Here is a 45,036-nt window from a genome sequence, read left to right on the forward strand (position 1 = left end):
CGGATCGCCATCGACATCGCTGTCGATACCGCCACCCAGGTCATCGGTGATCAGGTTGCCGCTCACCGGCACATCCTCATCCGTCACGACCGCATCATCCGTCGCCACCGGCGCGTCGTTCACGGGTGAAATGGTAATGTCCAAAGTCGAACTGTCGGTCCCGCCATCGCCATCTGAAATGGTGTAGTTGAGTTGCGGTACCGGGCCTACGTAGTTCAGCGCGGGCGTGAAGGAGAAACTGCCATCGGAGTTCATTGTGATTGACCCGATGGGATCTCCGGCCGCATCCACCAGCGGCGTTGCCGCGCCCAGGGTCAGCGGATTGGCAATCCCGTCGCCATCCACATCGATGGAGGCAGCCACGACTGTCAGCGGGTCACTGTTTGGATCGCTGTCAACTCCACCACCAAGATCATCCGTGATCACATTGCCGGTGGCGGTGGTATCTTCGGTGACGGTGATGGCATCCGGCGTTGCCACGGGCGGCAATGAATCATCACGATAGTCAAAGTCGGTGGAAAGCGGGGCCGCGTTGGAACCATCAGGGTTCATGTCGGCGTCACTGTCGGCAAGGTTGAAGGTCGTGCCTGTCAGGTTTTCATCGTTGACATCAAAGCCGTCAGCGACATCCGCGCCTTCGACAACATCCTTCAGGCCGTCGCCATCGGTATCGGCCGAGGCATCAATGGTAGCCTGGTCAACGCCGTGTCCTGCCTCAATCGTATCGGACAATCCATCGTTATCAGAATCATCATCGAGAACATCGACAATGCCGTCCCCATCAGTATCGACCGGGGTAAGGCCAGCGCCATAGACATCATCAAGGCCATCACCGTTCAGGTCGGTGATCGTACCATCACCTGTTGGCGCGATATAACCAGCCGTGGTCTGGGCTTCGACGTTGTCGGTGATGCCATCGTTGTCGCTGTCGATGTCAAGATGATCGGCAATGCCGTCGCCATCACTGTCCAGGGGTTGAGAGATGCTCAGGAACAGATCATCGAATGCCACAGTGTTGTCGGGGAAATAGCTGTTCTGTTCATTGAACAGGTAAAACCGCACCGTGTACTCAGTGCCTGCGCCCAGCAGGTAAGGCGCGATAGACTCCTGGCTGATGCCATAGACACCGTTCGGCGGGGTTGGTTGGAAACCATCATCGTAGATCGTCGTCGACGACAGGAATCCATCGTCCGAGATCGCAACAGCGACTTCATAGTTGCCAGCAGCTGACCCACCCCAGTCGACGGGCACGATTCCGTGCTGAATGTCCGTCAGAAATGCGTCCTGGCCCAGCGTGAACGACACTTCAACATAATCGTTCCCTGAGATGGCATCTGCGAACGTTGCTGAATCCGCACCTTGCAGGATATTCTCAAAAGTACTGGTGGGTTGTGTAAAGCCGGCCCCAAATGAGATGTCGTTGGCGTTGATGAGGATCGAGCCGATCGAGCCATCCGTTAGCGCCGCATATGAGGTGCCGCCACCAGAATTGTGATCCCAGTAGATGCGACCGGTATCCCCGGTCGACAGTTCGTCAACGTCCAGGATGCCGTCGTTGTCATCGTCGATATCGTCTGTGTCGAGGACGCCGTCGCCGTCCGTGTCGATGCTGATCACATCATCGCGGAAATCCAGATCTACGCTGGTCGGTGCAGCATTTGAGCCATCAGCGTCGGTGTCATTGTCACTGTCGGCCAGAGTATATTCGCCCGATGCGTTCAAGTTGTCGTCGTTCACATCGAACCCGACTGCGGTGTCCAAGACGTCCTTGAGACCATCGCCATCCGCATCACCAGAGGCATCAATAGTCGCCTGGGCTACTCCATGACCGGCTTCGACCGTGTCGGTCAGGCCGTCATTGTCGGAATCCAGATCCAGAGTATCAGCGGTGCCATCGCTATCCGTGTCGACTTCGGTCAGGCCAACCGCAGTAGCACCCGACGCGATGCCAGCGGCGGTTGTGTTATCATAGACGTCGTCAAGGCCGTCGTTGTTGGTGTCGGTGATCGTGCCGTCACCTGTTGGTGCGATATAGCCAGCGGTGGTTTGGGCTTCGACGTTGTCGGTAATACCGTCGTTGTCTTTGTCGATGTCCAGATGATCGGCCAGACCATCACCATCGCTGTCGATGCCAAACGTCTGATTCACGGTCACAGTCAATTGGGGGAAGAACCCCCAAGACATATTGTTGCTGCCCGCGTTAAAAAGAAAAAGGCTGGCCGTTGTCTGCGGATTGTCAAAGAGGAAATCAGCAGTGTGACCGTCAGCGGCCCCGGACATATTCAACAGCACGTCGGACAAGTTATTATCGACAGCCAATACCTGTGTGAACTGGTTGATGTCTCCGATTGTGTTGCCACCGTCCGGGTCAGTAATCACAAAATCACCGACACCGTCCGCTGCTCCCGGGTCGACGCTTACAACCGCGCCTGCGGGACTGCCAACAGGTGTCCACGTACCAGTCTCACTCCAGACATAGCCGTCGCGAACGCCAAAGGTACCCGCCGTCAAACTCTCGATGTTGTTTATCCGAATGTCTTGGAACGTGAATGCGACAGGTGAGTTTTGTGTGGTGTAAACAAGCTCGACCAACTCAGAATTGCTAACGTTTAGGCCATCACTGGAAATTTCACCGGTCGATGTGTTGAAACTGAATGGAACACTGGCGGAAGTGTTTGCACCTTCATAAATATCCAGAAAGAACTGACCAGTTGCATCCGACAAACGAATGCCTTGCGGATCGCCCGGATAGGTTCCCCCTGGGATGGTCGACACGACATTCAGGTCGATGGTGGACACAAAGAATGCGCCTTCGTCAACGTCCAGGATGCCGTCGTTGTCATCGTCGATATCGTCTGTGTCGAGGACGCCGTCGCCGTCCGTGTCGATGCTGATCACATCATCGCGGAAATCCAGATCTACGCTGGTCGGTGCAGCATTTGAGCCATCAGCGTCGGTGTCATTGTCACTGTCGGCCAGAGTATATTCGCCCGATGCGTTCAAGTTGTCGTCGTTCACATCGAACCCGACTGCGGTGTCCAAAACGTCCTTGAGACCATCGCCATCCGCATCACCAGAGGCATCAATAGTCGCCTGGGCCACTCCATGACCGGCTTCGACCGTGTCGGTCAGGCCGTCATTGTCGGAATCCAGATCCAGAGTATCAGCGGTGCCATCGCTATCCGTGTCGACTTCGGTCTGGCCAACCGCAGTAGCACCCGACGCGATGCCAGCGGCGGTTGTGTTATCATAGACGTCGTCAAGGCCGTCGTTATTGGTGTCGGTGATGGTACCATCACCTGTTGGTGCGATATAGCCAGCGGTGGTTTGGGCTTCGACGTTGTCGGTAATACCGTCGTTGTCTTTGTCGATGTCCACGTGATCGGATGAGCCATCGCCATCGGTGTCAAGCGCGACATAGGATGTCGCGGACATGATGAATTCGATACCGTCACCAATGCCGAACCCCGCAAGCTGGCGGAAATCGATTGTAAAGGTGGAAACCAGCCCCTGAAGTTGGACCGACCCCGCAGCGGTGCTGTTGGCATCATCGGCACCTGATTCCGAGGAATAGGTAGCGCCCGGGAGCGTGCCCGCACCGCCATCCTGGGCGGAATGGCCTGTTACCAGGAAGTCGGCCGTACCAGCCAGGCGTGTCCAGGACCCGCTGGCCAGTTCAACGCTGGCCGAGTTTTGCAAACCGCCTGACTGTCCGCCGATGCGGTCAAGGTGCAAAATCGGGTTCAAGACCTCGATCGGGTCGCCGGCCGCATTTTCAAAGGTGAATGTGACCGATGTGTCCCAGGTAAAGACACCTTGCAAGCTGGTGGCTCCGGCAAGGTTTTCGCTCCAGAATCCGGCACCAGCGCCGTTAAAGTTGCCAGCAGAGAAATTGCCCGAGGTATTGGTGGCACGAATGATGATGCCGTTACCCAGATCGACCGTTGCCGTGTTGCCGGAAATGGTCCAGGCACCTGATGTTGCCTGGGTTCCGACGGTCAGGCCCTCGACCGTGTCAAGGATGCCATCGTTGTCATCATCGACGTCGATCAGATCGGCAATCGTGTCACCGTCCACATCGCTGCCCGCGTCATCAACGATCGTAGTGACAGTGCCTGTTCCCAGAACGCTGTTGACTGGATTGGACAAGGAAATGCTGTAAGATTCCGGACCTTCAACAACCTGATCCCCTGTCGTGGTCACACGGAAGATCAGATCATCCATGCCATTTGCGGGGCTTTGGAAGAGGGCCGAGGAGTTATTGGACAGACCGTTTTCCACGTTGAAGTTCAACTGGACCGCGCTGCCAGTGCCGTCTTGGATACCCAGGGTGGCGGAACGGCCAAAGTCATTGCCCGTTCCCCGGAAATCGAGGTCTTCGAAATTGACGCGGATATCGCCGGTTGCTTCATCCAGGATGAGCTGGAAGGTGCCCGATTCCGTGCCGAACACCCCATCCAAGGTCATGTCGTTCCACTGGATGATGAACTGCTGACTTCCAGGCGCACCGGTCGTCTGGATAAACACATCACCGCTGCCAACACCGTTGGGATTCAACCCGTCCCAATACGCAGCGATTGCAGGGTTACCGCCGAACGCGGTTCCGCCGCTCATGTCGACGTTGTTGCCGCTGTTGAAGGCCCCGCCGAAGGTGACGTAGCCGTTATCGCTGATGAACAGCTGGGTATAGGTGACGCCGTAGAATTCGAAATTGAACCCGATCGACTGAAGTGTCGTGGTATTGCTGCCGATGTTCAGCCCGGTGCCCGTTCCCGAAATGTCGGTAAACAGGTTCTCGGTCCCCTGAACCTCGCCGGTGTAATCGGCTGTGTAAGTCAGGGTCGTTCCGTCAAACGTCAGGTCGTCGCGTGTAATCGCGATGTTATTGATGGCTGTAACAAACTCATCTGACAGGGTGCGGTCGAAATCGCCATCGTCAGCCGTGCCGTAAAGCGCCGTAATGTCGATCGACGCCGATGTGCCAAGCGGTAGAACTTCGGAGTTCGAGATGGTGTATGTTGCAGAGTTGCCTTCGTCGACCGACGTGTCGCCCGTGATAGACCACGTCGGGGCCAGCACACCCTGCCAGGATTCAGCCGACAGGCTTTGGGATTCGACCTGACCGATTTCGGTTTCCAGATCCCAGTCGCCACCCAAATCGCTGTGACCGGTCAAATCATTGGACGCTGCAATATCGGCACCTGTAACGCCGCCCAGGGCCATTGCAGCCTCAAGCCCGTTTTCACCGCCGGTGAAGTCACAACCATAAATCAGAATGTCGCCGTCCTCGGACAGCGATGCGCCAATCGTCGTCAGAGCCTCTTCGTGCCCACCCACAATGCTTTCGGCCGTCAGCTGAGTGTTGCCGAGCGACAAGGAACCTTGTTCGCCGTGGCTCAGGATGTGGATCGCATCCAGGTCCTCCCGCCCGTCGAGAACATCGGCGATTTGCTCGACACCGTCCGAACCGGCCTCGATCACGACAACCTCGGCGCCATCGGGGATCGTGGCAATCAGGTCCTGAACATTGGGAACGGTCGATTCTACGAAATAGATTTCCTTGCGGTCAGGTTGGGAGACATTGGACGCGGCGGCGACCTGTGCCTCATCATCCCGACCGGAAATGTGATCGGCATCCGGGTCTGTTGCATCGATCGCAGCATCGACCGCTTCGGCCCCGGCTGCACCGTCGAACATCATCCGCTCTTCCAGTGCCAACAGTTCGGATTCGAGCGCTTCGTTCTCGTCAATCTGCGACTCGAACTCCTGACTATCTGATGCCTTGTTCAATTCACCCAGTCCCCTAAACAACCAGTGCAAAGCTGGACCTTGAGCCTGCGGTCTCAGGTCGCCACTTCACATTACTCAAACGGCCCCTCAGGACCGAAAACCTACGATTTGGATTGCCTGTTACGGCGACATTCACACAACCGAAAGATGCAGGCAATACGAAACCTTAACGATCCGTTTACTTTTCCTAGGCTGCAATTGTGCAAAAAATTGGGCAGCCGAGCACTTCAAAAGGGGGGGGGTTGCGCCAAAAAATATCTGGCACTGTTCAAGCCATTCAAAATGAATACAAAAAACTGAATTTTTTGTTGGAAGCGAATAATGGCCCTTATCCTTATGGGTATACTCCTATCCGAAAGGGTAGGTTTAAAGGTCGACCTCGCGGATCAGGACCTGCGCGATCCGGCGCCAAATCCTTTTGGCATAAGACTCAGGCTTGCTGTGCAGTTGGAAATAGCCCCGCTGTGCCGTCTGCAAATCATCGAATGCAATTATTCGGTGTAAACCCGTCTCGGTTGAAACAGGATACCAGACACCTTTTGGCTGGCGCCCTGTGTTGTCGGTCGTCAACACGGAAATTCCTCCGCCGTTGGGGGCAGCCAGGTATCCGTCGGGCAATTCCTGAACCGAAAAATCTGAAACCGCCAATTGTTCAACTTTCACTCTGGGCACGGCAAGTTCATCGGCAACGAACTGACCCTGCTTAGCTGGATCATATCGTTCAAGATCGGTTTCATTGATGAAGCCATTTATGACATATGCGCCGGGATCAATAATGCGACCAAGAAACTGGGTACGCGCAAGCCAGGTACCGGGCTGAACCTGAGGCGGTAAATCGGTAAAAAACCCGTCATGGGCAGCCCGGATCAAAAGCGCTGCGTTCTTGTCTTTCAATGCAGAAGACGTTTGCTGTTCTTCTTCAAGCAGACGATTGACAATCAAACGCTCGGCGCGCTCGACCTCATCACCGGCGCCACTTAGAAGTCGCGCCCTGTACATTTCCATGCGCCGTTCTGATTGCTGCAGCTTCAAGGGCAATTCCGGGTCGACAAGCTGGAACAGGGGATCACCGGCACGAACGGTTTGGCCTTCTTTTACGAAAACCTTCTGGAGTTGCCCCTCGGCCTCGGCAAAGATCGACTGCTGGCGCGCCTCTTCCAGAATGGCGGGCGCGTATATCCGGGTTGAGACGGGCCAAAACATCGCCGTGACAATGCCTATCAACAGCGCAAGCGATACCCAACTGCGGGTTTTCCTGATAATTCTGTCGCGCATCACGAACCAAACACCCAACTCTTTCAAAATCGGCCTAACAACAAAAAAGGCAATTTCAATGATAAACAGGATGATTGCCAGCGCCTTGAAGAAAAATGCGTAAACCAGCAGGGCAATCGCGATAAACAGGAAGAAACGATAGATTGCCACTGCAACAGCATAGAGAACCATGAACCTTTGCATGCCGGGCGCGAGCCGTTCTGGTGGCGGATCACCCAAGTTGAACATCAGTTCGCGCAAGGCCCATTTACCGACAGCAAACGAACGCGGTTGGAGGTTCTGAACGCCAATAGCGTCGGCCAGGAGATAATAACCATCAAACCTCATCAACGGGTTCAGGTTGATGAGCAGCGAAAAGAACCATCCCGTTGTGGCGACCGCAAAGGCCGCTGACCGAAGCGTGCCATCCGGCAGGAAACACCAAAGTAAAGTTGCAAAAACCGCTACTGTCATTTCCACCAGAACGCCGCCGGAATCCACCATGATCCTGTCGCGCCTGCTTCGCAGCCGCCAGGCATCGGTTACGTCGGTGTAAAGCAATGGAAACATTACCAGAAACGCCACCCCCATGACTTGCACGCGCAAACCGCGCGATATAGCTTGATAGGCGTGGCCGAATTCGTGCAGGATTTTTACGAATATGACGGCGCCAATGTAGGTCAGCGCCCCGGTTTTCGAGAAAACATCCCTGAAATGCAGGATGAGATCGGTAAATTGCCGACTGGTCAGATAAGCGGCCAAGACAAGCAGGCAAACAGTGAACCAGACGAACTGGCGCGAAAAGAAAGGTCTGACCAAGGGCCAGGTGGCATGAAGAAATCGGTTCGGGCGCACTAGGGGAACTCGAAAAAAGATGTACCGATGCATCGCCCATTGCAGCCATGTGGTACGCTGACGAGTCTCGGCATTCACCATGCGGCGCGCGGTTCCAGGCGCATTCAGAGCGAGCAGGTCATGCTGCTTGAGGAAGCCCAACAGATTGGTCACTTCTGCCTCGCCAACAGAAAGTGCCCGCTTCGCGAGGAGGTCAGACCGTAGGTTTTCAACCGTACCGGCAGACCAGCGTGATATGATCTCTACCGTTCTTTGGCCCACCTGAAAGAACCTGTGCCGGACCGGGTCATAAATGACCCAGCTGGGTGCCCCGGACAAAAGCGGAGCACCGGGCGAGATATCCAAATCCTCGCGCAGCGGCGGTAATGGCTGATCCCCTGATGTCGCATCAGGCATGGTTTACATTCCAAACGTCTGCCGGATCCAACTCAGGGGCCGGCGAAAGACAATGAAATGCAAGCTGTGCGTTTCACCAAACAACTGCGCGGTACCGCGCGCACCGATCCGCACACGTTCAAGCGCTTTTTCATCGGTCGCTCGCCCGATAAGCCGGTAAGCAAAAGACCCATCTTCCTGCGTCGCGGCTCGGTAACTGCCGCGCAGCAACGTTGCCTCGATTGGGTTCAAAGGATCGCTGTCCAAGAAGACCCGCACGCGATTTCCGTCTTTCAGAACAATATTGTCACTGACTGGCAGACGAATCGTAAATTCCAACCGGTCGGGTGACACGATTTCCATAATCTGCTCACCTACGCCGACCGGTCTTCCGGTCAGTTCACGGGCATTGTCAAAAACCGCAATGCCGCTGGTCACCGCTTGAATTTCGACTCTCGAAAGTCGTTCGCGGGCCAAATCCCGTTCAGCTTTTGCCAGAACGAACTCGGCTTCGGCGACCTTTGTCTGCCGTGCTGCATCACGATCCACAAAGGACGAATTTTGCAGTTTCTCAAGTCTTGCCTGCGCGACAATCGCTTGTTTCTCGGCAATTTCAAAAGCATTGCGGAGCTCGGTGTCGTCGAACTGGGCCAATATCGTGCCAGTCTGAACCAGTTCATTCGGCTCAACTGTGACTTGTTTGATTGTCCCGTCAAGCGGAGCAGCAACCGCGAACCTGTGCTGACCGGTCACTTCGGCTGGCGCCAACACGGTCAGCGGTGCGCGCAAGAAACCCAACATCAAAAGCCCTGCCATGATCAATGGCAATGCCACACGCGCCGAAATACCACGGCGACGTTCCAATGCGCGGCCAGACAAAGATTCCCAAGTATGGGAATAAGCCTCGGCGACTCGTTGGGCCAAGGGGTAAAAGCTTTCTGGCCATGGTCGTTCATGCAACAAGGCCATCGCCGCGAAAACTTTGCCTTTGCGCGTCTTCAGCGGAACCAAAACCATGTTCTCAAACGTATGCCGCGCCAGGTCATCGAATTGGCCATCGTCACTCAGTTTTGCCCGAACGATTTCTCCTTCGGGGCTGGCTTTCATCAATTTTTCAACAAATTTTACAATCTGGATGTTAATCGGTGCCTGGCGGTCAAAATTGGAAACCGACGAAACAGCCTCCAGTTTCCAACCGCGTTTCCTACGAAAAACAAATGCCTGCCGGTATCCCAGAACCGGACGGCTTTCATTCGCGATATGAAAAATCAGTTCGCGCTCGGTTGGAATGCGGCGCATCTCCGATTCCAGCTGCAAAATCCGCAGCAGAGCCGCTTTTTCATCCTGATCTCTCTGGAGCTTGAGATTGCCAGTTACCTGGTTCCCTCCAGGTCGGTTCTTGTCAGGTGGCACAGGTGAGTTCACTGGGGTTGCTCAAAATTGACCAGACCGGACATACCGGGCAGGATATTTGGCACATCGTTTTCAAACGCAGCAGATATCTTTACCGTACGGCTGACAGGATCAACAGTTGACCCAAGACCCGTGACCCTTATGTCGAACGTTCCCTCGACCGCATTTAGCCGCAAACGTCCGATCTGACCGATTTTCATCCACCGCAGCCAAATTGTAGGGGCGATGATCTCAATATCTGGACGCCCGCTTGACACGATTGAGAATAGCGGTTGCGCTGGTTGGACATATTCGAACTGGTTTACAAATTTTTCCGAGATTTTTCCGTCAAACGGCGCAACGATTTGACATCCTTTCAGACGGGCCTCGGCGCCGCGGGTTCGCGCGTCGGCCGCTGCCGACGAAGCCTTGGCAATTTCGACTTCGGAACGCCCAATACCTCCGCGCGAAAACAACGCCTGACGTGAGGCGAATGTGGACCGAGCGGCTTCGGCATCAGCGCGGGCCGCTTCTGCTTCGGCATGCTGAATCGCACAATCCAGACGCGCCAGAACATCCCCCTTTGAGAACGGATCGCCCTCGTCGAACGCCAAATCGTCGAGTGTACCCGACAACACGCTGGAAATAGTCGCTTCTGCCTTCGCCCGAACAACTGACGGGGCCGTCGTTTCTTGGGCAACTACGGGCGTAGCAATTGCTGCAATCCAAAAAAACGCGGCAAGCGCAGCGAAGGATTTTGAACTCTTTCTGAAACCAAACATGATGCTTCTGGACCCATCCCTCGGTGCCACGGTGCACCTGAATTTCAACTCGGACAGTGCTCGAATTGCAAAATGGTTTCAAGTTGCGGAATATAAACAAAAGCACTTTGGATAGATGTCTTAGTTGGAAGGCGCCCCGAAGATCTGCGTCACCACACGTTGTTGCACGTTCAATGGAACGACACGGACATAAGTTGGCCTATGTGGTTGCCTGCGGCAGGCGCGTCGGGCGATGACGATACAAAGGGGTCTGATCTGGGCAAGCTGATTGCTGAACAACTTGCGAATGGTCAATTTGTTTGTCCGTTCGGCCAGTTCTCCGAACGCCATTGAAATTCTTATACCACCCGTTGAGCGCGCCGGATAAACCTTCATCACCAAAGGTCGCAGCCTTACGGAAATGGTTGATCCAAGAAGCACGATGTGCCGCCCCTATTTCCAAGACAACTCAAACATATTTGACAACAGCGCGAGTGTCCGGCTCGCGGTTTCTTTGGACCCGGTATCACTCGGCTTAATTGTTAGTACTGGCCTTCTGGGATCTGTAAATCGCGATAGGTCAGGCGAAAATATGTACCTTAAGGGCGCAGGTTTTTCCTGTTGTGACAGTCCAAATTTGCAGCGGTCGTTCCCGTGAGGGGGACGTGGCACAAGACGTATCTCAATCGGTCAGCACGCCGAAGGTTGTGAACCCCTTTTGCATGTACCGCGCCAGACCCGTTTCCGTATCGATGAAGATCCCGTTTTCGTCAGTTCCCCAGGATCGCTGGCTTTCGTCGCGCTCGACCCTGAGGATCTGGGTTCCGGGTTCCGTGATGACCCAGGCCGGAAGAGCATTGATCCAAGCATAACACCCGGCCCCATCTGGACCCGACGCAAAGCGGAAGCTGAGCGCCGGTTGCCCGTCGGGGTGGAGCCAGACGCCGTTCAGGACCTCTTTGAACCAGATGCAATAGCGGTCGGTTCCCGGGGCGGCCTCCGGCAGCGTCTCTGTCGCCTTTAGTACGGCTGCACACCAGCGCGGGGCGCTGTCGGCGGAAATATCGGGCATTTCAGTGTTCGATTTTCGGGCCCAGGCTGTGGCTGCGGCGCGGGTATTGCGGCCGATTATTCCGTCGATGCCACGCGGATTGTGGCCTGACTCTTTCAGGCCACGTTGAATGCATTTCACCACCGGGTTGGATGCGGCCAGTGTCGGCATCACCGACAGGAAAGCGACGATAAGGGCAGAATACAGTTTCACGGTCTCTCCAATATTTGGTTCAGGACGAAGGTAACCGGCCGATCCTTTCCGGAAGTTTGCTTGGCAAATTGGCGCCTGACAAGACATATGAACGCCGCCTTCCGGGATGAGGCAGGCTGTCGCGGTGACGCGTGTCGACGCGGAGCACTGGAGCGACCCTGATGCCCGGGCACGTCGTTTGACCGGCGTGACGATGGCAGGACATGCGGGGGATATGGCGCCTGACGTCGCATTCAAAACTCGCGCGGTTCGAACGAGATTTGTTGGTATATCACGGTGCCCTCATCGTAATGCGCGACAATTCTGACCGGGCCTTTCTGGGCCTCGATTGTGACTTCGCAGGACATCGGCACGCCGCCCGCGCTGCTTTTTGGGGTCGCCATGACGGTAAGGGCCGGGGCCGGTTGATCCTGGACAGTGTCGCATCGCATGACGACATGATTGAGTGTCGAGCGTCGCAAGGGGTTCAACTGACCGATATACCGCTGTGCGGGGGTGCGAAACGTGCGGGGCAGCCAGTCGTTCCAGATCAATCCCGGAAAGGCCGCGTAGGGAACCGTGGACAGGCACATGGCGAGCAGCGAAACGAGACTGCCTGACGAAGCACTCAGCGCGTTCAGCCGCAGCCCGTCATATTCCAGCGCCGCCGTCATCCAGTCGGTGCCATTTTGGCTGATCGAGTAATTGCCGTTTTCAAGCAGTTCGGTTTCGACGACCAGCGGGCCATTGGTTTTGGTGGGCGGAAAACTGTTTGCCCCCGAGGTGACGGTCCATATTCCGCGTCCTGGCAAGATCCCTGACAGAATGCCCCGGACGTTCGGATTGGCGGCAGCGGCCATGACCAGGGCGCCGCGTTTTCCATGTCCCGAGGAATGCCACTCTACGGGCGTCAGGGTATCCGGGGCGCAGACAAAATAGTTGGCCAGACGGAAATCACGCGTTGGCGCGCCGGGTCGCGCATCGTACAGCGCGCTGAGGTGCAGGTGCGGGATGATGGACCGCCCCGAATTGCCGACGAGGCCAAGTTCCGTTGAAAAATCCACGCTCTGCCCCGGCGTGACCCGCATGGAATTCTGCATCAGGTGCGCCAGGATCACATAGGTGTCCGGCGACGTTTCCAGAATGATGTGATTGCCCCAATTATCGGCATAGTTCACCACGCCTTGCTGATTGTCGGGAATGGATTGGGTGAGGCCGGCCACCCGGCCGGACACCGGCGAGAAGACGGTTTCGCCCCAAAGGGACGGGCGTCTGTCCTCGGTCTCGCCATGCGGCAGGGGCCGCTGGAAATCCAGCGCATGGCGCCATTTTCCTTTGTGCGACAGGCTGTCGTCGAACCCTTGGGTAATCTCCAGCACGCCCGTCAGGGGGATGCCAACCAGGGGCGTTCCCGTTCGCCCCCAGCGGGCGCGCAGCCAATCCCGACTGATCCGATTGCGCTCGGGCTTGTCGCTCCAGGCCTCGATCGGGTCGTCGGGGGCGCCGAAGGGCGGGCCGGACAACAAGACCAGCCCGGTAAAAAGCGTCACCGCGAAGGGAATGGGAAGGTAGGAAACACCCGAATGATTGAACAGAACCTGCAGCAGGGCGGCGATCAGCGCGGCAAAGGCTCCGCCGATTGCGGCGAACAGGATGCCCCGCATGTCCGGCAGAAAGAACACTGCGCCAAGCGCCATACCGGACAGGAAGAAATTGTAGGAGGACGCCGCCCAGTAAAAGGGCGCGCCGGTTGCAATCAGAAGGGACGAAACGACCGCACCCGATAGCCACCCGGTCGCGCCGGCCAGAAACATCGCTGGTGACCACGCCAACAGGGCACCGGCGATCAGCAGGCCGGAAACGGGCCATGGGGAAAACACGAAAACGCCCAGCGACCGCAAGAAGACGGCGAGCAGGTCAAACACACTGTCGGTCTGAAACAGGGGCCATTCGAAATAGGCGACCGAACGCGCAGGCGCATCCGGAAAGATCGTGAACATGATGAAGGCGATCAGGCAATAGGGCCACACGATCGGAGGCAGGCGGCTTTTCGCGAGCAGGTCCTTTGCCAGAAACGTGAACAGCAAACCGCCGAGTACGGTTCCCAATATCATTAGCGTCCTGAGCAACAGCGACTGGTCAGCCGGAAGGAACACCCAGGCGCCCGCCAGCGCGCTCAGCAGGGCATTGGCCCGGATCGTGACGTCGATCCCCGGACCGTCAGATGACTTTGCCAGCGGCAGCGAAAGGGCCGCGATGGCCGTCAGGGCAAGGACCCCGACCAGGGCCAGTTGCGGCTGCTGAAACAGGGCCAGCCAAAGGCCAAGTCCGACCCACGGCGAATTGACAAGGCAGATGGCGGCAACCGGGGCAAGATATGCCTCGGCGAAGACGTCCCACAACATCTTCAATCGTGGCTCTGTTTCCCAAACCTGACTTATCGCCCGCATGTCATTTGCCGGTGAGATGCTCGGGAAGGGTCTCGCGGCTTTCCATGTATTCTATGTCCTCCCGCTTTCGGATCACGTGCGGCTGTGAGGCCTCGTCAATCAGAACCACGGCCGGGCGCAAATGGATGAACTGCATCGACTGATCGAAATTGTATGCGCCGACCGGGTGCAGGGTCAGATAGTCCCCCACCCGCAGGTGCGGAAGGTTGACCGTTTCGCGGATGATGTCGATCTCCATGCAGAGATCCCCGATCAGGCGAGTCGGGTAAATCTTGCCGGGGACGGCCCGTTGAGGCGTGGCGTTGATCGCGAACCAGGCGGCTGTGAACAAAAGGTTGACGCCGGCATCAAGGACATAGCCCAGTTTTGCGGGATGCCCCGACAGGCTGTGTTCCTTGAACGCCAAGGCGGACAGGGGCGACCCTGCCGGATGCCTGTAGGCCGCGCCCTTGATCGCGACGACCGACGTGATCAGGTACCCCGCTTCGTCCACAAGGTACCTGCCGGATTCAAGCCGCAACAATGGCCTGTCTTTTTTCGGCAGGCGATTGAGTTCCGAGGTGATCGCCTCGGCATAGCTTTCGATGGGTGGAACGCTTTTTTCCGGCGGACCGGGCATTCCGTGCAAAAGGCTGTTTGACGGAAATCCACCACCGAGGTTGAGGCATTCAACCTGATGTCCGGTGTCGTCCTTCAGTTCCTTTCGCAGGCCCAGCATCGCTTGCGTGGTGACGCGGTAGGCTTCGGGATCCAGAAGATAGGTTCCGATGTGACAGTGCAGCGTGTGGAGTTTGAGCGAGGGGTTTTCAATGATCCGGCGCGCCGCATGGTTTGCCTCGCCGTTTGCGAGGTTGAAGCCGAATTTCGACCATAGCGGCGCATGGGCGCTGTTGAACCAGATACGGATGCCGACGTCGTATGTGCCGCCCAATTCACTTGCGACGCTTTCGATCGTCGCCAGTTCGTCCCAGTTGTCTATCTGGATCAGCGCTCCTTCGCTGAGGGCACGTTCGATATGATCGCGGCGTTTGTAGGGGCCGTTGAATATGATCTCGTCGCCGTTGTAGCCCAGATGCCTGGCCTTGCTGTACTCGAAAGAAGAAACAACCTCGGCCTTCCAGGACTCCTGCTTGAGAATCTGGCAGATCGCGTCGAGACGGTTGGTCTTGAAAGACCAAGCAAAGCTGGTCGTTGGGTAGCGCGACTGAAAGGCCTCGCGCATGCGCCTTGCCTGGCCCCGGACGGTGCGTTCGGAAAAGACGAACAGGGGCGTTTCGTACTGTTTCGCTAAATCCTCGACAGCGACCCCGTCGATTTCTTCGAGGGTATTTTTCAATACGCCCCGCGACAGCGGGTTTCGTTCAGCGGCCGATTCAATTGGCAGGTTGCCAAGCTCGTCCGAAATTTCGGGTCCTTTGTAGGTTTCATCCATGATCAGGAAACCTTTTCTTGTTTGGCATCGCCCGGCCATTCTCCGGCCGGTTTCACGACAGTCTTGCTGTCGATGCTCATGTCGGCGACGGTTTCGATATCGGTCACGATGTCTTCGCAGTGACGCAGGAACATTTTCCCCGGCGCACAGGGTTTCAGAACGGATGTGTCCATTCCAAGTGCCTTGCGCACGGCAAATGCGGGCATGTTGCAACCAATCTTGGCCGGAAAGGATATCCAGGCCGGAAAACGCGGATTGATCTCGAACAGATACCGTCTGCCGCCTGGCGGCTGAACGAATTCGATCTCGAAAGGCCCCGACCATTTCAGGGCTGCAATCAGGCGCTCGGCTTCGGTGGTCATTTCGGGATCATGAATGACGACGCCGCCAAAGGCTTTGCCCAGCTTGGTGCGCAGCAGTTTCCGCATGGCGCAGTGCGCAACAATTCCGCCTTGGCCGTCACCCAGTCCCGCGACAACGAACTCTTCACCATAGATCGCCTGCTGCAACAGGACCGGTCCGCCCCAGACATCGAAAATCCTTTGAAAGGCCGCGTATAATTCGGCCTCGTTGCGCACCAGGTTCGCATCGTACATCGCGCCTTTTACATAGCAGGGATACCCGGTCTGAGCCGCAAACCCTGCCAGAGCGGCGGCGCTTTGCGCGGCGAAGGTCAGCGGGGTGGGCACGTCTGCCTTCTGGCCCAACCCGGCGAGGTATTTCTTTTCTCGGGCAGCAAGCGATTTGGTTGATGGGGCCAGAACCTTGATCCCCATCGCCTCGATCTCGGACCGGAGGGTAATCACGTTTTCCAGCTCACTGTCGAGCGTTGGAACGATCAGCGAGATGTTCTCTTGCGCGTGAACCGCGCGAAGACGGTCAATGAATTCCTGCGGTCCAGAACCCGGATATGGAAACAGGTATGCGGCGTCGGCCCGGTCGGGCCCGTAACTGTGGGCGCCGCTGTCAAGCAGGTCATAGCTGATGCCGATCATCCGCGCTTCGGGCAGTTCTGCGCGAACAGATTCGATCACCGCACCGCCCGGTTGCGGGCTTTCGCCACGGTGCAGTCCGCTTACGGCAATGACGGGTGGGTTTGCAGCAGCGCTCATTTTTCCGCAGACTTTTTCTGTGGAAGCAGCGCCATTTCATCCAGCCGCATCAGAAACCGTTCCGTGTCGCTCATCGCGACAGCGGGGGTCACGCCAAATTCGGTCATGACGTCCGTTTCGATTTCCTTGCGGTCCAGCCCACGCCATGCGGCCTGCAGGATGAATGCGCCTTCGCGGCTCGTCGTGAAAAAGGCGCCGGTCCTGGTGTTGAATACAAAACTGTCGCGAAAAACCCTGATTGGGTTTTCGCGGTCCTGTGGCGGCTTTTGCTCGGATAGCGTTGTTTTTTTCATTCTTGAAATTCCCGGGTGCCCTGGCAACGTTACTGTAGTGTTAAAGGGATACCATTGATCTTGATCAAGTATTTTGCGGCCATATCGGATATGTTGAACGTCGAAATTCAGTGCGCCGGGCAAAGCTGCGCGGTGTCTTCAGACTGGGGGAGCCTCGGCAATGCAAAGAACGACAGGCCTGACACGATTAGCCACAATTCTAACGCTGGCTTTGTTCTCCGCCGTTGCCGGGCGCGCCGAGACCCTGCGCATCGCGCCACATGCTCATCTCTATTCAATCGACCCTGTATCCACCATGGAATACATCACGCGATCGCACGGGTATCTTGTCTATGACACGCTTTTTGCGCTGGACGAGAACCTTGAGCCGCAGCCGCAAATGGTTTCGGAGTGGAGCGTTTCCGAAGATCAGTTGACCTGGTCCTTTACGCTGCGCCCGGATCAGACGTGGCATGACGGAACCCCCGTGACAGCAGAAGACTGCGTGGCGTCCCTGCTCAGATGGGGTGCGCGGGATGGTCAGGGGTTGTCGCTTGTGGCCAATATGCAAGCGATAAGCACAACGTCGGACGACAGTTTCACGATCACGCTGCGCGGGCCCTATCCGCGGTTGCTTGACGATCTGGCCAAGACGTCGCTGAACGTCCCGTTCATGATGCCAAAGCGCATTGCCGAGACCAGCCCCTATGTCCCGATTACGGATGCGACAGGGTCGGGCCCCTACCGGTTCGTCGCCGAAGAATGGGATCCGGGCAAGCTGGCCGTTTATGTCAGAAACGAAGATTATGTACCCCGGGATGAGCCGACATCCTTTGGCGCCGGGGCCAAGAACGCCTATTTCGATCGTATTGAGCTGGTCGGTTACGTTGCACCAAAGGCGGCGCTGCAGGCGCTTGTCGATAACAAGGTGCAGTTTGTCGAAACCCCCTCGATGCTGGATCTGAGCATGCTGGACGGACGTCAGGACATCCGAACCGATGTGTTCGATCCGACGGGCAACTATGGGCTGGCGATCTTCAACCACCAGATGCCCCCTTTCAATGATCCCGCCATTCGCCGCGCTGTCCTGCTCGCCATGGGTCAGACCGCGTATATGAATGCCGCGATCCGGGACAAGGCGTTCTGGTCGCATTGTCTGTCGGTCTATCCGTGCCACACAAAATATTCACAGGTAATCCCGACATCCTATTACATGCAGGGCAATATCGAACTTGCCCGCAAGGCATTGGCGGACGCCGAGTATGTCGGCACCCCGGTCGTGATCATGGACCCGGTGGACAGCGCCGTTCTGTCATCGTTCTCAAAGGTCTCGGTCGCGCTGTTGCGAGATCTCGGAATGACGGTCATTCACCGCCAAACGACTTGGCGGGAATTGCGCGAAGAGGTGGGTATCAGAACCGGAGAGTCCGGCGTTGTGTGGAACATGTTTCATACCTGGTGGACGGCGAACGACCTGTCCGACCCCATGCATATCCTTTTTTCCGGAGATCCGAATTTTGGCTGGGTCGGCTGGCCTACGGATCCCGAACTTGAAGCGTTGCGCGCGGAATACGTCGCGGCCGAAGACGATGAGGCCCGCGCGGACCTGGCAAACCGCATCCAGGACCGGATCGTGCAGAGCGGCAACTTTGGGGTGCTTGGCCAGTTCATCCAGCCCATCGCATATCGGGCATCGCTCGAAGGGCTCCAGCGCCCGTTCCAGATGTATTACAACCTGTCACGAAAACCGTGACGACCCGATTTCAGGGATCCGCCTAGGTTGACAGGACTTTCTGCTGAAGCGCGATTTCTCGCCGAGAAATCGCGTGCGGCGTGAGCCGAGTAGACTTCTCTTTCCAGTCGAATTACTTGCCACGGACTCCAGTGGCTGGTGCTGCCGTTTGCAGGCAAGCGTCAAATTTGTGCCACTTTTAAGCGCAATAAGAGCCTCCGCCCGAGAGGTTCGGCAGGTCCGGGAGTTCACAAGTGACGATCCAGCAAGAACTGAAAAATCTGTGGAAGACAACCTTCGGACGCGCGACATCAGCGATCCGGGCAATTGCCCTGGCGACGCTGGTGTTCGTGCCTGGCCTTCCGTTTGGACCGGTCGCCCAGGCGGCGACTGGTGTGCAAATCCCATCGGGCAGCAAAGCGAATTTGGCCCTGGCCGGCAGGCTGCACCGACCGTCCGCAAAAGGGCCCGCGCCCGCCGTCGTTCTCATGCACGGCTGCGGCGGATGGCAGGCACCGGTTTTGTCCGCGCTGGAAGATTACGCGCGGTATCTCTCGTCGCAGGGCATTGTGGTTCTCAATCTCGACAGTTTCGGGCCGCGCAAAAATGGAGGCGGTCGCGTTTGCGGCAGTTTCAAGCGGCTTGCTGCGGCGCGCGATTACAGGACGCAAGACGCATTCGATGCGTTGAGCTATCTGCGTGCGCAGTCTTTTGTGGACCCGGAAAACATCTTTCTCATCGGTCAGAGCAATGGCGGAAGCGTGGCGCTGATCGCGGCAAAGTCGTCGACGGAACGGCGCTATGCGAAAGGGACCTCGGGCTTTCGCGGTGTTGTGGCACTGTACCCATGGTGCGGTGCGGCGGGGTCCTTGCGCCCGCGCCTGTCATCACCGCTGCTCATCCTTGGAGGGGCAAAAGATGATTGGGTGCCGCCCAAGGATTGCACACGTTTTGCACCCAACGGCGCGGCGTTGAAGGTCAAGGTCTATCCGAACGCGGCGCATTCCTTTGATGTCAAAATCCCGGTTCAGCGGTACCTTGGGAAACTCGTCGGGTTCAATCAGACCGCGGCCTCACAGGCGCGCGGTGAAATCCTGAACTTCATCAAGACCCACTCGACCCGCCGCTTCTGAGACCACCCGGTCCGGTTGGTGCCGGGTGATCCCTCGTTTCGTCAGTGACAAATGCATTCCCTTTTCGCGGCATCGCGTGAGGAAAGAGCGTGCAAGAATGCCCGACCCGTCAGCGGCCGGTCAGGGCAGGGCACATGCCGGCAGGATTTCGACCTCAGGCGGGCAGGAACTTCCCGGGGCGGTCTGGCAGACGGCGGTCCAGAACATGCCCACAGTTTCGCAATAGTCATCGATCCGTTCCTGAGCGTCAAAGAGACCCTCGAACGCGTCCAGCACGCTGGACAGCTCATCCTCGGTATCGCTGGTGAACAACTCGTGCGCATCGAAGGGTTCAGCGTGCGGCGCCTCGGAGGGAAGGAAACCCAACTCCCCATTCACGGCGCTGATGACCAGCGACATGTTCTCCAGCGGCTCGAACGGGGTGTTGCCGTTGGTAAAGGGCGCATCAAAGACCCAATTCGTCTGGGTGCCGAAACAGGCGCCTATCGGACCGGAAAACCGGATCCCTTCAAGCGCAAGGGACGGTGGCACTGTCTCAAGCGATTGAAAAGGCGGTATATTGACGGCGCTGTCGCCCGGGACCTGCCAGAAAATACTGTCGGCATGGCGAATGCTGAGGGCGCAGAACGAGTCTGGCAACAGAATCTCACCGTTCTGCTCCGGCAGCCAGTCAGGCAGCCAGCGGCGGGGGATTTCGATGCTGAACGGGGCATCGCCGATCTGGGTGAACTGAATGCGCAGGAACACGTCATCGGTGATCGTCACGTGGGGCGGATTTGAAGGCAGCACAGGCTGTGGCGGATCGGGTTGCGGAAGCGGCCTTGGGTCATCGGGATCGACATCGCCAAAGCGGCGCAGTTCGAAATCCACCGCCTGACGTCCAGCCGCCTGCTGTTCGAGCGAAAAGGTGAACTGCTGACCCGCGCGCCGGAACCGGGACAACCGGCTGTTTCCGTCGCCCTGACGCCAGAGCGCGAAATACACATCCTCGCCCCGGGCGTTTTTGGTGCGCTCTATATCGAACAGTTCCCATCCGTCCGATACCATCCTGTCCCGCAACTGCATCAGGTTTTCGCGTGGGCGAAAACCGGTGAAAACGGCGGGCGGGGTGTCGGCGCGATAGAGTCCGATGAACCGGATTTCTCCGTCGATCACCAGAGCCTCGACGTCGTGCAGATGCAGCCCGAGCGTTCTGAACAGGTCCTTGCGTTCGAGGAACTTTGCGATGGGCAGCGGGCGGTCGACCCGTTGATCCCCGGTGCCGGGACGAAAGAGCGCAAGAAAGCGCAGGCGCCCGTTCTCGCGATAGGGTTCGACATCGATCAGCCGCAATCCATCAGAGGCCCGGGAGCGCATAAGCGCCCTAAGGGCGGCCAGACCTGTAACCCGGTCCAGCGCGTTGCCGCCCGAACCTTCGGTCCAGAGCCCGGCATAGCCGCGACGCCCGTTGGCGATCATGGTTTCGATATCGACCAAGCGAAGAACACCTTCGGCACGAAAGGTCTCCATCCTGTCCTCGAATTGCTCAAGGCTGAGCAGGCCAGTGTGCAGGCTGCGTCCGGTTCCCGCGTGCCAGACAGATTGGAACCGTGTGTCCTGGGCGCAGGTGGCCGAGGCTGCGATACAAAAGGCAGCGATGGTAATGATGCGTTTCATTGTAATCTCCTTTCTTGAAAAATAGCGGCGCGGCTTAGGCATAGGCGGCGTGATAGGCATCAATCAGAACTGTGTCGGGGTTTCCCACATCGTCGCTGTTGGTCAGCAAAACGGCGTCGATCCCGTCGGGAAAGGCGATCATGCTGCCGTGGAATTCCCGGCCGCCGGTCGCGAAATCGCCGTCATGCCCGTAGTACGAGCCGCGGTCCTGCCCGTCGCGATGGCGGAACCCGAAATAGGTCCCGTTCCAGTTCAGCATGGTCCGGCGCGCGGTCCGGGACAGCACCGTGTCGTGCCGGAAATGTGCCATGAACCGGGCCCAGTCGAGCGCCGAGGCGAACCAGCCATAAGCCCCGATGGCCGTCGCGGTAAAATCGCCCCAGGAGCGTCCGTCGGAAAGGGAATTGGCGTCGTAGTAGAGGCAGGGCGCGGTATTATCGGCCTCGCGGGTCATGCCGGTGATCCCCATGGGGTCAAGCACCGTTTGCGTCGCGACATCGACATAGGGGGATCCGGACACCGCCTCGACCACATAGGCGAGAAACCAGTAGTTCCAGTTCTCGTATCTTGTGCTTGTTCCAGGGGCGTTCGTAAGGGGCGTCCCAAGGGTGCCGGGAAACCGGGACAGGCGCCCCGGCCCGTTGAACCCGGACCGATGGGTCAGCAGGTCACGGATGGTGATCTCTCCAATCGTGTCATGCGCCCCGGGGAATGTGGGTTCGATGAACGGATAGGCGGCATCATCAAGCGACAGCTCGCCATCGTCGATCAGCTTCATCACGGTCATGGCACAGACCGGTTTCGCCATCGAGGCGCTGACCATCCGTGTATCTGCTGCCATTGGGCGCTGGTCGGTTTCGGCGGCGGTGCGGGCGTCGCCCAGACCGCCGGCATCCACAAGTTGACCGTTCTGGACAATGGCCCAGGAAAACCCGACTGCGCCGCGGTCGGTCATCTGTTCGATCAGGGCGTTCACCATCCGGTTCCGGTCAAAGACCGGCCCGTGAAAGCCCAGAACGCCCGGGACAATATTATCCCAGTGGCTGCGCCGGATCAGCCGTCCTGACAAGGCGCGTTCGCGTGCGTCGGCATCGACCCGGTCTGGCCAGGCCTCGGTGAAATCGGGGTCGATCAGACCTTCGAAGATCAGTGCTTCGTCGTCGCTCGGGGTTGGGGGAATGCAGGACTTGTTCATTGGAAAACCTCTTTTTGTTGGTGTGCCGGTCAGAACGGCGGGTCGCTGTGGAATGCGTTTCAGGGAAAGGGATGTTTCGAAAATTTCGGGGGATCAGGCCGGGGTCTGTTTGCGGCGCAGCACGAACAGGCCCATCAAACCCGCGATCAAAAGCGGCAGGCTCGCAGGCAGCGGGACCGAGGCGATTTCGGGTTGGGGGGTGTATTCGACCGCGTTCGCCTGGAAAAATGAGGTCTTCATCGTGATGGATGCGCCCGGGTCCAGACTGACGCCGAAAATATAGCTGTTCTGGCCTTCGAACGTCGCTGTTGTGGTGCCGCCATCGCCAATCGCCGTTGCGCTGGCCGTGAAGCTGACGCCGGAGATGCCACCCGAGTTGATCAGCAACTGTTCGGTGATCGTCGCACCGGGGGCGCTGTCTTCGATGCTGCGCTGGTAAACGGAGATGGGGAAATGGGTCAGGCTGGCCCCGTCGCCCAGGTCAAACAGCAGGTTGAACCCACCCGAGGTCCGGGCGAACCCGTCGATGCCCGTGTACTGGGCCAGCAGATCGGCTTCGAACTGTCCGAAGATGTTGAAAGAGATCAGGTCGTCCGTCGTGTTGTCGAACCGGAAATCGCGGCTGATCGACAGGAATGACGACGCGGACGCGGCGATCGGGTCACTGGTGATGCTGGCACTGGCAAAGCCTTGTTGCGTCACGGATTTCCGGGTGATGTCGAAATTGTCCTGGTCGGGATCGGCCTCGAACAGGTTGGTGTTGTCAAAGCCGCTTTGGGCGCCTTCGAAGCCATTGGGCAGCAGCGTGGTGCTGCTGCGCGAAAGCTCGGCCGCCAGGGGCGGATCGCTGAACGGGTTGCCGACAACCGCGTCGCTCTCTTCGGTCAGGACTGCCGCGGGGTCATCCACGGCGCTGGTGGCACCAGTGGAAATTTCCAGTGTCCCGCTCCGATTGACGATATCGATCCCCTCGGGCGAATTGCCGCCGTTGATGACAAAGCTGTGGGACATGTCCAATCCGCTGAGCGCGGAAATCGGGGCTGCGATGGCGGTGTTGGCCGACAGGATGGCGGCCACTGACAGGGCAATACGGGCGTGTTTCATGGCTCAAATCGTTCCGTTGGTATCGATTTTTAAATGTTTTGCGCGGGATTTGGCCCGTGCCTGCCCAGTGTCGGATAGGGGCAGTCAGACTGCCGTCAGGTCGGATCTGACGCTGTCCTGACGTTGGCCGTCAGATGGTTGACCGGACGGAACCGCAAGCAGGACGGCCATGCAGCGCGAGAGCAAATCACCAGGTGGGCACCGACCACGATCGGGCGCATCGCTTGTCACAGAGATGTTTCTGCCGCATGATTTTCGCAGTGGGCAGCTGACTGCGACCGCGACGGGTTCGCCCAGCACCCGGATCAGAGGGCGGGGGCAAATGTCGGACCGACAAAATTCCCGATTGGTGTTTAGGCTTTTTGGGACGCCTCGGGCGCAGCTGACCGGTGTGCGCCGGTCCGAGGTGACGGGCGCGCGCAACTTGGCCCTGATCGCGCTATTGGCAAGATCCACAGGCATGCAGCGCAGCCGCGCCTGGCTGGTCGACACGCTCTGGTCCGATAACACAGTGGAACGGGGGCGGGCCAATCTGCGCCAATTGCTCCACGCGTTGCGCAGCACCATGGGCGACGCGTTCGATGATATTTTCGAGATTTCCCGCGACAGCATCGCATTGCGGCCCGGAACCGTCGATCTGGTCGGGGGGCCGGCGGACGGCACCTTTCTCGAAGGGCTGGATCTGGAGCAGGAAGGGTTCGAAGACTGGCTGCGCGCACAGCGGCTGAGCGAACCGGCGGCCGTTGCCGTGGCCCAACCGCCGGACCGGGCAGATCATTTCATTCTGCCGCGGATCATGGTTGTGCCTTTTACCGAGGCAAGCCTGTCTTCGGCCACAGGGCTGGGCGACGCGCTTGCACATGATCTGACCGGTCATTTCGCGCGCTCGCAGCTGATTGATGCGATTTCGCATTTCTCAAGCCAGACGGTGACGTCCGGGGCGCATGTGGACCTTGACTGCGATTTCGCGATGACCGGTCAGTGCCGATTGGCAGGGGATGCGCTGACGGTCGATGTCTCGTTGCTTGAACTTCCCGGCAGCAGGGTCCTGTGGTCGGACCGGTACAAGGCCAGCCTGCGGGATTTCCTGGCGGGCGAGGATGTTCTGGCGCATCAAATCTCGGGGCAGGCGCTGCGGATGATCATGTCGGGGTCGATCGCCGCCAGCTCCTCACGGCCGCTGCCGGAACTGGCGGCGCATACGTTGCTGATCTCGGCCGTGGCCCTGATGCATTCCTTTGAAAACAGTCATTTCAACCGGGCCAAGGAGCAGTTGGAAGAGGTGATCTATCGCTGTCCGGAACATTCCGTGCCCCGCGCCTGGCTGGCGCAATGGCACCTGTTGCGCGTCTATCAGAAATGGAGCGCGGATCCGGCCAATGACAGCAACAGGGCGCAGGGCGCCATCAAGAATGCGCTGGATCTGAATGCGAACTGTCCGCTGGCGCTGTCGATTGACGGCAACATCCGCACCATTTTCGTGTCCGATTTTTCGGCGGCGCGGCAACGGTTCGAGGCGGCGCACGCGATCAATCCAAGCAGCGCGTTCAGCACCCAGCTGGCCGCCGTTCTGGCCACGTTCAGTGGTGACGGAGAGCAAGCCGTCGCCCTGACCGACCGGGCCTTTGCATTGTCCCCACGCGATCCGCGCCGCCCGTTCTTCCAGACCCTCAGCGCCGGAAGCTATGTCGCTGGCGGGCGCTACTCCGAGGCGGTCGAAATGGCCGAGGCGTCCCTGCGCCACAACCCGTTGCATCTGTCCGCGCATCGCTGCCGCGTGATTGGCTTGCAACTGGCCGGGCGCGAGTCCGAGGCGCGCAAGGCCGCCGCCGAGCTGATGCGGCTTGATCCGGACCTGCGGGTTTCGGCCTATCAGCGCGACCACCCGGCGGCGCAAACCGAAATCATTCAATCCTGGGCCGACGCTCTGAAACAGGCTGGGGTGCCGGTGAATTAGAGACATTATCAAACGGAGATTTTCATGCCGATTTTACAGTCCCTCCAATCCTTGCAATCGCTTCAGTCCCTGCAATCGCTCCAATCCCTGCAGTCGCTTCAATCCTTGCAGTCCCTCGGCGCCCCGGCCTCGTCCAGCCCGGTCGGGCATCTCATGGCGCGCGACGGGATCGCGGGCGTCTGGCAGGACGTCCCGCCACCGATACCGCGCGTGTTCGCAGACCCCGGCAACCTGCACGCTTGGGGCGCGCAGAACCGACAGATCATTCTGGCTAACGAAGTTCTCTCGCGTCTTGTCTACGGGACCGATCCGGACAGTCCGACGTTCAGCGTCTATCTGGTCGATCTGGCCGATCCATCGGGGACGTCGCCCAGCCTTGCGGCGGCGTCTTTGGCGCAGCTTTCCGCCCCGACCCCCGAAGATTTCGCCGCGCAGGCCCGGCTGGTGCATGATTACGCCGACCTGCGGGCCGACCGTCTGGTGGAAATCACCGATCAGGTTGCCGGGATGTTCGGATATTTCGCGCCGCTGTTGCCCGTTCAGCCCGACCAAATGCCAATGACGCTGGCGCTGGTGAAACTTGCTCAGGATTGCGCGTTGCACGTGGCGCAGCAGGCGAAACACGCGCTGGCCTGTCGTCGCCCCGACGCCGTGTCGGCGCAGATACAGCCCGTGATCGCAACGCCCGGCCACGGCAGCCTGCCCAGTGGACACGCCACCGAGGCTTTTGCCATTGCCGAAACCCTGCGTCGTCTGGTGCCCACCGCGCGCAAGGCCCCCGGTCTGGACAGTCAGCTGATGCAGATGGCGGCACGGATTGCTGTCAATCGCACGGTTGCGGGCGTGCATTTCCCGGTGGACAGTATCGCGGGGGCGATGCTTGGGTTTTGTGTGGCCGACATCATCGCCGCGCGCGCCGGTCAGCCGATTACGGTCAGCCCGATGCGGTTTGACGGTGCCGGCGCGGGTCGCACGGATTTCTTCGCCGCGCGTGTCTGGCAGAACGGTGAGCGTCAGACCCTGACCACCGACGACGGCAACACCCTGCTTGAAATCCTGCCCGGAAGCTTGGGGACCGACCTGTCGGCCCTGCTCAACCAGGTCTGGACGCAGGCCGCTGCCGAGTGGGACCTGTAAGATGGTCTATTCCTGGCACGAGCCTCTTGAGAATGAGGCGTTTCATCCGCGGCTGGACCCGGTCAGCGCCTGGCTTTTTCAGCGCCACAGCGCCTTTTTGCGGTCTGGTGATAACACGGGCGACGCGGCCATGCTCTATGGGATGGGGATCGATGCCCGCGGATTCGATCCGGCGGTGCCCGACGCGTGGCGCGCCTTGTCGATGGCCAACCCCGTCGATCAGGTCAGTTTCGACGGCCACCCGTTCAGCACAGATCAGCTGCAGCCAAGTCTGGGGGCGCAGTTGCATGAAATCCCGGATGCGCGGGTTTCGGTCCTGCCATTGCCCGACGGTGGTCCGCGTCCAGCTGATATTTTGCGCTCCAACCGGGGGATCGGCACGCCGGATATCACGCAGCCCGATACGCCGATGCCAAGGCCCCGGGCGATCATCGGTGTGATCGATCATGGCATCAACATCTTTCACCATCGCTTTCGGCGCGGGCAAACCGACAGCCGCGTGGGTTTTGCATGGATGCAGGGGGCCGCGCGCCGAGAGGAAGACCGCATTCGGTTCGGCCGGGAATGGACCCAGCCCGAGATCGAGGCCGCGCAGGCGGCGGCAGGGCCGGACGAAGATGCCCTGTTGCGTCTGATCGGGGCGGGTTTCGAACGCCCCGGGTATCGTCCTTTGGCGTTCAGGACCAGTCACGGCACCCATGTCCTCGATCTCGCTGCCGGGGTGGACCCCGATGACGCGAGTGGCGCAGATTATCCGATTATCGCGGTGACATTGCCGCCCGAGGTGACGCGCGAAACCTCGGGGTCGATGTTGGCTGTGCCTTTCGCGATGGCGCTTGAATATATCGCGGATCGCGCGCGCTGGATCATGCGGGCGCATGGTGCGATTGCGCCGGTCTATGTCAATTTCAGCTTTGGCCTGTCGGGCGGTCCCAGACGCGGTTTGCACAGGTTGGAACAAACCATCACAAATGTTGCCGCACACCATCAGGCACAGGTCAATGACCTTGTGGGACCGGGGGTGGCGCCCCTGACGGTGGTGACTGCGGCGGGCAACAACAATCTTGCGCGTGGCCATGCGCAAGCACAGCCCGGGGCGGGCCATCTTGACCTGCGCTGGCAAATCCAGCCCGCCGATCCCAGTGCGAACTTCCTGGAACTGCGGATCGCGCTGGGCGCCGCGCAAGAGGATGAAAGCCACGCTTTCGATCTGGACCTGACCCCACCGGGCGCGGATGCGCCGCTGACGGTCAGCGACGCGGGGTCGCCCGGAACGATCCGCTTTTTGCGGCGGGGCGAGGCCATCATCGGGCAGATGTCAGCCTGGAGGAACCCCGAAGGGATCATCGTTGTGACGCTTGCGATCGAGGCCACGGACCCGGGCCCGGACGCGCGTGCGGTTGCGCCGGCCGGGGAATGGCAGGTTTCGCTGCGCAGCGTATCGGCCGCGCCAGACCGGATCGATGCGTGGATTTTGCGCGATGATGTGCCCGGCGGGTTTCGCGACACCGGGCGACAAAGCTATTTCGTCGATCCGGTCTATTCCGACCGCGATGTACGCGGGTTCCTGCGCACACAAGACACCCCCCTGGACGGGGCCACAATCCGGAGGGCCGGGACATTGAATGCCTTGGCGACAGGTCAGCGGGACACCGATGACACCGCACCACAAGCCGCGCATTGCTGGGTTGTTGGCGGGTATATGCAGGAAAATCACCGTGGCGGCGCGCCTGTGCCCGCATCCTATTCGGCGGCCCCTCTCGAGGCACTGGGCGAAGCGGTGGATCTGAGCGCGCCCAGCGATCGCTCGCTTGTGCGGTCCGGCATTCGGGCGGCTGGCACGCGCTCCGGCTCAAAGGCGGTGCTGAGCGGGACCAGCGTCGCAGCGCCGCAAGTGCTCCGCCATTTTGCCTTTGGAACTGGCGCGTTGGAGGCGACATCAGAACAACCCAGGCTGGGCCGACATGTGGTTGTGCCGGACTGAGGCCCCGCTGATGGACATGGCCGGGATCAGGGGCGCGCCGGACTGCCCGCGAACAGGTCTACCAGATACTGAGCGGCCCGCCTGGGGCCTGCATCGTGCGCGGCCCGGAACCTGTCACAGGCACTGGTCATGGCTGCAACGCGCGCCGCGATGTCGGCCGGGGCCATGTCGGCCAGAACATCGAAATCACACCCGACGCCGGCCCGGTCCGTATACTCGGCCATCAGTTCCTGATTTCGGATCGTCGGATAGACAGACACGGGCGTGCCCGAATTCAGCGCCAGATAGGTGGATCCTGCCCCCCCTTGGGTCACGGCCAGCGGCGATTGCCGCAGAAACGGGGAAATCGGCGCATTGTCGAACTGCAAGACGTCGCCCCAGTCGACCCCGTTCGCCTTGTTGCTGAACACGACGGTATCGGTGCAGCGCAGAGCCTGTTTCACCTTTTCGATCGCGGATTTGTCCGGGCTTTTGCGGCCAGTTGATCCCAGGGCGACGATGAGAAACCGGGCCTCGCGAGGGAGTTCGGGATCGGCCTGCGCATTGGGCTCCCAGGTGCAGGACCCGGCAATGTGATATCTTTTCGGCAGCTTCATATCGGGCGGGATCAGGCCCGCCGGATCGCACAGGACCGTGTGCCCGATGTCATAGAATTCCTTGGCCGAGACCAGATCGGGCAGGCCGCTGGCGTGACGCTCGGCATTCCATGACGGTGAATGTTCAGCGAACAGCCGTTCCTGATCGGTGAAATTATCTGCGGCGGCGGTCAGGAAAAAGTTTGTGAAATAGACGATGTTGGGATGATCCAGCCGCAGCTGGTACAGCCAGGGAAGGGGGCTCATGTCAAGGCAGATGATGTCAGGGTCGAGGTCCCTCAACGTCGTTTCGAGGTTCTGTTTGAACCGGGCGCCACCGGGTGTGTCATATTCGATTTGATGCAGCGGAAAAACGGGCTGCACATGTTTTTGCGCATTGCGGCTTGTGGGCGAGACAAAGTGTATGTCCGCCTGTGCGGACACCCCCGAAACGGCCCGCGCAATGGACAGCGATCTTGCCACATGACCCAGGGCCGGGCCGACTACAAAGGCAATTCGCATGTGTTAATGGTGTCCTGCGGTCCGGGTTTGATGATTGCGCAATGTGACACCATTTTCGCCGGTTTTGAAAGGGACGCCGCTCCTGACTTTATGCGTTCGGATGGGTGGGCCTTGAAACTTCGAGGCGCCGATATCGGGCGCCTTTCTGCGTGGACCGGGGCCTGCGGACCTTCGGAAAAGTTGAAATTCCGCCGCTACGGGCTTTAATCTAGATTGAGGAAGTGACGGGCGACACGATGAAACTGATCCGGGTTCTTGTTATCTTGGCGTTTGCCGGTGCAGCGGTGTCTGTCGGGGCGGGCACGGAGCGGTCTGTTTTCATCGACATGGCGCGCAAGGGCTGGGTCTATGAACTGCGCTCGGCCATGTGGCGGCGTGATCCTGACAGGCCGCCGGTGCGGATCAACGGGCGGGATATGGCCGGTGCGGCCCTGTGTGTCGTGGGCGAGCGGCCCCATTTCCAGACGGCCCGCGTTCTTGAGACATTCAGCGCGCTGATGACCCAGACCTTTGGAAAGCCGGTTCCGATGCGGTATGGCGGCACCGATCTTTCGGGCTGCGGTACAGGGCGGATCGTGTATCTGAGGCTCTATTCCGGGCGCACGCCGCATCGCGCCTTTAACGACGATCTGCGCAAGATGGACGCGGTGTATGGCATCGGCCTGCCCGCCAATCGCGACCAGTATGTGATGTCACCCGCGCAGGCCCAGACGTTTTTCGGCCGCTACGGGCGTACCACTCACCTGCTGGTCAAACAGGCCGCGGCGGCGGTGCCAACCCCGCTGGAGCAGAGGTTCTTTACTTCGATCCTGATCGAGGAACTGTATCAGTCCTTTACCTTTGGCATGGATATCCTGCATTTCGACCGCCACGCTGCGTTTCTGTCAAAGCTAGAAGAAATGCCTTTGAACCTGCGCAATCTTCCCTGGGATTCCACCCAGTTCATGGAAGGTCTGCTGCGATCCAACCCCGGCGGGCTGTGTCCCTTTGATGTTTTCATGCTGCATGCCCTGGCCCATTCTCCGTTGGAACAATCCAATACTCCGGATTTCCTCGGGTTCATCGAAACCGAGTTCGACGATCTGCTGCGGCGCACCAATGTGACAGTGGCCCAGGTTGGGCTGGCGCCCATTCTCGACCCGGCCTGTACCGGGGCGAACTAGGACCATGGGCTGTGTTTGTGGACGCGCAAATTTCGCCTAGCATCCCGTCCAACACTGCAAACCCGGCTGGCCGGGAGGAGAGGGCCGTATGGATGTAAAGATCGCGACACCCGCGCTTGGATCGTTGCGCGCGCATCTGGCAGCGGGTCTGGTTGGCCACGACGTTCTGATCGAACGGTTGCTGATCGGGGTTTTGGCTGGCGGGCACATCCTGGTCGAAGGGGCGCCGGGCCTGGCCAAGACGCGGGCGGTGAAATGGCTGTCGGATGCCATTGACGGCGGATTTGCCCGCATCCAGTGCACGCCTGATCTTTTGCCGTCGGATTTGACCGGAACGCCGGTGTTTCGCCCCAACACGGGCGCGTTTGAATTTGTCCCGGGACCGGTGTTTCACAATCTGGTCCTGGTGGATGAAATCAACCGGGCCCCGCCCAAGGTGCAGTCGGCCCTGCTTGAGGCAATGGCCGAAAATCAGGTGACCAGCGGCAATGAAACCCATCCGCTGCCGGACCCGTTTCTGGTGGTGGCGACGCAAAACCCGATCGAACATGACGGGACATTCCCGCTCCCCGAGGCGCAGCTGGACCGCTTTTTGCTGCATGTGGTGCTGAACCTGCCCGATGCAGAAACGGAGCGGCGTATTCTCGATCTGGTCGAAGCTGAAGCTCAGGGCGGATCAGCCGCGCCGACCCAGTTGCATCTTGAGGATATCCGCGCCGCCAAGAAGGAGGCGATGGCCGTGTTCCTGTCCTCGCCGTTGCGCGACTATATCGTGCGGCTGGTCACGGCCACCCGGCACGATCCGTTTCTGGCCGACATAGAACATCCGGTGTCCCCGCGCGGCACCCTTGCGCTGGCCTCTGCGGCCAAGGCGCGGGCCTATCTGCACGGGCGTGATCATGCCTTGCCCGAAGACGTGCAGGAGGTGGCGCTGGATGCCTTGGCGCATCGTCTTGTGCTGACATGGCGCGCGGTGTCTGACGGACGTACGGCGCGCGCCGTGATCGCGGATGTGGTTGACGCTGTGGAGCCATTGTGACCGCGGCGCTTGATGTCCCCGGTATTGCGCTGCAGGCGTCCTCGCTGATCAAATTGCGCGCCCTTGCCCTAGGGCAGGATGAAAGTGGCCCATTGTCCCGGTTGCCCGGCGGTTTTGTGACCCGCAAACGCGGGCGTGGACAGGAAATGGCCGATGTGCGCGAATATGTGCAGGGCGATGACATTCGCCATCTCGACCGGGGCAGCACAGCACGGACCGGCACATTGCATGTCCGCTCATTTCAGGAAGAACGCGACCGCGTGACCGTCTTGATGGCCGATTTTCGCCCCTCGATGCTGTGGGGGACGCGGCGGGCGTTCTGTTCGGTCGTGGCGGCCGAGGCGCTGTGCCTGATCGGCTGGCGCGTGGTCGAGGAGGGTGGCCGCGTGGGCCTTGTGGCTGTGGGCGCTGGCGATCCGGTGGTGATCCCCATCCGCGGGCGCACACGTGGCATGTTGGGCGTGATTGGCGGTCTGGTGCGTGCCCATGATGCAGCTCTAAATCTGGCGCTTGCGGGTGAGCGTGACGACCCACCGCTGGATGCCGGGCTGGCGCGCGTGTCGCGCATCGCACCTTCGGGGGCCGAGGTGGTTATCGCCTCGGGGTTCGAGGCGCTGGGCGAAACCTTTGCAGATCGGCTGGGGCAGTTGGCACAGGTCAGCACACCGCGCCTTCTCGCGGTGACCGATGGGGTCTCGGACCGTCTTTCGCCGGGGGTCTATCCGATCCGCCTGCCCAACGGGGTGCGGCGCCGGGTCCGGATCACCGAGGCACCATCTGACCCGCGCGCACCGCAGGTCAGCGGGTTCGAAACGGTGCGGATCGACGCGGGCGACACGTCCGAGGCCATTGCCGGGGTCCTCAATGCGGCCTTTCCCGCGGACAGGGGGCCTTAGGAATGGCCGACCGGGCGCTGACCGAAGATGCCGTTCTGGCCGGGTTACAGGACATTCGCCTGCCGGCCGACGCGGCAGGCGGGGCCCTGGCCGAAGGGCTGGCCGCCGTCGGGCTGGGCATCTGCCTCGCGGTCCTTCTGGGTCTGATCCTGCGGCAAACGGCGTTTTCGCGCACCCGGCCCGCACGGTCTGCGGCGGCGGGTGGTCCGTCGCCTGATGATATTCCACAGTCGCAAGACGCGCGGCGCATGGCGTTGTTGCGTGAGTTGAAACAGCGCCGGCCGTCGGCCTATGACAGACTGCGCGCGCGCATTTATCAACCCGGCGGGCTGCCCGATATTGCCACGCTTGAGGCCGAGGTCCGGCGCGATGATTGAACTGGCCGACCCGCTGTTCCTGCTGCTGTTGCCGCTGCCTGTACTGGTCGCCCTGTTCTGGCCCGCCCGCGCGTCACGCGGCACGGCGCTGGCGGTGCCTGAACGGATCGGACAGGGCATAATGGCCGGGGCCGGGCATCAGGCTGGCGCTACCCTGTGGCGGCGGCAGGTTTTGCCCGGGATCATCTGGGCCCTGTTGGTGATTGCGGTAAGCGGACCGCAACAAACGGCGCCGGTTTCCGCGCTCAAGGTGTCGGGCCGCGATCTGGCGATTGCCATTGATCTGTCGGGGTCGATGGTGCGCGATGATTTCTTTCTGGACGATGAGGCCGTGACCCGGCTGGAGGCGGTGCAGCGTGTCGGCGCCGAGTTCGTGCGCCGTCGCGCCGGGGATCGGGTCGCGCTGATCGTCTTTGGCTCCGAGGCGTATTATGCCGCGCCGTTTTCCTTTGATACCGAGGCGATCGCCCGCCGGATCGAAGAGGCAACCATCGGGATTTCGGGTCGGGCCACGAATATTTCAGACGCGTTGGGGCTGGCGTTGAAACGGTTGAAGCAGTCCGAGGCAAAATCGCGGGTGGTCATCCTGCTGTCGGACGGCGTGAACAATGCGGGGGCGACGAACCCGCGGGGGGTGGCCCGGCTGGCGGCCAACCTAGGGGTTCGGGTGCACACGATTGCGCTGGGGCCAAAGGATCTGGAAACCAGCGCACCGGGCGAACGCGGCGTGGTGGACGCCGCCACCCTGCGCGCCATTTCCGAGCTGAGCGGCGGCACCAGTTTCCGGGTCCGCACGACCGAAGACCTGCGCGCCGTGACCGAAGCGCTGGACCGGTTGGAAGCGACCGACAGCGATGGTCTGGCGGCCGAGATATTTCAGGAATTGTGGGTCTATCCCGCGGCGTTGGCCGCGTTCTTGTGTCTTGGCCTTGCCTGGAAGGGCGACGCATGATGGCGCTGGGCGATATCACCCTGTTGCGGCCAGTCTGGCTGTTGGCGCTGCCTGTGCTGGTTGCGCTGGCCTTGATCCTGAGACGGCGCCGCGCCGTTTTGGGTGATTGGAACAAGGTGGTCGACCCGGAAATGCTCAGGGCAATGCGGGCGCTGGGACGTGTGGATGACGGACCATCGGCCTTGCACGGGATGTACCCCCTGCTGGCGGCGGGCATCGCCGTCGTCGGTTTGGCGGGCCCGGCCGTTGAACGGCGCGACGCGGCGGCGTTTCGCAATCTGGACGGGGTTGTATTTGTTCTGGACGCGTCGCCGTCGGTCACCACTGGTGATGATTGGACCGCAGTGCAGACCATGGGGCGCTACGCCATTGCCTCCCTTGGTACGCGCCCCGGTGCCTTGGTCCTGTTTGCCGGCGATGCCTATGTCGCAACGGACATGACGGCGGACCTGCGCCAGTTGGGACAGACCTTTTCGCTGATCTCATCCGAAACAGTGCCTGACCCCGGCACGCGCCCGGCCCTGGGTCTGGCGCTGGCCGCACAGGTTCTGGATGAGGCCGATGTATTGGCCGGTGACGTCATCCTGATAGGCGACGGCAAAGGCCTTGGCCCCAAGGCGCTGACGCAGGCGGCCGACATCGCGGCGCGCGGTGCACGGTTGTCGATGGTTGTGCCGGATCCAAATCTGCCAGCCGTGCAGACGCTTGTGAGCACGGGGCAGGGTCGGGCCTTTGGTTTGGCCGAAAGTGAGAAGCTGGCCCGGTTTTTGACCGAGTCGGGACGGGATCGGCTGGAACTGCAGCAATACCCGCTGCTGTTCTGGTCCGACTGGGGCCGGTACCTGTTGGTGTTTGCGCTGCTACCCATTCTTGCGCTGTTTCAGCGGAGGCAGACGTGATGCGCAAACTCTGGATTGCGGGTATCGGGATCGCCTGTCTGGCCGCCTCCTTTGCGCTGGGCGGCATGGCACCGTTGGGGCGGCTGTTTCTGGGGGCGGGTCTGCCCGGCATGGCGGTTCCGTTTTTTTCGACCCCGGATTGGAAAGGTGTCGCCCAGTATCGTGCAGGGCACTACGCCGAGGCCGCCAAATCCTTTGCGCTGGCGGATCAGATGCTCAACATGGGCAATGCGCAGGTCCAGCAGGGCAAGTATGCCGCCGCGCTTGAGGCTTATGACATCGCCCGGATATCGGGGGATGGCGATGCGGCGGCCAATTTCGATCTTGTCGCCGCCTATTACGCCGGTCTGGCGCTGGACCCGGATACGCCCATCGCCTGGTTCACCGAAAAAGATGGCGATGGGCAGATCGTGAAATCCTCGATCGCGCAGGGCAGTGCCCGCGCGGCGGGCGCGGGGGACGAATCGACGAACACCGGGGCGTTGCTGGGACTGCCCGAACTGGCCAGCCACGGACGCGTTTCGGTGCGCAAGGTGTTTGATGATAAATTCATGGTGGCCAATGACCGCTGGCTTGTCACTCTGGCGGATGTGCCCGGCGAATTTCTGGCCGCCCGGATCAAGCACGAACAAAAACGGCGCAGGAAACTGGGCCTTGCCCAACCCGTTCCGGAGGATCCGGAATGAGATGGCTGATCCTCATTGCGATGATGGTGGCCGGACCGGCGCTGGCGCAAACGCGCCACGTGAACCCCGATGATCTGTCCCTGACGGTGACGGTGGAAAACGACAATGTCGCCCCCTACCGGCAGGAGATGGTCCTGATCACCCTTCACGGTGTCTATCGCCGTCACATCACCCTCGAAAAGATGGAACAGCCTGATCTGTCAGGATTCAACTGGATGCAGTTGGGCCAGGATCACTGGTACGAAAGCCAGCTGCAGGGCAAGAAGGTCAAGAACATGAGACGGCGCATGGCGCTGTTCCCGGATCGGGTGGGCGAACTGACCATCGGTCCCTTCGTGCATCATCTGACCCTGACGGACGAAGGCGATGACTGGTTCGAACACGACATCCAGTCCGATCCGATCACAATCCGGGTTCAGCCTGCGCCGGTGTCGGATGACTGGTGGTTCCCGGTCCGGCGGCTTGAGATTTCGGACAGCTGGTCGAACGCTCCGGACCAGTTGAACGAAGGCGAAGGCGTGTTGCGGGTCATCATGGTCAAGGCGGTCGGCGCGTCGCCCGACATGATCCCTCCGATGCCCGAGTTGCTGTCACCCAGTGCGATGGTGTTCGCCCACCCCGAACAGCGGTTTGTGGAACTGTCGCCCGAAGGCCCGGTTTCAATGGCATTCTGGCGCTGGACCGTGCGCCCCAGCAACAACACCTCGGCCATTCTGGAGCCGATCAGTTTCAGCTATTTCGACACGACAACGCGCAAACAGCATGCGGTGGAAATCACGGCCCAACGGATTGCGATGAGCGAGGCGAATTTGCCGGACCCGGTTGCTCCGCCGGTCCCGGCAACGTTGTACGCGGTGCCGTCGCTGGCGGGTGGGGTTGCGGCCTTTGGGCTGGTGCTGGCCTGGATGACGGCCGGGTTTCATTTCATCGGCACCGGGCGGTTGCAAAGGTGGGCCTTGTTTGATCCCGTGCGCCGATCCCTGCGCCGCGCTGCCCGGCGCGGGGACATGGCCGGACTACGCCGTGCGGCGGTTGCGCTGGTTCGACGCGATGGGGAAACCGGCGAACGGGCGCGCCTGTTGGCGGCTCTGGACACTGCCATTTTCGGACGTGGTTCCAACCAGTTCGACACGCGCGCCTTTGCGCAAAAATTTCTGGAAAAGACCTGAAAGACAGGGTGTGTCAGCGGTCGGATACCCGCCACCTATGGCTAAATTGCTCGAATCTGCGCCATTCGGCACCCTGTTGAGAACGCCACAAAAACAAACAACGGCGTTCCAGGGAGGATTTCAAACATGGGACTGTTTTCAAGTATTTTCGGAGGCGGCAATACCACGACAAACTCGGCTCCTAAATTCAGCAACGTAAGAATTCATCCGGCGGTGGATGGCGGCGTGAAACCCGGGGCTGCCGGCTTTGGCGGCGGCACATTGAAATGCAAGTGCGCCACGGACAAAGTTGTCGTTCAGGTGTCGGATCAGACCGCGCATAACCACGTCTGCGGCTGCACAAAATGCTGGAAGCCAAGCGGCTCGGCCTTTTCGCAGGTTGCCGTCGTTGGCCGTGACAAGCTCAAGGTCACGGAAAACGAGAACAAGCTGCAGATCGTCGACTCCGCTGCTGCCATTCAGCGCCACGCCTGCAAGGATTGCGGCGTGCACATGTACGGGCGGATCGAAGACAAGAACCATCCGTTTTACGGTTTGGATTTCATTCATACCGAGCTGTCGGAGTCATCGGGCTGGTCCGCGCCCGAGTTTGCGGCCTTTGTGTCATCGGTCATCGAATCGGGTGTCGATCCGTCGCGCATGGAGGGCATTCGCGGGCGCCTGAATGAACTGGGTCTGGCACCTTATGACTGCCTGTCGCCGCCCTTGATGGATGCGATTGCTACCCATGTCGCCAAGTCGACAGGGGCCCTGAAGGCATGAAATAAAGGCCAATTGGGCCCCGAATTCGGGAAACAGTTTCCTGAATCGGCAAAACTGTGCGCGACAGTATGCAATTGTTGCGCGAAACTCCCGTTGTTTGCTACGCTTCCGGCGGGAGGAACTTTCATGAAGCATGATCCGATAGGGCAAATGCCTTGCGGTATTCGGTCGGTGTTGGTCATCGACGATCACCCGCTTTACAGCGATGCCTTGGCGTCCGCGCTGCGCCACGCGTATCAGGACTGCAAGATCGAAACCGCCACCACACTGGGCGATGGTTTGAAACGGCTGGGGCCGGATTTCGAACCCGATCTTGTCATGCTGGATCTGAAACTGCCCGATGTGACCGGGATCAGCGGTTTCCTGCGGTTGCGCGACCGGATGCCCGATACCCCCATTCTGGTGATTTCGGCGCTGACCTCGGTTGAGATCGTGCACGCGCTGATGGATGCGGGCGCGGCAGGCTTTGTGCCCAAGGATGCGTCGACTCAGACTTTGCAGGCGGCCCTGAACGACGTGCGCGACGGCGGCAAATACCTGCCACAGGAATATCAGCGGTCCCGCCGTGAACAGTCGCTTGCGCCAAATGTTCAGGAGGTCAGCCGCAAGATCGCGGAACTGACGCCGCAACAGACCCGCATCATGAAACGCATTTGCGCCGGAAAGCCGAACAAGCAGATCGCTTATGAGCTGTCCCTGGCCGAGGCGACGGTCAAGGCGCATATCACCGCGCTTTTGCGGCGACTGGGCGTTCAGAACCGGACGCAGGCAGCCGTTCTGGTCGAAAGTGCAAGTCTTGAGTCCCTTGCTCAACCCAATGAATCGGGCGCGCGGGCGTTTCTAAGTCAGTAAGAATAGGGGCGCTCTGATGCTTCAGGTGCCGTCCAGGCCGTCATCCGTTGGCGTTGCCGTTTCATATGAACCCAACGCGGTCAGCGCGGTGGCCGATGTCGCGTCTCAGCTGGATACACGCGACACATGTTTCCTGTTGGTATTTGCCCCCGATGGTCTGGTTCTGGATGATCTGGCCGGGGCACTGAACGCGGAATTTGCCGGCCTGCCCGTGTTCGGGTGCAGCACCGCAGGACAGATCACCCCCGAAGGATATGAAACCAACGCCCTGCTGGTCATTTCCTTCCCGAAACAGCATTTCCGGTGTGCCTCGATGATGATTTCGCCGCTGAAACCCCTGTCGATCAAACAAATCGCTGCGGATGTGCGCAAACTGTCGGCCCAATTCCAGAAAACGGCCAACTGGAACCGTCTGGCGCTGACCTTTGCGGACGGGCTGTCCAAGCAGGAGGATATGCTGGTCGCCGCGCTGGAAACCGGGCTGGACGATATGCCGGTGTTTGGCGGATCGGCGGGCAATGGTCTTGCCTTTCGGGAAACCTTTGTCCTGCACAATGGCAAGTTTCAATCAAATGCGGCCATCGTGATCTTGCTGGAAACCGATCTGGAATTTGCCGGTCTGGGGTTTGATCATTTCCTGCCGACCGACCACCAGATGGTGGTGACCGAGGCGATCCCCGAGGAACGGCTGGTTCTGGAAATCAACGGGGCCCCTGCCGCTTTGGAATATGCGCGGCTGGTCGGAGTCGAGGTTGATCAGTTGTCGCCGCGCGTCTTTGCGGAAAATCCTGTTCTGGTGCGCAATAACGCGCTTTATCACGTGCGCGCCATTCAAGAGGTTCAGCCGGGCGGCGCGTTGTCCTTTCTGTCGGCCATCGATGACGGGCTTTTGCTGACGCTGGGGCGGGGGCAGGAAATCCTTAAAACACTGGAGGCCGGACTGGATGTGCACGACGCGCGCGGCGCGGCGCCCGATTTCGTATTGGGGTTTGACTGCTTTCTGCGCAAACTTGAAATCGAACAGAAACAACTGACCACCGCGGCATCCAAAATCCTGCGTGCGCGTCAGGTTCTGGGGTTCAACACCTATGGTGAACAACACTGTGGTGTGCATGTGAACCAGACCTTTGTGGGCGTCGCATTTTTCGAGCCGAGAAAGCGAGACCTGCATTGATCGACCCCGACGACCCACTTGACGTTCAGGTTGCCAAACAGGCCCGGATCATCGAGGCGCTGGTCCGTCGGGCAGGGCGGCAACATGATGTCGGCAGTTCGGCCTATTCGGCGTTTCAGTCTGCCATCGCCCTTCAGGGTCAGGTCTGGGCCAAGACCCGCGATCTGGAACGCGCCTCGAATGAGCTTGAGCTTTTGCGGTTCGACCGCGAGCAGACGCAAAAGAACTTGTCGGATGCGCTGTCTGTCATGGAGGGGGGGTTCGCCCTGTTCACCGACGGCAAGCTGCAGGTGTGCAACGATCTGTTCAAATCGCTTTTGCCCGATATCACCGATCAGATACTGCCCGGTTTGACCGTGGGAGAGTATTTCAGCGCTGTGGAATCCAGCGGCCACCTGGTCGGCGTGGACCAAAAGAACCAGCGCAATCTGTCGGACAGTCAACGTGAACCCGCCAACAGCGCGCGGGTCTCCTTTGTTCTGGAACTCGAAGGCGACCGCTGGTTCCAGATCAGCCAGCAACGGACCAGTTCGGACAATGTGATCATCCTGCAGACCGAGATCACCGATATCGTCCGAAAAAACAGGTCGGAAAAGAACCTGCTGATCGACATGCAGGCGCATTACCTGCAAGCCGCTTTCGATCACATGAGCCTTGGCATCTGCACCTTTTCGCGCGCCGGGACGGTCATGATTCAGAATGACCGGTTTCGCGAACTTCTGGGGCTGCCGGTCAAACTGGCCAAGAACGGGACGAGTTTTTCCCACATTCTGGAATTCATCAAAGAAAATTACCTGCTGTCGGCAAGTGACCTCCAGGCCATTGACGGCTGGCCCAAGAAACTGCGCGACGAAGGGCGGCTGCGCGAGCGTCTGCGCCATGTCAGCGGCAGGATGCTGGATCTGCATGTGCACCTGCTGCCCGATCGCGGGTTCCTGGTGGATATCAAGGATGTCACGCTTGAGTCGCGCACAACCGAGTTGCTGGAAAAACGGGTCGAGGAAAGAACCTTTGAACTGACCGAGGTGAACCGTCGCCTGACGGAGCAGTACGAGGATCAGGCCCGCGTCGAAGAAGAACTGCGCCTTGCCAAGGAAGAGGCCGAGGCCGCCGTATCGTCGAAAACCCGGTTCCTTGCCGCCGCCAGCCACGACCTGCTGCAACCGATCAATGCCGCCAAGCTGCTGATTTCGACCCTGTCGGACATGTCGCGCGGAACCAACATGGCCAATCTGGTCGAACGTCTGGACGGATCGTTCACGTCGATGGAAACCCTGCTGCACGCGCTGCTTGATATTTCGCGGCTGGAAAGTACCGGAAGCGGCCTTGCCCCCACCGAATTTTGCCTCGGCACGCTGATGCAGACAGTGATCGAAGACCAGTTGCCCGTCGCCGAGAAAAAGGGTGTGCAGCTGGATTTTGTGCCGTCCTCGGTCTGGGTCCGCAGCGATCAGCGGTATTTGCTGCGTTCGATCCAGAACCTTGTGGTGAACGCGATCCAGTACACGGAAAAGGGGCGCGTTCTGGTCGGGTGCCGGCGCAAGGATGACGCGGTCATTCTTGAAGTCTGGGATACCGGTATCGGGATTTCCGGCAAGGATCAGAAACGCATCTTTGATGAATTCACCCGCGCCGAGAATGTACCGCCAGGGTCGGGCATGGGGTTGGGCCTGTCGATCGTCGACCGAACCTGCCGGCATTTGGGCCACAAGGTTGGCGTGCGCTCGAAACCAGGTGTCGGATCGGTATTCTCGATCGAAATGGACGTGGTACAGGTGCGTCCCCAGGCCCGGATACCGGAACTGAAAGTGCGCCATAACCCCGACGCCGAAATGAACCTGATCGTTCTTGTGGTCGAAAACGACCCCGATGTCCTTTTTGCCACGGTGCAAAAGCTGGAAAGCTGGGGCGCCAGTGTTCTGGGCGCGCGCTCGACATACGAGGCGCGGGAAATGGTGCGCGACATGGGCATCGCCCCCGACATCATCCTGGCCGACTATCAGCTAGATGGCGATGACACGGGCATCCGCGCGATCAAAAACATCCGCGCCGACACGGGCACGCATGTGCCCGCAGTCATGATCACCGCCGACCGGAGCATTTCCCTGGTCAAGGCCGGGTCGGAAAACGATTTCACCGTTCTGACCAAGCCGGTTCAACTGTCGCGTCTGCGTCCGCTGATCGATTGGAAAACCCGGCGCGAGCGTGCCGATCCCTATGGGCTCACAGACAAAAGTATCGCGTGACGACCCATTCGATTTCTATAGGCTGACGGTGGGAGGAAATCGATAATGTACAAAGCTTTGGTTTGTCTGATCGCCGTGTTGGTGACATTTGCACAGCCGGTCGTGGCCGAAGAGAAAGGCCATGAAACCTATGACCTTCTGTTCAGGAACGGCACGCTGAACGATGTGCCCAAGGACCTGCATCTGGTCTATGAACGGGTGGTCACCAACACGATCAAGCCCGAAACCGCCGAGCGCGATACCGGCACTGTCGAACTGGGCTTTGCGGGGGGCGAACCATTGCAGGCGCGGTTGAAGTTCATTCAGGACGACAAGTACCGCAATCTGGGGTCTTTCCCGGCCAGCGTGGGCAATCCGATCGTGATGTATTTCGTGGAAACCGTTGTGCGGGATATGGCCGAAACGGCGGGGGGCAGCCCGTTTTACATCCGCAACCGGGTCAAGGACGCGCTGGTGCAGCCAGCAGAAATCGAAAACCTGAACATGGACTATGACGGGCAAACCATTTCCGCGACATCGGTGGTGATGCGCCCGTTCAGCGCCGATCCGAACAAGGAACAGATGAAAGGGTTCGGCGATCTGGAGGTGACGGTCGTGATGTCCGACGCGGTTCCGGGATGGTATCATTCGCTGAGCGCGCGTGTGCCGGATGGCGACAGTGACGGCATGATCTATGACTCTACCCTGACCTTTGAAAGCCTGGATGCGTCGAAATGAGATATGCATTTGCGGCCCTGGTGGCCACGGGTCTGGCCCTGCCTGTCAACGCACAGGGCGTGGCATCCCAGTTCAACGATTACCCAACCGCGGCGCGGGCGGATTATGTGTTTGCCTGCATGGCCACAAACGGTCAAAGCCGCGATGTGTTGGAAAAATGCGCCTGTTCGATCGACGTGATCGCGTCGATCCTGCCCTATGACAAATATGTCGAGGCCGAAACCGTCCTGTCGCTGCGCCTGACGGGCGGCGAGCGGATGGCAATCTTTCGCAGCGCCGCTGTCGCCAACGAAATCGTGGCGGACCTGCGCCGCTCTCAGGCCGAGGCCGAGATCATCTGTTTCTAGGCTTGACCGGCCTTGGGCAGCACCTGCTCGAAAACGTTGCCTTCGGTGTCGCGGGCGCGCACGCGCAGGTCGGGTGAGCCGTTGTCGTTATAGTCAAAGCGGAACACGGGGTTTTCGCTGATCGAAATCCCGCCTTCCATGACAAACAGCATCTCATCGCCCTGGTAAACTTCCAGCTTGTCGATGAAATGCGCCGCGATGAACAGCTGGGTCACCTGATCGCGCTGCAGACCGGAATAGTTGGGGTGCCGGATCATGATCTGCGCTTCGCGGCGGGCCTTGGACATCAGCGGCTTGGCGTCAAAATGCTTCAGCTTCATCTGCCCCATCGACGCAAGCGCCAGTTCGGCGTCCTTGGTGGCCGGTGCGGAACACCCGCCCGATGCCTTGACGAAGCGGCCGTTCATGAAACTGCCGTTGTCGGTTTCGGCGATGATACGCAGGTTCGAATACATGTTGACCCGCACGCGCAATTCCATGTTCAGCGGGGCCATCGCCTCGCCAAAGGTCAGATCGGCGGCCAGCGGGGCGGGGTTTTCATCAATCACGATTTTAGCGCTCTTGATGCGAACCGACGGGTCGGTCTGGCGGATCAAAACCGGCACCGTGGCGGCGTCATGCGCGCGGTAAGGTGCTTCGACCTCGAACAGGGCAGACCCGTCCTGAAGGGTGGCGTCGCCTACGATGTCGATTTTCAGTTCGGCCCAGGTTTCGCCTGCGTTGAGCGGGTTTTTGACGGCGGCGTTTTCGGCGAATGCCGACCCCGAGGTAAGCGCTGCAAGCACCATTGCCAGGACGAATGTCTTCATCGGATCCTCCCACTTTTCGCGATTGACTGTGGAATATGCCACAAAAAGAGGCAAAAATATACTAGATCATTTGTCTAGATCGTTCACGGTTGCGTGCTCGGCCCCGGTGTCGTCCCGGTAAAACCACGACTTATTGCTGGGTTTCCGCAATCAGCATCTGTGCAATCGCATAGAGCCGTTTTTCCAGCAGCACGGGCGTTTCACAGACATAAATCAGCGATTGCGCCCGGTCGGTGTAAATGCGCTCGTCCCAATCAAGCTGCTCTTCCAGCGCATCGACCTTGTCATAATCGGGGTCGTCCGCGCGCATCAGGTCGGTCATGGTCTTGCGGGTGGCGTCAATTCTTTCGGACATGGCGATCTGGGACTGCGAATATTCCTCGATACCCTTCATGATCGTTTTCCGCGTCGTTGACAGGCGGTCGAAGGTTTCCGAAAAAATGTGCCCCATGATGGCCTGGTCATTGCCATGGGTCGCCGCGAAATCAACGATCAGGGGGCGGATTTCTTCCAATTCGAACCGCCGCAGGATCAGGCGGCTGACAATGTCCTGCACATCCTGTTCGGCGGCTGGGGATAGGTCGACATCCTCGATCGGGTAGGGCCACATGATGCCGACCGACAGGTTTTCGACCTTGCGCTGAACGCAGGGCCACGTGGGATCGGAAAAATCCGCGGCACCCACGGGCCACGCAAGGAGGCTGGCGATCAATGCCCAGCCCAGTTTCCCACCAAATTTCATGCGCAGTTCCCCCCTGGTCGCGGACCTTAACGCAGACTCATCCAGAGTCCACCGGGACCCAATACCAACCAATGTATCAGTTGTTCGAAATGGCCCCCCCTCTCATACTTTTGAAAAGCGCCACTGATGCGATAAATTTTTGGGAGGACAATATGCGGACACGTGCGGCGGTTGCGCTGGCGGCTGGGAAGCCTTTGGAGGTGATGGACGTTAACCTTGAGGGTCCGCGTGCGGGCGAGGTTCTGGTCGAGATCAAGGCGACGGGGCTTTGCCAT

At 59.6% G+C, this 45,036-nt stretch carries 35 protein-coding genes and 1 pseudogene; 21 read left to right on the forward strand and 15 right to left on the reverse strand.

The window, feature by feature from the left end:
- Positions 1-5,556, reverse strand: a 5,556-nt coding sequence (locus ACXYMO_RS14510; protein ID WP_458879480.1) for a DUF4347 domain-containing protein, incomplete at its 3' end; no start/stop codon positions are given.
- Here ACXYMO_RS14510 and ACXYMO_RS14515 point away from each other — a divergent pair.
- Complete coding sequence (locus tag ACXYMO_RS14515; protein WP_458879482.1) at positions 5,449-5,778, forward strand: hypothetical protein; 330 nt, start codon at positions 5,449-5,451, stop codon at positions 5,776-5,778. The two genes, ACXYMO_RS14510 and ACXYMO_RS14515, sit on opposite strands and share 108 nt — an antisense overlap.
- A gap of 378 nt (positions 5,779-6,156) precedes the next feature.
- On the opposite strand, the gene ACXYMO_RS14520 is transcribed toward ACXYMO_RS14515, so the two are convergent.
- The 8 genes from ACXYMO_RS14520 to ACXYMO_RS14555 form a co-directional block, all read right to left on the reverse strand.
- The gene (locus tag ACXYMO_RS14520) at positions 6,157-8,295 is read right to left on the reverse strand and encodes a hypothetical protein (protein ID WP_458879436.1); all 2,139 of its coding nucleotides are present in this window, start codon (positions 8,293-8,295) and stop codon (positions 6,157-6,159) included.
- Positions 8,296-8,298: 3 nt separating this feature from the next.
- Positions 8,299-9,699: an efflux RND transporter periplasmic adaptor subunit gene (locus ACXYMO_RS14525; RefSeq protein ID WP_458879437.1), complete on the reverse strand. Its 1,401-nt coding sequence runs from the start codon at positions 9,697-9,699 to the stop codon at positions 8,299-8,301.
- On the reverse strand, positions 9,696-10,448 hold the full coding sequence (locus ACXYMO_RS14530; RefSeq protein ID WP_458879438.1) for an efflux RND transporter periplasmic adaptor subunit: 753 nt from the start codon (positions 10,446-10,448) through the stop codon (positions 9,696-9,698). The genes ACXYMO_RS14525 and ACXYMO_RS14530 overlap by 4 nt, the downstream gene beginning before the upstream one ends.
- A 661-nt stretch (positions 10,449-11,109) precedes the next feature.
- A complete protein-coding gene (locus ACXYMO_RS14535) occupies positions 11,110-11,691 on the reverse strand; it encodes a hypothetical protein (RefSeq protein ID WP_458879439.1) in 582 nt (193 codons plus the stop codon).
- Between the two features lie 233 nt (positions 11,692-11,924).
- A complete protein-coding gene (locus ACXYMO_RS14540) occupies positions 11,925-14,075 on the reverse strand; it encodes an urea transporter (protein ID WP_458879440.1) in 2,151 nt (716 codons plus the stop codon).
- 46 nt (positions 14,076-14,121) lie between these two features.
- Entirely contained in the window at positions 14,122-15,552 is a 1,431-nt protein-coding gene (locus tag ACXYMO_RS14545) for a type III PLP-dependent enzyme domain-containing protein (protein ID WP_458879441.1), read from the reverse strand.
- Between the two features lie 2 nt (positions 15,553-15,554).
- Positions 15,555-16,664: an ATP-grasp domain-containing protein gene (locus ACXYMO_RS14550; protein ID WP_458879442.1), complete on the reverse strand. Its 1,110-nt coding sequence runs from the start codon at positions 16,662-16,664 to the stop codon at positions 15,555-15,557.
- A complete protein-coding gene (locus ACXYMO_RS14555; protein ID WP_458879443.1) occupies positions 16,661-17,080 on the reverse strand; it encodes a PqqD family protein in 420 nt (139 codons plus the stop codon). The genes ACXYMO_RS14550 and ACXYMO_RS14555 overlap by 4 nt, the downstream gene beginning before the upstream one ends.
- A gap of 37 nt (positions 17,081-17,117) precedes the next feature.
- Between ACXYMO_RS14555 and ACXYMO_RS14560 the strand changes: the two genes are divergently transcribed.
- Positions 17,118-18,689, forward strand: coding sequence for an ABC transporter substrate-binding protein (locus ACXYMO_RS14560; RefSeq protein ID WP_458879444.1), 1,572 nt, complete (start codon positions 17,118-17,120; stop codon positions 18,687-18,689).
- A 233-nt stretch (positions 18,690-18,922) separates the two neighbouring features.
- Positions 18,923-19,801, forward strand: coding sequence for a dienelactone hydrolase family protein (locus ACXYMO_RS14565; RefSeq protein WP_458879445.1), 879 nt, complete (start codon positions 18,923-18,925; stop codon positions 19,799-19,801).
- A 120-nt stretch (positions 19,802-19,921) separates the two neighbouring features.
- Here ACXYMO_RS14565 and ACXYMO_RS14570 read toward each other — a convergent pair whose 3' ends face one another.
- The 3 genes from ACXYMO_RS14570 to ACXYMO_RS14580 all read right to left on the reverse strand — a co-directional run bounded on the left by ACXYMO_RS14570 (position 19,922) and on the right by ACXYMO_RS14580 (position 23,756).
- The gene (locus tag ACXYMO_RS14570; protein WP_458879446.1) at positions 19,922-21,457 is read right to left on the reverse strand and encodes a hypothetical protein; all 1,536 of its coding nucleotides are present in this window, start codon (positions 21,455-21,457) and stop codon (positions 19,922-19,924) included.
- Between the two features lie 34 nt (positions 21,458-21,491).
- Positions 21,492-22,652, reverse strand: coding sequence for a serine hydrolase domain-containing protein (locus tag ACXYMO_RS14575; RefSeq protein WP_458879447.1), 1,161 nt, complete (start codon positions 22,650-22,652; stop codon positions 21,492-21,494).
- A gap of 93 nt (positions 22,653-22,745) precedes the next feature.
- Positions 22,746-23,756, reverse strand: coding sequence for a VPLPA-CTERM sorting domain-containing protein (locus ACXYMO_RS14580; protein WP_458879448.1), 1,011 nt, complete (start codon positions 23,754-23,756; stop codon positions 22,746-22,748).
- A 349-nt stretch (positions 23,757-24,105) separates the two neighbouring features.
- On the opposite strand from ACXYMO_RS14580, the gene ACXYMO_RS14585 reads away from it, so the two are divergent.
- Genes ACXYMO_RS14585 through ACXYMO_RS14595 form a run of 3 tightly spaced genes read left to right on the forward strand, consistent with a single transcriptional unit; the run spans position 24,106 to position 28,834 of the window.
- Entirely contained in the window at positions 24,106-25,713 is a 1,608-nt protein-coding gene (locus tag ACXYMO_RS14585; RefSeq protein WP_458879450.1) for a hypothetical protein, read from the forward strand.
- Between the two features lie 24 nt (positions 25,714-25,737).
- Positions 25,738-26,850: a phosphatase PAP2 family protein gene (locus ACXYMO_RS14590; protein WP_458879451.1), complete on the forward strand. Its 1,113-nt coding sequence runs from the start codon at positions 25,738-25,740 to the stop codon at positions 26,848-26,850.
- 1 nt (position 26,851) lies between these two features.
- On the forward strand, positions 26,852-28,834 hold the full coding sequence (locus ACXYMO_RS14595) for a S8/S53 family peptidase (protein ID WP_458879452.1): 1,983 nt from the start codon (positions 26,852-26,854) through the stop codon (positions 28,832-28,834).
- Positions 28,835-28,860: 26 nt separating this feature from the next.
- Here the strand turns inward: ACXYMO_RS14595 and ACXYMO_RS14600 are convergent, their stop codons facing one another.
- The gene (locus ACXYMO_RS14600) at positions 28,861-29,931 is read right to left on the reverse strand and encodes a glycosyltransferase (RefSeq protein WP_458879453.1); all 1,071 of its coding nucleotides are present in this window, start codon (positions 29,929-29,931) and stop codon (positions 28,861-28,863) included.
- A 236-nt stretch (positions 29,932-30,167) separates the two neighbouring features.
- Here ACXYMO_RS14600 and ACXYMO_RS14605 point away from each other — a divergent pair, with 236 nt between their 5' ends.
- The 14 genes from ACXYMO_RS14605 (at position 30,168) to ACXYMO_RS14670 (ending at position 43,210) form a co-directional block, all read left to right on the forward strand.
- On the forward strand, positions 30,168-31,094 hold the full coding sequence (locus ACXYMO_RS14605) for a hypothetical protein (protein ID WP_458879454.1): 927 nt from the start codon (positions 30,168-30,170) through the stop codon (positions 31,092-31,094).
- Between the two features lie 88 nt (positions 31,095-31,182).
- On the forward strand, positions 31,183-32,133 hold the full coding sequence (locus ACXYMO_RS14610; RefSeq protein WP_458879455.1) for an AAA family ATPase: 951 nt from the start codon (positions 31,183-31,185) through the stop codon (positions 32,131-32,133).
- Positions 32,130-33,029: a DUF58 domain-containing protein gene (locus ACXYMO_RS14615; RefSeq protein ID WP_458879456.1), complete on the forward strand. Its 900-nt coding sequence runs from the start codon at positions 32,130-32,132 to the stop codon at positions 33,027-33,029. Before ACXYMO_RS14610 ends, ACXYMO_RS14615 begins: the two co-directional genes overlap by 4 nt.
- A 2-nt stretch (positions 33,030-33,031) precedes the next feature.
- Entirely contained in the window at positions 33,032-33,406 is a 375-nt protein-coding gene (locus ACXYMO_RS14620) for a hypothetical protein (protein ID WP_458879457.1), read from the forward strand.
- Complete coding sequence (locus ACXYMO_RS14625; protein WP_458879458.1) at positions 33,399-34,358, forward strand: VWA domain-containing protein; 960 nt, start codon at positions 33,399-33,401, stop codon at positions 34,356-34,358. The genes ACXYMO_RS14620 and ACXYMO_RS14625 overlap by 8 nt, the downstream gene beginning before the upstream one ends.
- On the forward strand, positions 34,355-35,257 hold the full coding sequence (locus ACXYMO_RS14630) for a vWA domain-containing protein (protein ID WP_458879459.1): 903 nt from the start codon (positions 34,355-34,357) through the stop codon (positions 35,255-35,257). Before ACXYMO_RS14625 ends, ACXYMO_RS14630 begins: the two co-directional genes overlap by 4 nt.
- Positions 35,257-35,943 (forward strand): hypothetical protein, encoded by a 687-nt coding sequence (locus tag ACXYMO_RS14635; RefSeq protein ID WP_458879460.1) that lies wholly within the window; start codon positions 35,257-35,259, stop codon positions 35,941-35,943. The genes ACXYMO_RS14630 and ACXYMO_RS14635 overlap by 1 nt, the downstream gene beginning before the upstream one ends.
- Complete coding sequence (locus tag ACXYMO_RS14640) at positions 35,940-37,112, forward strand: hypothetical protein (RefSeq protein WP_458879461.1); 1,173 nt, start codon at positions 35,940-35,942, stop codon at positions 37,110-37,112. The genes ACXYMO_RS14635 and ACXYMO_RS14640 overlap by 4 nt, the downstream gene beginning before the upstream one ends.
- A 126-nt stretch (positions 37,113-37,238) precedes the next feature.
- Entirely contained in the window at positions 37,239-37,874 is a 636-nt protein-coding gene (gene gfa / locus ACXYMO_RS14645) for an S-(hydroxymethyl)glutathione synthase (RefSeq protein ID WP_458879462.1), read from the forward strand.
- Positions 37,875-38,000: 126 nt separating this feature from the next.
- Positions 38,001-38,726: a response regulator gene (locus tag ACXYMO_RS14650; RefSeq protein ID WP_458879463.1), complete on the forward strand. Its 726-nt coding sequence runs from the start codon at positions 38,001-38,003 to the stop codon at positions 38,724-38,726.
- Between the two features lie 16 nt (positions 38,727-38,742).
- Complete coding sequence (locus ACXYMO_RS14655) at positions 38,743-39,900, forward strand: FIST N-terminal domain-containing protein (RefSeq protein WP_458879464.1); 1,158 nt, start codon at positions 38,743-38,745, stop codon at positions 39,898-39,900.
- Positions 39,897-42,146, forward strand: a complete 2,250-nt coding sequence (locus ACXYMO_RS14660; protein WP_458879465.1) for a hybrid sensor histidine kinase/response regulator — start codon at positions 39,897-39,899, stop codon at positions 42,144-42,146. The genes ACXYMO_RS14655 and ACXYMO_RS14660 overlap by 4 nt, the downstream gene beginning before the upstream one ends.
- 45 nt (positions 42,147-42,191) lie before the next feature.
- Entirely contained in the window at positions 42,192-42,863 is a 672-nt protein-coding gene (locus tag ACXYMO_RS14665; protein WP_458879466.1) for a hypothetical protein, read from the forward strand.
- Positions 42,860-43,210, forward strand: coding sequence for a hypothetical protein (locus ACXYMO_RS14670; protein WP_458879467.1), 351 nt, complete (start codon positions 42,860-42,862; stop codon positions 43,208-43,210). The genes ACXYMO_RS14665 and ACXYMO_RS14670 overlap by 4 nt, the downstream gene beginning before the upstream one ends.
- On the opposite strand, the gene ACXYMO_RS14675 is transcribed toward ACXYMO_RS14670, so the two are convergent.
- Positions 43,207-44,019, reverse strand: coding sequence for a quinoprotein dehydrogenase-associated SoxYZ-like carrier (locus tag ACXYMO_RS14675; protein WP_458879468.1), 813 nt, complete (start codon positions 44,017-44,019; stop codon positions 43,207-43,209). The genes ACXYMO_RS14670 and ACXYMO_RS14675 overlap by 4 nt on opposite strands.
- 130 nt (positions 44,020-44,149) lie before the next feature.
- Positions 44,150-44,761, reverse strand: coding sequence for a hypothetical protein (locus ACXYMO_RS14680; RefSeq protein WP_458879469.1), 612 nt, complete (start codon positions 44,759-44,761; stop codon positions 44,150-44,152).
- A gap of 152 nt (positions 44,762-44,913) precedes the next feature.
- Here ACXYMO_RS14680 and ACXYMO_RS14685 point away from each other — a divergent pair.
- Positions 44,914-45,036, forward strand: a pseudogene (locus ACXYMO_RS14685) (S-(hydroxymethyl)glutathione dehydrogenase); the annotation flags it as partial.

This window comes from Arenibacterium sp. CAU 1754 (assembly GCF_054482635.1).

What these genes read in the sequence shown, in the direction of transcription:
- ACXYMO_RS14600 (WP_458879453.1), bottom strand. Translation starts at nt 29,931, where the DNA reads ATGCGAATTGCCTTTGTAGTCGGCCCGGCCCTGGGTCATGTGGCAAGA.
- ACXYMO_RS14595 (WP_458879452.1), top strand. Translation starts at nt 26,852, where the DNA reads ATGGTCTATTCCTGGCACGAGCCTCTTGAGAATGAGGCGTTTCATCCG.
- ACXYMO_RS14590 (WP_458879451.1), top strand. Translation starts at nt 25,738, where the DNA reads ATGCCGATTTTACAGTCCCTCCAATCCTTGCAATCGCTTCAGTCCCTG.
- gfa (WP_458879462.1), top strand. Translation starts at nt 37,239, where the DNA reads ATGGGACTGTTTTCAAGTATTTTCGGAGGCGGCAATACCACGACAAAC.
- ACXYMO_RS14675 (WP_458879468.1), bottom strand. Translation starts at nt 44,019, where the DNA reads ATGAAGACATTCGTCCTGGCAATGGTGCTTGCAGCGCTTACCTCGGGG.
- ACXYMO_RS14635 (WP_458879460.1), top strand. Translation starts at nt 35,257, where the DNA reads ATGCGCAAACTCTGGATTGCGGGTATCGGGATCGCCTGTCTGGCCGCC.
- ACXYMO_RS14665 (WP_458879466.1), top strand. Translation starts at nt 42,192, where the DNA reads ATGTACAAAGCTTTGGTTTGTCTGATCGCCGTGTTGGTGACATTTGCA.
- ACXYMO_RS14575 (WP_458879447.1), bottom strand. Translation starts at nt 22,652, where the DNA reads ATGAACAAGTCCTGCATTCCCCCAACCCCGAGCGACGACGAAGCACTG.
- ACXYMO_RS14520 (WP_458879436.1), bottom strand. Translation starts at nt 8,295, where the DNA reads ATGCCTGATGCGACATCAGGGGATCAGCCATTACCGCCGCTGCGCGAG.
- ACXYMO_RS14540 (WP_458879440.1), bottom strand. Translation starts at nt 14,075, where the DNA reads ATGTTGTGGGACGTCTTCGCCGAGGCATATCTTGCCCCGGTTGCCGCC.
- ACXYMO_RS14640 (WP_458879461.1), top strand. Translation starts at nt 35,940, where the DNA reads ATGAGATGGCTGATCCTCATTGCGATGATGGTGGCCGGACCGGCGCTG.
- ACXYMO_RS14560 (WP_458879444.1), top strand. Translation starts at nt 17,118, where the DNA reads ATGCAAAGAACGACAGGCCTGACACGATTAGCCACAATTCTAACGCTG.
- ACXYMO_RS14655 (WP_458879464.1), top strand. Translation starts at nt 38,743, where the DNA reads ATGCTTCAGGTGCCGTCCAGGCCGTCATCCGTTGGCGTTGCCGTTTCA.
- ACXYMO_RS14570 (WP_458879446.1), bottom strand. Translation starts at nt 21,457, where the DNA reads ATGAAACGCATCATTACCATCGCTGCCTTTTGTATCGCAGCCTCGGCC.
- ACXYMO_RS14670 (WP_458879467.1), top strand. Translation starts at nt 42,860, where the DNA reads ATGAGATATGCATTTGCGGCCCTGGTGGCCACGGGTCTGGCCCTGCCT.
- ACXYMO_RS14620 (WP_458879457.1), top strand. Translation starts at nt 33,032, where the DNA reads ATGGCCGACCGGGCGCTGACCGAAGATGCCGTTCTGGCCGGGTTACAG.
- ACXYMO_RS14630 (WP_458879459.1), top strand. Translation starts at nt 34,355, where the DNA reads ATGATGGCGCTGGGCGATATCACCCTGTTGCGGCCAGTCTGGCTGTTG.
- ACXYMO_RS14650 (WP_458879463.1), top strand. Translation starts at nt 38,001, where the DNA reads ATGAAGCATGATCCGATAGGGCAAATGCCTTGCGGTATTCGGTCGGTG.
- ACXYMO_RS14550 (WP_458879442.1), bottom strand. Translation starts at nt 16,664, where the DNA reads ATGAGCGCTGCTGCAAACCCACCCGTCATTGCCGTAAGCGGACTGCAC.
- ACXYMO_RS14680 (WP_458879469.1), bottom strand. Translation starts at nt 44,761, where the DNA reads ATGAAATTTGGTGGGAAACTGGGCTGGGCATTGATCGCCAGCCTCCTT.
- ACXYMO_RS14545 (WP_458879441.1), bottom strand. Translation starts at nt 15,552, where the DNA reads ATGGATGAAACCTACAAAGGACCCGAAATTTCGGACGAGCTTGGCAAC.
- ACXYMO_RS14610 (WP_458879455.1), top strand. Translation starts at nt 31,183, where the DNA reads ATGGATGTAAAGATCGCGACACCCGCGCTTGGATCGTTGCGCGCGCAT.
- ACXYMO_RS14605 (WP_458879454.1), top strand. Translation starts at nt 30,168, where the DNA reads ATGAAACTGATCCGGGTTCTTGTTATCTTGGCGTTTGCCGGTGCAGCG.
- ACXYMO_RS14530 (WP_458879438.1), bottom strand. Translation starts at nt 10,448, where the DNA reads ATGTTTGGTTTCAGAAAGAGTTCAAAATCCTTCGCTGCGCTTGCCGCG.
- ACXYMO_RS14625 (WP_458879458.1), top strand. Translation starts at nt 33,399, where the DNA reads ATGATTGAACTGGCCGACCCGCTGTTCCTGCTGCTGTTGCCGCTGCCT.
- ACXYMO_RS14580 (WP_458879448.1), bottom strand. Translation starts at nt 23,756, where the DNA reads ATGAAACACGCCCGTATTGCCCTGTCAGTGGCCGCCATCCTGTCGGCC.